General features: G+C 69.7%; 64 protein-coding genes and 1 pseudogene (2 of these 65 cut by a window edge). 40 read left to right on the top strand and 25 right to left on the bottom strand.

The window, feature by feature from the left end:
* The 9 genes from ACWD26_RS29805 to ACWD26_RS29765 form a co-directional block, all read left to right on the top strand.
* Positions 1–743: the 3' portion of a hypothetical protein gene (locus ACWD26_RS29805; RefSeq protein ID WP_451275047.1), read on the top strand. 43 nt of this gene lie to the left of the window's left edge; only the last 743 of its 786 coding nucleotides appear in the window; its start codon lies beyond the left edge, outside the window; the stop codon is at positions 741–743.
* A gap of 58 nt (positions 744–801) precedes the next feature.
* Complete coding sequence (locus ACWD26_RS29800; RefSeq protein ID WP_451275046.1) at positions 802–1,791, top strand: hypothetical protein; 990 nt, start codon at positions 802–804, stop codon at positions 1,789–1,791.
* 593 nt (positions 1,792–2,384) lie between these two features.
* Positions 2,385–3,464, top strand: coding sequence for a tyrosine-type recombinase/integrase (locus ACWD26_RS29795; protein ID WP_451275045.1), 1,080 nt, complete (start codon positions 2,385–2,387; stop codon positions 3,462–3,464).
* Positions 3,461–3,790, top strand: a complete 330-nt coding sequence (locus ACWD26_RS29790) for a helix-turn-helix domain-containing protein (RefSeq protein WP_451275044.1) — start codon at positions 3,461–3,463, stop codon at positions 3,788–3,790. Before ACWD26_RS29795 ends, ACWD26_RS29790 begins: the two co-directional genes overlap by 4 nt.
* A 404-nt stretch (positions 3,791–4,194) precedes the next feature.
* Entirely contained in the window at positions 4,195–5,406 is a 1,212-nt protein-coding gene (locus tag ACWD26_RS29785) for a hypothetical protein (RefSeq protein WP_451275043.1), read from the top strand.
* 22 nt (positions 5,407–5,428) lie between these two features.
* On the top strand, positions 5,429–5,935 hold the full coding sequence (locus ACWD26_RS29780; RefSeq protein ID WP_451275042.1) for an N-acetyltransferase family protein: 507 nt from the start codon (positions 5,429–5,431) through the stop codon (positions 5,933–5,935).
* 717 nt (positions 5,936–6,652) lie between these two features.
* Positions 6,653–7,048 (top strand): GNAT family N-acetyltransferase, encoded by a 396-nt coding sequence (locus ACWD26_RS29775; protein ID WP_451275041.1) that lies wholly within the window; start codon positions 6,653–6,655, stop codon positions 7,046–7,048.
* Positions 7,049–7,102: 54 nt separating this feature from the next.
* On the top strand, positions 7,103–7,363 hold the full coding sequence (locus tag ACWD26_RS29770) for a hypothetical protein (protein WP_451275040.1): 261 nt from the start codon (positions 7,103–7,105) through the stop codon (positions 7,361–7,363).
* Positions 7,364–7,410: 47 nt separating this feature from the next.
* Positions 7,411–7,638 carry a hypothetical protein gene (locus ACWD26_RS29765; RefSeq protein WP_451275039.1) on the top strand — a complete coding sequence of 76 codons (228 nt, stop codon included), beginning with the start codon at positions 7,411–7,413 and terminating at the stop codon, positions 7,636–7,638.
* Between the two features lie 367 nt (positions 7,639–8,005).
* Here ACWD26_RS29765 and ACWD26_RS29760 read toward each other — a convergent pair whose 3' ends face one another.
* From ACWD26_RS29760 to ACWD26_RS29730, 7 genes are all read right to left on the bottom strand, one after another.
* Entirely contained in the window at positions 8,006–8,200 is a 195-nt protein-coding gene (locus tag ACWD26_RS29760; protein WP_451275038.1) for a hypothetical protein, read from the bottom strand.
* Positions 8,201–8,250: 50 nt separating this feature from the next.
* Positions 8,251–8,976: a GNAT family N-acetyltransferase gene (locus ACWD26_RS29755; RefSeq protein WP_451275037.1), complete on the bottom strand. Its 726-nt coding sequence runs from the start codon at positions 8,974–8,976 to the stop codon at positions 8,251–8,253.
* A gap of 87 nt (positions 8,977–9,063) precedes the next feature.
* The gene (locus tag ACWD26_RS29750; protein WP_451275036.1) at positions 9,064–9,219 is read right to left on the bottom strand and encodes a hypothetical protein; all 156 of its coding nucleotides are present in this window, start codon (positions 9,217–9,219) and stop codon (positions 9,064–9,066) included.
* Entirely contained in the window at positions 9,216–10,316 is a 1,101-nt protein-coding gene (locus ACWD26_RS29745) for a recombinase family protein (RefSeq protein ID WP_451275035.1), read from the bottom strand. Before ACWD26_RS29745 ends, ACWD26_RS29750 begins: the two co-directional genes overlap by 4 nt.
* 175 nt (positions 10,317–10,491) lie before the next feature.
* Positions 10,492–11,319: a 3'-5' exonuclease gene (locus ACWD26_RS29740; RefSeq protein WP_451275034.1), complete on the bottom strand. Its 828-nt coding sequence runs from the start codon at positions 11,317–11,319 to the stop codon at positions 10,492–10,494.
* Between the two features lie 14 nt (positions 11,320–11,333).
* Positions 11,334–11,903: a peptide deformylase gene (locus ACWD26_RS29735; protein ID WP_451275033.1), complete on the bottom strand. Its 570-nt coding sequence runs from the start codon at positions 11,901–11,903 to the stop codon at positions 11,334–11,336.
* Entirely contained in the window at positions 11,900–12,877 is a 978-nt protein-coding gene (locus tag ACWD26_RS29730; protein ID WP_451275032.1) for a helix-turn-helix domain-containing protein, read from the bottom strand. Before ACWD26_RS29730 ends, ACWD26_RS29735 begins: the two co-directional genes overlap by 4 nt.
* A gap of 144 nt (positions 12,878–13,021) precedes the next feature.
* On the opposite strand from ACWD26_RS29730, the gene ACWD26_RS29725 reads away from it, so the two are divergent.
* Genes ACWD26_RS29725 through ACWD26_RS29710 form a run of 4 tightly spaced genes read left to right on the top strand, consistent with a single transcriptional unit; the run spans position 13,022 to position 16,990 of the window.
* Positions 13,022–14,176, top strand: a complete 1,155-nt coding sequence (locus ACWD26_RS29725) for a glycosyltransferase family 1 protein (protein WP_451275031.1) — start codon at positions 13,022–13,024, stop codon at positions 14,174–14,176.
* Positions 14,173–14,880, top strand: a complete 708-nt coding sequence (locus ACWD26_RS29720; protein WP_451275030.1) for a hypothetical protein — start codon at positions 14,173–14,175, stop codon at positions 14,878–14,880. The genes ACWD26_RS29725 and ACWD26_RS29720 overlap by 4 nt, the downstream gene beginning before the upstream one ends.
* Positions 14,877–16,112, top strand: coding sequence for a hypothetical protein (locus tag ACWD26_RS29715; RefSeq protein ID WP_451275029.1), 1,236 nt, complete (start codon positions 14,877–14,879; stop codon positions 16,110–16,112). Before ACWD26_RS29720 ends, ACWD26_RS29715 begins: the two co-directional genes overlap by 4 nt.
* Positions 16,091–16,990 (top strand): glycosyltransferase family 2 protein, encoded by a 900-nt coding sequence (locus tag ACWD26_RS29710; protein ID WP_451275028.1) that lies wholly within the window; start codon positions 16,091–16,093, stop codon positions 16,988–16,990. The genes ACWD26_RS29715 and ACWD26_RS29710 overlap by 22 nt, the downstream gene beginning before the upstream one ends.
* On the opposite strand, the gene ACWD26_RS29705 is transcribed toward ACWD26_RS29710, so the two are convergent.
* On the bottom strand, positions 16,948–17,454 hold the full coding sequence (locus tag ACWD26_RS29705) for an ATP-binding protein (RefSeq protein WP_451275027.1): 507 nt from the start codon (positions 17,452–17,454) through the stop codon (positions 16,948–16,950). The genes ACWD26_RS29710 and ACWD26_RS29705 overlap by 43 nt on opposite strands.
* Positions 17,455–17,559: 105 nt before the next feature.
* Here ACWD26_RS29705 and ACWD26_RS29700 point away from each other — a divergent pair, with 105 nt between their 5' ends.
* Positions 17,560–18,474 carry an FkbM family methyltransferase gene (locus tag ACWD26_RS29700; RefSeq protein WP_451275026.1) on the top strand — a complete coding sequence of 305 codons (915 nt, stop codon included), beginning with the start codon at positions 17,560–17,562 and terminating at the stop codon, positions 18,472–18,474.
* 69 nt (positions 18,475–18,543) lie between these two features.
* Here ACWD26_RS29700 and ACWD26_RS29695 read toward each other — a convergent pair whose 3' ends face one another.
* Positions 18,544–19,740, bottom strand: a complete 1,197-nt coding sequence (locus ACWD26_RS29695) for a zinc-ribbon domain-containing protein (RefSeq protein WP_451275025.1) — start codon at positions 19,738–19,740, stop codon at positions 18,544–18,546.
* Positions 19,741–19,840: 100 nt separating this feature from the next.
* Positions 19,841–20,290 (bottom strand): annotated as a pseudogene (locus tag ACWD26_RS29690) (Tn3 family transposase); the annotation flags it as partial.
* 58 nt (positions 20,291–20,348) lie between these two features.
* Between ACWD26_RS29690 and ACWD26_RS29685 the strand changes: the two are divergent.
* The 8 genes from ACWD26_RS29685 (at position 20,349) to ACWD26_RS29650 (ending at position 27,135) form a co-directional block, all read left to right on the top strand.
* Complete coding sequence (locus ACWD26_RS29685) at positions 20,349–20,861, top strand: hypothetical protein (RefSeq protein ID WP_451275024.1); 513 nt, start codon at positions 20,349–20,351, stop codon at positions 20,859–20,861.
* 305 nt (positions 20,862–21,166) lie between these two features.
* Positions 21,167–21,994 carry a hypothetical protein gene (locus tag ACWD26_RS29680; protein WP_451275023.1) on the top strand — a complete coding sequence of 276 codons (828 nt, stop codon included), beginning with the start codon at positions 21,167–21,169 and terminating at the stop codon, positions 21,992–21,994.
* A 214-nt stretch (positions 21,995–22,208) separates the two neighbouring features.
* Positions 22,209–22,892, top strand: a complete 684-nt coding sequence (locus ACWD26_RS29675; protein WP_451275022.1) for a hypothetical protein — start codon at positions 22,209–22,211, stop codon at positions 22,890–22,892.
* Between the two features lie 445 nt (positions 22,893–23,337).
* Entirely contained in the window at positions 23,338–23,682 is a 345-nt protein-coding gene (locus tag ACWD26_RS29670) for a type I-C CRISPR-associated protein Cas8c/Csd1 (RefSeq protein ID WP_451275021.1), read from the top strand.
* 89 nt (positions 23,683–23,771) lie between these two features.
* Complete coding sequence (locus ACWD26_RS29665; RefSeq protein ID WP_451275020.1) at positions 23,772–24,395, top strand: hypothetical protein; 624 nt, start codon at positions 23,772–23,774, stop codon at positions 24,393–24,395.
* Positions 24,392–24,880 carry a hypothetical protein gene (locus tag ACWD26_RS29660; protein ID WP_451275019.1) on the top strand — a complete coding sequence of 163 codons (489 nt, stop codon included), beginning with the start codon at positions 24,392–24,394 and terminating at the stop codon, positions 24,878–24,880. Before ACWD26_RS29665 ends, ACWD26_RS29660 begins: the two co-directional genes overlap by 4 nt.
* Before the next feature lie 149 nt (positions 24,881–25,029).
* Positions 25,030–26,229: a pentapeptide repeat-containing protein gene (locus ACWD26_RS29655; protein WP_451275018.1), complete on the top strand. Its 1,200-nt coding sequence runs from the start codon at positions 25,030–25,032 to the stop codon at positions 26,227–26,229.
* 537 nt (positions 26,230–26,766) lie between these two features.
* Positions 26,767–27,135: a peptidase inhibitor family I36 protein gene (locus ACWD26_RS29650; protein ID WP_451275017.1), complete on the top strand. Its 369-nt coding sequence runs from the start codon at positions 26,767–26,769 to the stop codon at positions 27,133–27,135.
* Between the two features lie 11 nt (positions 27,136–27,146).
* On the opposite strand, the gene ACWD26_RS29645 is transcribed toward ACWD26_RS29650, so the two are convergent.
* A complete protein-coding gene (locus ACWD26_RS29645; RefSeq protein ID WP_451275016.1) occupies positions 27,147–27,533 on the bottom strand; it encodes a hypothetical protein in 387 nt (128 codons plus the stop codon).
* 287 nt (positions 27,534–27,820) lie between these two features.
* On the opposite strand from ACWD26_RS29645, the gene ACWD26_RS29640 reads away from it, so the two are divergent.
* The 3 genes from ACWD26_RS29640 to ACWD26_RS29630 all read left to right on the top strand — a co-directional run bounded on the left by ACWD26_RS29640 (position 27,821) and on the right by ACWD26_RS29630 (position 29,347).
* A complete protein-coding gene (locus ACWD26_RS29640) occupies positions 27,821–28,294 on the top strand; it encodes a hypothetical protein (protein ID WP_451275015.1) in 474 nt (157 codons plus the stop codon).
* Between the two features lie 51 nt (positions 28,295–28,345).
* Positions 28,346–28,546 (top strand): hypothetical protein, encoded by a 201-nt coding sequence (locus tag ACWD26_RS29635; RefSeq protein ID WP_451275014.1) that lies wholly within the window; start codon positions 28,346–28,348, stop codon positions 28,544–28,546.
* 237 nt (positions 28,547–28,783) lie between these two features.
* Complete coding sequence (locus ACWD26_RS29630; protein WP_451275013.1) at positions 28,784–29,347, top strand: hypothetical protein; 564 nt, start codon at positions 28,784–28,786, stop codon at positions 29,345–29,347.
* 50 nt (positions 29,348–29,397) lie between these two features.
* On the opposite strand, the gene ACWD26_RS29625 is transcribed toward ACWD26_RS29630, so the two are convergent.
* Genes ACWD26_RS29625 through ACWD26_RS29615 form a run of 3 tightly spaced genes read right to left on the bottom strand, consistent with a single transcriptional unit; the run spans position 29,398 to position 31,240 of the window.
* Positions 29,398–30,675: an integrase gene (locus tag ACWD26_RS29625; RefSeq protein WP_451275012.1), complete on the bottom strand. Its 1,278-nt coding sequence runs from the start codon at positions 30,673–30,675 to the stop codon at positions 29,398–29,400.
* Entirely contained in the window at positions 30,672–31,085 is a 414-nt protein-coding gene (locus tag ACWD26_RS29620; protein WP_451275011.1) for a hypothetical protein, read from the bottom strand. Before ACWD26_RS29620 ends, ACWD26_RS29625 begins: the two co-directional genes overlap by 4 nt.
* Positions 31,082–31,240 carry a hypothetical protein gene (locus ACWD26_RS29615; RefSeq protein WP_451275010.1) on the bottom strand — a complete coding sequence of 53 codons (159 nt, stop codon included), beginning with the start codon at positions 31,238–31,240 and terminating at the stop codon, positions 31,082–31,084. Before ACWD26_RS29615 ends, ACWD26_RS29620 begins: the two co-directional genes overlap by 4 nt.
* A gap of 487 nt (positions 31,241–31,727) precedes the next feature.
* On the opposite strand from ACWD26_RS29615, the gene ACWD26_RS29610 reads away from it, so the two are divergent.
* The 6 genes from ACWD26_RS29610 (at position 31,728) to ACWD26_RS29585 (ending at position 35,971) form a co-directional block, all read left to right on the top strand.
* The gene (locus tag ACWD26_RS29610) at positions 31,728–31,850 is read left to right on the top strand and encodes a hypothetical protein (protein WP_451275009.1); all 123 of its coding nucleotides are present in this window, start codon (positions 31,728–31,730) and stop codon (positions 31,848–31,850) included.
* A 103-nt stretch (positions 31,851–31,953) separates the two neighbouring features.
* Positions 31,954–32,547 carry a hypothetical protein gene (locus tag ACWD26_RS29605; protein ID WP_451275008.1) on the top strand — a complete coding sequence of 198 codons (594 nt, stop codon included), beginning with the start codon at positions 31,954–31,956 and terminating at the stop codon, positions 32,545–32,547.
* Between the two features lie 63 nt (positions 32,548–32,610).
* Complete coding sequence (locus tag ACWD26_RS29600) at positions 32,611–32,733, top strand: hypothetical protein (RefSeq protein ID WP_451275007.1); 123 nt, start codon at positions 32,611–32,613, stop codon at positions 32,731–32,733.
* Positions 32,734–32,760: 27 nt separating this feature from the next.
* Positions 32,761–33,060, top strand: coding sequence for a ribonuclease E inhibitor RraB (locus tag ACWD26_RS29595; protein WP_451275006.1), 300 nt, complete (start codon positions 32,761–32,763; stop codon positions 33,058–33,060).
* A 15-nt stretch (positions 33,061–33,075) separates the two neighbouring features.
* On the top strand, positions 33,076–35,382 hold the full coding sequence (locus ACWD26_RS29590) for a hypothetical protein (protein WP_451275005.1): 2,307 nt from the start codon (positions 33,076–33,078) through the stop codon (positions 35,380–35,382).
* Between the two features lie 79 nt (positions 35,383–35,461).
* Positions 35,462–35,971 carry a hypothetical protein gene (locus tag ACWD26_RS29585; RefSeq protein ID WP_451275004.1) on the top strand — a complete coding sequence of 170 codons (510 nt, stop codon included), beginning with the start codon at positions 35,462–35,464 and terminating at the stop codon, positions 35,969–35,971.
* A gap of 65 nt (positions 35,972–36,036) precedes the next feature.
* On the opposite strand, the gene ACWD26_RS29580 is transcribed toward ACWD26_RS29585, so the two are convergent.
* Together ACWD26_RS29580 and ACWD26_RS29575 are read right to left on the bottom strand one after the other, a co-directional pair.
* Positions 36,037–36,609, bottom strand: a complete 573-nt coding sequence (locus ACWD26_RS29580; RefSeq protein WP_451275003.1) for a hypothetical protein — start codon at positions 36,607–36,609, stop codon at positions 36,037–36,039.
* Positions 36,610–36,943: 334 nt separating this feature from the next.
* Entirely contained in the window at positions 36,944–37,759 is an 816-nt protein-coding gene (locus ACWD26_RS29575; protein WP_451275002.1) for a hypothetical protein, read from the bottom strand.
* Between the two features lie 270 nt (positions 37,760–38,029).
* On the opposite strand from ACWD26_RS29575, the gene ku reads away from it, so the two are divergent.
* Positions 38,030–38,812 carry a non-homologous end joining protein Ku gene (gene ku, locus ACWD26_RS29570; RefSeq protein ID WP_451275001.1) on the top strand — a complete coding sequence of 261 codons (783 nt, stop codon included), beginning with the start codon at positions 38,030–38,032 and terminating at the stop codon, positions 38,810–38,812.
* 52 nt (positions 38,813–38,864) lie between these two features.
* On the opposite strand, the gene ACWD26_RS29565 is transcribed toward ku, so the two are convergent.
* The gene (locus tag ACWD26_RS29565) at positions 38,865–39,062 is read right to left on the bottom strand and encodes a hypothetical protein (RefSeq protein ID WP_451275000.1); all 198 of its coding nucleotides are present in this window, start codon (positions 39,060–39,062) and stop codon (positions 38,865–38,867) included.
* A gap of 833 nt (positions 39,063–39,895) precedes the next feature.
* On the opposite strand from ACWD26_RS29565, the gene ACWD26_RS29560 reads away from it, so the two are divergent.
* Together ACWD26_RS29560 and aroA are read left to right on the top strand one after the other, a co-directional pair.
* Positions 39,896–40,597: a class I SAM-dependent methyltransferase gene (locus ACWD26_RS29560; RefSeq protein ID WP_451274999.1), complete on the top strand. Its 702-nt coding sequence runs from the start codon at positions 39,896–39,898 to the stop codon at positions 40,595–40,597.
* A 213-nt stretch (positions 40,598–40,810) separates the two neighbouring features.
* Positions 40,811–42,112, top strand: a complete 1,302-nt coding sequence (gene aroA / locus ACWD26_RS29555; protein ID WP_451274998.1) for a 3-phosphoshikimate 1-carboxyvinyltransferase — start codon at positions 40,811–40,813, stop codon at positions 42,110–42,112.
* A 61-nt stretch (positions 42,113–42,173) separates the two neighbouring features.
* Here the strand turns inward: aroA and ACWD26_RS29550 are convergent, their stop codons facing one another.
* The 4 genes from ACWD26_RS29550 to ACWD26_RS29535 are packed head-to-tail and all read right to left on the bottom strand — an operon-like array spanning position 42,174 to position 46,150.
* Complete coding sequence (locus ACWD26_RS29550; RefSeq protein WP_451274997.1) at positions 42,174–42,848, bottom strand: hypothetical protein; 675 nt, start codon at positions 42,846–42,848, stop codon at positions 42,174–42,176.
* Between the two features lie 22 nt (positions 42,849–42,870).
* A complete protein-coding gene (locus ACWD26_RS29545) occupies positions 42,871–43,971 on the bottom strand; it encodes an oxidoreductase (RefSeq protein WP_451274996.1) in 1,101 nt (366 codons plus the stop codon).
* Positions 43,972–43,991: 20 nt separating this feature from the next.
* On the bottom strand, positions 43,992–45,251 hold the full coding sequence (locus ACWD26_RS29540; RefSeq protein WP_451274995.1) for a DegT/DnrJ/EryC1/StrS family aminotransferase: 1,260 nt from the start codon (positions 45,249–45,251) through the stop codon (positions 43,992–43,994).
* Positions 45,242–46,150: a hypothetical protein gene (locus tag ACWD26_RS29535; protein WP_451274994.1), complete on the bottom strand. Its 909-nt coding sequence runs from the start codon at positions 46,148–46,150 to the stop codon at positions 45,242–45,244. The genes ACWD26_RS29540 and ACWD26_RS29535 overlap by 10 nt, the downstream gene beginning before the upstream one ends.
* A gap of 566 nt (positions 46,151–46,716) precedes the next feature.
* On the opposite strand from ACWD26_RS29535, the gene ACWD26_RS29530 reads away from it, so the two are divergent.
* Complete coding sequence (locus ACWD26_RS29530) at positions 46,717–47,724, top strand: transcriptional regulator (RefSeq protein ID WP_451274993.1); 1,008 nt, start codon at positions 46,717–46,719, stop codon at positions 47,722–47,724.
* A gap of 197 nt (positions 47,725–47,921) precedes the next feature.
* Here the strand turns inward: ACWD26_RS29530 and ACWD26_RS29525 are convergent, their stop codons facing one another.
* From ACWD26_RS29525 to ACWD26_RS29515, 3 genes are all read right to left on the bottom strand, one after another.
* The gene (locus ACWD26_RS29525; RefSeq protein ID WP_451274992.1) at positions 47,922–48,167 is read right to left on the bottom strand and encodes a hypothetical protein; all 246 of its coding nucleotides are present in this window, start codon (positions 48,165–48,167) and stop codon (positions 47,922–47,924) included.
* Between the two features lie 171 nt (positions 48,168–48,338).
* Positions 48,339–48,941: a DUF262 domain-containing protein gene (locus tag ACWD26_RS29520; protein ID WP_451274991.1), complete on the bottom strand. Its 603-nt coding sequence runs from the start codon at positions 48,939–48,941 to the stop codon at positions 48,339–48,341.
* Positions 48,938–49,552: a hypothetical protein gene (locus tag ACWD26_RS29515; protein ID WP_451274990.1), complete on the bottom strand. Its 615-nt coding sequence runs from the start codon at positions 49,550–49,552 to the stop codon at positions 48,938–48,940. The genes ACWD26_RS29520 and ACWD26_RS29515 overlap by 4 nt, the downstream gene beginning before the upstream one ends.
* Positions 49,553–49,891: 339 nt before the next feature.
* Here ACWD26_RS29515 and ACWD26_RS29510 point away from each other — a divergent pair, with 339 nt between their 5' ends.
* From ACWD26_RS29510 to ACWD26_RS29500, 3 genes are all read left to right on the top strand, one after another.
* Positions 49,892–50,824: a hypothetical protein gene (locus ACWD26_RS29510; protein WP_451274989.1), complete on the top strand. Its 933-nt coding sequence runs from the start codon at positions 49,892–49,894 to the stop codon at positions 50,822–50,824.
* A gap of 490 nt (positions 50,825–51,314) precedes the next feature.
* Positions 51,315–52,148 (top strand): hypothetical protein, encoded by an 834-nt coding sequence (locus tag ACWD26_RS29505; RefSeq protein WP_451274988.1) that lies wholly within the window; start codon positions 51,315–51,317, stop codon positions 52,146–52,148.
* A 31-nt stretch (positions 52,149–52,179) separates the two neighbouring features.
* Positions 52,180–52,590, top strand: a complete 411-nt coding sequence (locus ACWD26_RS29500; RefSeq protein ID WP_451274987.1) for a hypothetical protein — start codon at positions 52,180–52,182, stop codon at positions 52,588–52,590.
* 97 nt (positions 52,591–52,687) lie between these two features.
* Here ACWD26_RS29500 and ACWD26_RS29495 read toward each other — a convergent pair whose 3' ends face one another.
* Complete coding sequence (locus ACWD26_RS29495) at positions 52,688–53,125, bottom strand: hypothetical protein (RefSeq protein WP_451274986.1); 438 nt, start codon at positions 53,123–53,125, stop codon at positions 52,688–52,690.
* A gap of 303 nt (positions 53,126–53,428) precedes the next feature.
* On the opposite strand from ACWD26_RS29495, the gene ACWD26_RS29490 reads away from it, so the two are divergent.
* Together ACWD26_RS29490 and ACWD26_RS29485 are read left to right on the top strand one after the other, a co-directional pair.
* Entirely contained in the window at positions 53,429–54,298 is an 870-nt protein-coding gene (locus ACWD26_RS29490) for a DUF2786 domain-containing protein (RefSeq protein ID WP_451274985.1), read from the top strand.
* A gap of 56 nt (positions 54,299–54,354) precedes the next feature.
* Positions 54,355–54,451: the start of a hypothetical protein gene (locus ACWD26_RS29485; protein WP_451274984.1), read on the top strand. Its footprint extends 698 nt past the window's final position; only the first 97 of its 795 coding nucleotides appear in the window; its start codon is at positions 54,355–54,357; its stop codon lies beyond the right edge, outside the window.

Genomic DNA, 54,451 nt, shown 5'->3' with positions numbered 1-54,451 from the left:
TGCCCTGCGACCCCGGCTACATCCAGTTGTCGTATCAACTGGATGCGTCGTTGGACAACAGCGACCGCGAAGACACGCTAGAGAAGTGGCGGGTGACCGCCCACCTGGGTGAGGACGGCTTGGGTGTGGAAGACATCCCGCCCTGTGACCGGTGCACTGCCAGGTGGGACCGGACCGAGGCCGAAGGCGGGTTCATCGACGAGGACGAGGAGTGCCCGCACCGCCTCCACGTCGGTGTGCTGGAGCTGGTCAAGGTCCGCTGGGGCGGTTCGCAGAACCCCTTCTGGGCGATGGAAGAGGAATCGCAGAACCTCTACGAGATCGCCGAGACCGTCTTCAACGACGAGCGCAACGGCTACACCGAGGAGTTCGAGGAACTCACCGAGGTCTGGGGCGAGGACCTGCTCGTCCTCGACAAGGCCGAGCTCGTCGAGGAGTGGCGGGGCTTCGGCCTGGGACCGATGATCGCCGCGGACGCCTTGCGCCGCCTGGCGCCCGGCTGCCGCGCGGTGATGGTGCATCCCGCTCCGATCGACGCGACGGGCATGAGCAAGGACGAGTGGGCCCGGGCCCGTGACCGTCTGCGCGAGCTGTGGGCGACGCTCGGGTTCGTCCCGTACGGCGACACCCCCTACATGATCTTCGCGACCTGCTGGGCCGCCCCGGAGAACAAGCAACACGCCCTGCGCACGGCGAGCCGTGAGCTGAGCAGCCAGTGGCGAGCGGCACGGCGGCACGGCTGAGGCCGGCCACGACTCAACAGACCCGCCGTTTGCCCCACCGATCAGGAAGCAGAACCCCGTGTCCAAGGTGTACGAAAATCTGCCCTCTTCCGTTACCGAGGCTGGCGAGAATGTGCTGCGCGCCTACACCGAGGGCACCGTCCCCACCACGGACCCGAGCCTTCTACAGACGGCCGAGGCCATGCTATTCGCCGAGGCCTCAGCTCTCGAAGCCGTCGCCCTCCTGACCGAACGCCAGAATTCCAGCAGCGACCTGATGTTCGCCGAGCTCCTGGAGGAGCCAGTCTTCACGGACCTGGCGCCCACGATCCTGTCCATGCTGCGTTTCTTGCGCGCCCGCATCGCCGGCCACGACCCTGTCCTGCGCCTCGATCCCTCCACACCCCAGCCCGCCCTGTGTCTCCTTCTGCTGGCCGGACAGGCCCTGGTCAGTACCGCAGCCGACCGGCCTGGCACCCAGCCGGTCCGCGATGCGCTCGCCGAGTGCCTGCACCGGCTGGCCACCGCCCCCGCCGAAGAGCGCTACCCCGCCGGAGATCTGGGATTCGGCCTCGATGACCAGCAGCGCGACGAGGTGGACGAAGAGACGTACCTGCTGGACGAAGTCCGCAAGGTCCTCACTGAGTCCGTTCCACTGCGTCGGGTCCTGACCCCCGTGCGGGGCGAGGGAGAGCCGGTGTTCCTGGCCGTGGATCTCGCGGCCCGGCCCGATGTGGCTGACCTGCTGCGGATGCTGGCAACCGACCCGCCGGCCGGGGGCGCGGACACCTCGACCCGGTGGCGGGCCTTCGCGGCACCGGCTGCCAGTCTGATCCGGCTGGAGATCGAATGGCTCCAGCCCGTGAGCACCACCCTGGCCGTCGTCCTCGACGTTGACGAGTACGCACCGGCCCTCGATACCCTCACCCGTTCCGACCACGTGCAGCTGTCCGCCACCGACCCTGTCGGCCAGCCGCGAGACGCCGTCATCCACAGCGTCAAGGTCCCCACCAGCGGACCCGAACTGCGCCACCTGCTCACCGAGGCCGCCCGGCGGCGCCAGGACTGAGACGGTTCTACAGGTGCGGGTGCTGCCGCCCCAGCACCTAAAACGCGGCAGGCCCGGGAACGACCGACAGGGCCCGCACCGGCGGTCCTCGAAGGTCAGCGTGGAGATCCGAGGCAGTCCCGCCTTCATCAATACGGTCACCACCTCCACGGCCAAGCTGCCGCCTTCCACGGCGCGCCCCGTTGTCTTCTACCAGCGCGGATCGGCCTCGATCAGTCGACGGGCCTGATGGACATGGACCGGGGTCTGAGGAACATCGGCGCCAGATCATGCGCCAACACTGATCACCCCGGACGAGTGGGCTGGGCCGCCGCCTACTCGGTCAGGGCTTCAGTGCTGGTCAGCGGCCTGGAGGGGGTTCATCGATCCGTCACGTGTGACGTCTTCGCGTACCCGCTCGGCGCGGTGACGCGACCTGTACTGTGCGACATCCCGTGAGTTCCCCTGAGCTCCGCTGAGTCCCTGGGCCCGTGGCCAGGGGGTTCTTCCTCCTTCGTGTGCTCTGCTGGCTTGTGACGTAACTTCGGGATTCTTGAAGCGTTCTCATCTCGTCCGACCGGTTCGCAGTCGGGTCGAAGGTGAGGAGGCTCGGGTTGGCGGCGCTGGCAGTCGTACGAGACCTGCGTGAGCACTGGGCGCCCACATCGGCGGAGGAACTGGAGCAGTTCGAGACCGACGTGCTGTCCGGATTCGTCCTGGCCCGGGCCTCGGCAGGGCTGGCGGACGGCACTATCCGCGGGGACGTCGGTCACCTGGATCAGATCAGGACCTGGTTCGGCCGGCCGCTGTGGGACATGGAGCCCGCCGACGCTGACGTGTACTTCGGGAAGGTGCTGCGGCACTCGCCCAGCGGGACTCGGCTGGGCCGGTCGCAGGCCCTGAGCACGTACTTCATGTTCCTGGAGCTGCGGCACAAGGTCGAGATCCACCGGATGACCGGCCGGGTGGTCGAGTGCCCGATCGACGAGATGAACCGGCCACGCGGGGCCAAGGACGCTCAGTTGCGGATCCCGCCGCGTGAGCCGGAGGTCAGGGCGCTGTTCACGGGCTGGGGCGGTGAGCTGGCGACCTGCCGGAAGTTCGCCCCGACCGCCCGGAACTACACCGCCTCAAAGCTGATGTCCCAGGTCGGCCTGCGGGTGAGCGAGGCATGCGGCCTCGACCTGGACGACATCAAGTGGGACCTGGGCCGCTTCGGCAAGCTGCACGTCCGCCACGGCAAGGGCGCCCGCGGTTCGGGGCCGCGCGAGCGGATGGTGCCGCTGATCAACGGTGCCGACCGGACCCTGCGGTGGTTCATCGAGGACGTGTGGGGCCAGTTCGACGACGACCACACACGGCCCGGCGCCCCGCTGTTCCCGAGCGAGCGGAAGAACACCGACGGTTCCGCCCTCCGGGTCGGCGACGACGCCCTGCGCAACGGTCTCGACAACGCCGTCGAGGCTCATCTGCCGGGCTGGACGGACAAGTTGACACCGCACGTCCTGCGGCATTTCTGCGCGTCCCAACTCTATGGGAACGGGCTGGACCTGCTTGCAATCCAGGAGGTCTTGGGACATTCCTGGATCGCCACCACGATGCGGTACATCCACGTGCAGCAGACCCGGGTCGAGGACGCCTGGGTCGCCGGGATGGAACGGGCCGCGAAGCGGTTGGAAGGACTGGCCCGATGAGGTGGAACCTGCGGCTGACCGCCGCGAACAAGGGTATCTGGAAGGCGTCCGAGCTCCAGCGGAGCCTGGCCGAGCACGGCCTAGTGATCTCGGCTGGGAAGATGTCCGGACTGTGGTCCGGCCAGCCGGTCTCCCTCAAACTGGACGACCTGGACGTCATCTGCGTCGTGCTCGGCTGCGAGATCGGCGACCTGCTGATCCCCGAACCGCAGAAGGTCACCCGCCCCGGCGAGGAGACCGTCACCCAGACCGCTGTCGGCGCCGCCGCACCGGTTCCGGCGGTGGTGCCCAAGCGCCGCGACGGCCGGTCGCTGCCGCCTGCATGAGCCGGTATCCGAAGGGCTACCACAAGCCCACCGATTCCTGCGACGGCTGCCTGGCCTGGGGCGACTTCAGCGGACGACTCTGCCCTGCCTGCTACATGTTCGGCCGCAGCCACGAGACGGCCGCCTGCGTCGGCTGCCGCCGCATCCAACCGTTGAAGTGGGACTACTGCCGTCTGTGCTGGTGTCAGGCCCGGCTCCACGCCAAAGCCACCGTCAGCCGGCCGGCCGCCGAGACCGATGTGAGAGACCGACTCAACTCCGTCCGGCACCACCAACTTTTCTTCATGGGCTTGCACTACCGCAGAGGATCTGCACCCGTCGTTGCGCGACGCGGAGGAGGGCGAGGAGCCGTCCGGAAGCCTCCACCCGCGCCGGCCTGGCGGCCGAATGCCGACCGGAGACAGATGCCGCTGTTCGGACAGGTCCCGCGTGACTACGGTCGCCTCGACCCGGCCGCCGCCGATCTGGCCAGCCCTTGGCTGGCCTGGGCGAAATACCTCGCCTACCAGCTCGCCGAGGCCCGTGGCTGGGGACGCGGCATCCGCTTCGCCGTCAACCGCGGCCTGGCCCTCGTCCTCACCGGCTACGTCGAGGGCGACGTCATCCGGCACACGGAGATCTTCGCCCCACTGCGGGCCCTGGACCTGCGGGTCGGCCACGTCGTCACGGTCCTGGAGGAGATGGGGATCTTCGAGGACGACAGCGAACCCTCCTTCGAGGGCTGGCTCTCCGAGAGGCTTGAGGGTCTCGCACCCGGCATCCGCTCGGAGACCGAGCGCTGGACCCGCGTCCTGCACGACGGTGGCCCCCGCAGCCTCCCGCGACGGGAAGGCACAGTCTGGCTCTACCTCAACCGGGTCCGTCCGGCCCTGCTGGAATGGTCGAACCGCTACGACCACCTGCGAGAAGTGACCCGCGACGACGTCCTCGCCTACGTCAAGACACTGCACGGCCGCCAGCGGCATGACCAGCTCGTGGCCCTGCGTTCGCTGTTCAGCTGGGCCAAGAGGAATGGGCTGGTCTTCCGCAACCCGACCAGCCGGATCAAGGTCGGCCAGTACGAGTACGGTGTGCTGCAGCCGCTGGTCCCCGCCCAGGTTGATCGGTCCGTCGCGGTGGCCACCACCCCAGCGACGCGGCTCATCCTCGCCCTCGCGGCGGTCCATGCCGCCAGGGTCGCCCAGATCGGCACGCTCATGCTCGACGACGTCGACCTCGGCAACCGACGGCTGACCATCGCCGGACGCGTCCGCCCGCTCGATGACCTCACCATGAAACTGCTGCTGGACTGGCTGGAGCACCGGCGAAGCCGGTGGCCAAGCACCGCGAATCTCCACCTGCTGATCAACAACCAGACCGCCACCAAGACCAGCCGCGCCAGCAACCACTGGATCAGTGCCTCGATGCGCGGGCAGGACGCGACGCTGGAGCGGCTCCGCGTCGACCGGCAGCTCGAAGAGGCTCTGACCCACGGGCCCGATCCGCTTCACCTCGCCGAGGTGTTCGGGCTCGACGAGAAGACCGCGATGCGTTACGCGGACTCCGCACGGGCACTACTGGAGCAGGCAGCCGAGCACTCGGCATCGCCCTCGGGAAAAGAACTTGGCCCGGATTGACCGGACTTGAAGAATGACGGCCATGCAGACTCGACAGGCATGGCCTGATGACGCAACAGCGGTCGCCGGTGTCTACGTGCGCTCCTGGCAGGCGGCGTTTGCCGGTCTTGTCCCCCAGCACTACCTCGACGCCCTGGACCCAAGCCGCGAAGAGTCCGAGTGGAAGACACGCATCGCGGAGACACGATGGCCATTGTCGGGAGTAGTGGTAGCCGAAACGGAGGCGGGGATCGTCGGATTCGCAGGTTTCGGCCCGTCTCAGGAGACCCCTGCCGTCGCGGAAATCGGCACGCTTTACGCGATGCCCGAGGTCTGGGGCACTGGGATCGGGAAGCACTTGATGCTGGCCACGTTGACGACTCTCGGACAGGCCGAGTACACGCAAGCCACCTTGTGGGTCCTGGAAGACAATCGTCGCGCCCGGCGCTTCTACGAAGCTGCCGGCTGGCGCGCAGACGGCGCAGCCGTGGAGGACACCACCGGTGGGGCCTCTCTCAACAAGGTGCGCTACCGCCGCCCTCTTGGCTAACCCGCTCGGCGTCTTGCCCGTCCAGGGAACCAGAAACGGCAAGGTCGCGAGTTGAAGTCGAACTCACGGAAGCAACTCCGTAGAGCACGACGACGGACCCTTAAGTTCCCACCGAGAACCCTTCAGTTTGCGTGAACTCGCGGGACTCGCTGGCCTCGGGGAACAATGGAACAGCGGTTGGCGCTAAGGAATGATCTTGTCCGAGTCGGGGACCAGTAGCGTGACGTGGAGGCGTCATACTCGCTGGTAGAGCCCCGTTTTGTGACGGCTGGACGTCACGCTCGCAGCCGAGCGCGGCGGGCCTCACGACGGCGCCACGCTCTTGATCGACAGCGTCCTGAGCAGTAGACGGTGTCCTGGCGGCGGCTGGCGCCGGCGAACGTGATTCGCCCGCACTCCGGGCAGGTCAGCAGCCGGATCATCCCCTCGTCGCCGGTCCACTCTGCCTCGCCGAGCATCAGGGCGAGGCCCATGATCCGATCGCTGGTCCGCCGGTCCCTGTACGCCTGGGCCCGGCACACGTCGTCGCAGTACCGGCGCCGCGGCGAAGCCTTTCTCGGCAGCCGGGCCCCGCAGGAGGCGCAGAAGCGGATACGGCCCACGCTTCCAGCATCACGCGCTCGGGTGGGGTCCGTCCTGGTCCGGCCTTGGGGAACATCGGTACAGCCGTTAACGCTAAGCCGTTGATCTTGTCGTCTGCCATGTTGAGGAGCGCTCATGGACCAAGCGCCGACGTCATGGGCCGATGCCCTGGCCGAGGAGATACGGACCAGCTACCCGAGCGTGCGGCTTGAACTCGGACGCGATCCCGGTCCGTATCTCGTGCTGTTCTGGATCGGCCTCTCGGAGAGTGAGCGAGGGAACGGGATCGGCACGCGCGTCATGGAGCACATCACCGCGGTGGCCGACCTGCATGGTGTGCCGGTGGCGCTCAGCCCGAGCGGCAATTTCGGCGGGGACCCGGACCGGCTGCACGCGTTCTACCGGCGCCTCGGCTTCGTCACCAATGCCAGCCGCGGCGAGATCGGCTCTTCCAGGGAGAGCATGATCCGCGCACCACGCGACCCCACTGGGGGTGTCGCCGAGATTAGCGCCAAGGCCGCCAGTAGTTGATCTTGAGGCTCGTAGGAGAGTTTGCCGACGGGCGGTGAGGTTCAGGATCGGCTCATGACCGAGTTGCTATGGCACGACGATGCCACGATCGAGTTGTCCGTCTCCCTCCCGGCCAAGGGCGGTCTTCCAATGCAGGGCAAGCCGGAAACCAACAGTTTCCGGGAGGTGAAGGTCGCCTTCCACGGCGGCTTGGTCTACATCCGCCCCTTCCCGTACAGCCCGGGCAGCGAGGGGAAGCGGGTATTCGTGGTGCCCGCCACTGCGCTGGTCCGTGCCGAGCTTCCGGACGGAACAACTGAACTCCATGAGCCTTGAGGTGCGCCGAGGCGAGCCCAGAAGGGGCCATGGGATGATCTTGTCCGATGAGTGGTGAGCAGAATTCCGATGTCCAGCCGGGGCGGCTGGCCCGTTTCTTCGCACGCCTGGGGCAGGGCGGCAGGCTGCCCTTGGACGAGGCTGCCGCACGTGCCGCCGACTACTTGGAAGGCGTTGACCAGCAGGGCCGTCGGCTCCAGGTCCGCCGGCGCGGGTGGCGGCTGTCGTGGGAGGAGGCCGCCGACCGGGCCGCCGCGGACTTGGAGGGCCGGTAGGCGCCTGGGCCGCGCGGACGCGTGACCTTGCGGGGTGTGGGGGCGTTGAGCCGGTGACGCGTGCACTGGTCTGGACGCCCCACGTCGGGCCGGTGCAGTCCGCGGCCCCCGATTCCGCGCTCTGGCGTCGGGGCCGCGTCAGCTTCCCCCGAGGCGTACGAGGTCCTGATCATCCCCGAGCGGTCAGGGCCTTCGTGCTGCCGGGCGCCGTTGCGTGCGACCCCGGCCGGGGTGGTGGACTGGTGGGGCTGCCGGACCGGGGCCCAACCACGGTGACGGTCCGGCAGCCCGGGAGCGTGGCGCCGTACGGCGCTGGCGGGCTCCTTGGGGGTGCGGGGGCGGTGGGGGCCGTGCCCGCACCGCGCGGTCAGCGTACGGGCCAGGGATAGCGGCGGGCGAGAACCGTCCACTCCTCATCCGGTTGGCCGGGCACGGTCCGGCCGTCGGTCTCCCACCGTGCGGCGAGCGCGGTGAAGATCGGCTCCAGCTCGGAGCGGGGAACCGTTTGGCTTCCGCTGCGCTGTACGCCGATGGCGGGCGTGAGCCGCATCGTCGTGGTCACGCCTCCTTCAACGCCGTCTGTGCCGTCCGGGTTACTTGAGGGCCCGCCCATCAGCGGCGGGGGCGCCAGCGGGTGAACATGCACTGGTCATCGCCTGCGCCGAGCCGGAACGGCAGGGCGATGCGGTCCAGGGGGAAGGTCTCGCCGGGGGCGTGGACGGTGTAGCCGAGCCGGGTGTAGAAGGCGGCCAGGTCGCGGTCGGCCTCGTACGAGCCGTACAGCAGGAAGTAGCCGAGCTGCTGGTGGACCTGCCAGGTCCGCTTGAGCAGCGCGGCGGCGATGCCCTGGCCGCGGGCGTCTTCGGCGACAGCCAGGCCGTGGATCTTGGCGACGAACATGCTCAGCGCCATGGCCTTCTCGGCCGTGTATCCGTTGTTCATCGCCATGTCGATGAGGGTGCCGGGGGCGGTGGCGGAGAGCACGCCCACGGTGCGGTCGGTCTCGTCGGTGGCGACCAGCGTCAGGGAGACGGTGGTCAGGGCCTCGTTCATCGGCCGGTCGGTGAAGGTGTGGGCGGCGGCGTCGTGGTACGCCTTCATGCCGCCGCCGAGCCCGGCGAGCATCGCCGAGGACGCCGAGCCGTCCTCGATGGCGGCCCGCAGGATAGGGATGATCCTCACGCCGTCGCCGGTGGTGGCCATCAGCGCGTTCGCCGCCTCGACGTCCTGGCCGCGGGCCAGACCGATGCGGGTGCCGGCCGGGCCCTGCCAGCCCGCGCGGACGCGGTCGGCGGACAGCGGCGGCGCCTGCCGGGCCTTCTTGGTCGTCTTGCCCATGGTCTTCGTTCCCCCTGGAGGTGGTGTTGCCGGGCGGCGTACGCCCGCCCGACGCTGAGATGGATCTTGTCCCGGCGGGCGGGCGGCCTACCGCCGGTTTCCGGCCGGAAGTTCCTCGTCGTCGCGCTGGTCCTCGTGCTCGTCCGCGCTGTCGTCGGGCCAGCGGCCGAACGGACCGATGCGGCCAGGGCCTTCGGCCCCGAGTACACCCGGGCCCTTCGTACGGTGCGTCGTGCGGATCACGTGTCCTCCCCTTCGCGCCGGGCCTGCGCCAGCAGCGCCGCCACGACGTCGTCCGTCTGTTCCTCGCTCTGTTCAACGAGCGTGTCCATCACGTCGTCGGCGGCACCGCCGAGAACTTGCCGCTGGAGGCGTTCCATCAGCTCGGGGTCGGTGCCGCTGCCGGGGCCGGTGAGGTCCACCCGCATCGGCCGGCGCGGGGCGACGATGCCCGGCCCGGCGCTCGCGTCGGTCTCCTCGGCGTCGGCGAGCGCGCGGTAGACGGAGGCGACGGAGGGGTGCTGTCCGGCGTTCTTCCCGGTCTTGATGGTCAGCTTCCCCGCGATCTCGGGGACGGGGACGCCCTTGTCCTTGAGTGCGCGGGCGAACAGCAGCATGTCGTCGTCGATGACCTTGGGCCGTCCGCCGTGGTTGCCCTTGGTCGCGGCGGCGACCTGGCCCTCCAGGGTCTTCTCCCGGATGTAGTTGCGGTCGAGCTGGGCGGCGACGGCGAGGACGCCGAAGAACATCGCGCCCATGCCGTTGGGGTCGTAGATGCCGGTGAGGGGTCCGGTGAGGAGTTCGAGCTGGACGCCGGCCTTCTGGAGCTGGTTGGACAGGGTCATCAGCTCGGCGGCGTTGCGGGCCAGGCGCTTGAGTTCGTGGACGGTGAGGATGACCTCCTGGTCGGGGGCGGCCTCCTTGATGTCGTACGCCAGCTTCAGCGCCGCCTCCAGCTTCGGCCGCGTTTTCACGCGCGTGCTGATCTTCTCGGAGAAGATCCGCTTGCAGACCGGTTCGAGCGCGTCGAGCTGGCTCTGGAGTTCCTGCTGCGCGGTCGAGCAGCGGGCGTACCCGATCCGGATCGGCTTGGCCGCCGCGGCGGCCGGCAGAGCCTCCACGGGCGGACCCTGCTTCCAGGGGCGTCCCGGGCCGCGGTCTTCCGGCACGAGGACGTCGAGTTCCTCGCGGAGCGCGGGCACGAGGATGAAGCGGGCGGTGTGGTACTTCGTGGCGGTCTTCCCGCCGCGGGTGCGGCAGGCACTGCCCGCCGGTGCTTCACACTTCGGACAGTCGTTTCGTTCTACCGCGTTTGCGGCTTGATCGGGCGTCAGGTCCACCCCGGGAGTCTGTCAGAACTGTCTCGCACAACACGCGGGTTTTGAGAGGACTTCTGCGAACGGCGACCTGCGGAAATGTGATCGACTCCGGGCCTCTCGCAGAACTCTCGCAACTGTTCATTTATGAGAATCACGCTGCGTGCAGCCTTGGCCCTGCCTCGCTCACCGAGGAAGATCACCAGGGGGGTGCGGGCACGGTGGCGGCCATCTGTTCGAGCTTCGCAAGCAGCAGCTTGCAGTCCTCGACGGCGTCGTGCGGACCGCCGAGCGGCTGGTTGCGGTAGGCGCCGCGCTTGACCGACCACAGCCCGCGCCACACCGCGTAGGGCACCATTGCGTCTTCCCACCGGACCCGGCTCAGCCACTGCTCGGCCGCTGCGGTGTCGCCGTGGTGGCGGGCCAGTTCGCGCTCGAAGACGCCGCGGTCGAAGTCGGCCTTGTACGACACCAGCGTGCGGCCGAGGAGCACGTCGGTCAGCGGGGACAGCAACTCGCCGAAGGAAGCGGCCTGGGCGACGCGCTCCGGGGTGATGCCGTGCACGGCGATGGCCGCCTGTTCGATGGCGGCGTGCGGCTGCACGTACTCGTTGAAGACCACGGTGCCCGCGCGGTCGACGGCCGCGATCTGCACCGCGTAAGCGTTGTCCAGGCCGGTGGACTCCACGTCGACGGCCAGGAGTTCGTCGTCAGCGAGCAGGCGTCGGGCCCAGTGGGCAACTTGCTCGCGTTCGCGCGGCCAGGTCGCCGGGCGCCGCAGCGCGCGGACCGCGTCGTCGAGGACGCGGTGGCCTTCGTGGGTGGTATGCACCCGCCACAGTGGCCGGCCGCCGTCCGGCTCGGCGGCCACGGTGCCCAGGTACGTGCCGTCCTCGTACGCCGCCCAGGTCGGCCGGTCGGTGTCGGCGGGCCTGACGAACTGCACGGGCCGTTCGTCGACGTCACGGACGAACAGGTCGTCCCAGGTGGCCGGGTCCTCGGCGCCCACGTCCTCCACGGTCGTCACCGGCAGCTCCCGGGTCAGGAGTCGTACGCCCAGGACCGGCCGGTCTGGCGGTACTGCTCGACGGGGATGGGGTCGACGCCGGGCCGCATCCGGTTGAGGTACAGCAGCCCGTCGAGGTGGTCGATCTCGTGGGCGATGAGCCGGGCAAGCCCCCGCTCGTAGACCGTGGTCACCGTGGTGCCGTCCAGCGCGGTGGTCTCCACGGTGATCCGCAGAGGACGGGGAACGAGGCCGCGGACGTCGAAGAACGACAGGCACCCCTCGTACTGCTCGTCATTCTCCTCGGAGGCGGCGGTGACGCGGGGGTTGAGCAGCACGATGGCACCGGCGCCGTCGTCGGGTGGCTGGACGACGGCCGCAGCCCGGCCGATGCCGATCTGCGGGGCGGCGATGCCCATGCCCTTGGCGAAGGTGTGGACGCGGGCGATGCGCTCGATCGAGGCGAACAGCATCTCCACGGTCTGCTCGGCCGCCTCCCGCTCGGCGGGCAGGTCGAATGGGCGGGCCGGTTCGGCAAGAACGGGGGCGCCGTGCTGGACGACCCCGAGGTCGCGCATCTGCTGGCTGGGCCGCACCTCGATCACCTGAACTCCCTTGACATCGCGTCCTGTTCGGGCCGGGCCCGGAATCTCCATTCCAGACGATATCGGGCGTGCAGCACCGGCTGGGCGGTCGTCCAGGTGAAGACCCGCATCCCGTTCTCCTCACGCCGGCTGGGGGCTGAGCGCAGCGGGGACGCCTCGGCGCTCATCGAGGTCTCGGTGCCCCACACCACCGGATCGAGCGCGGCCGGAAAGGCCAGCTCGACCTCCAGGTGCTCGGTGGGCAGCCGTACGGCGCGCTGGAACCAGCGGCCCCACTTGGTGTCGCTGACGGTGTAGGCGTACTCGATCCACACCCACTCGCCGGGGTAGAGCGGGAAGCGGCCCTGGTCGTTGTCGAACAGCAGCCAGAGCTCCTTGAAGGCGTCCCGGTCGTGCTTGGCCTGCCAGCGCATCGCCTCCCCACGGCAGGTCGCCGTGAGTGCGAGTTCGTCCCAGGTCAGCGGGTGGGCCCGGTAGTGGGCGTTGGAGCGTTCCGGATCGCCGGGGTAGCGGTCGACGGAGATGCGGATCAGGTAGCGGGTGATCGGGTCGCTGCCGGTGTTGTGCAGCAGGCGGCGCATGGTGAGCCGGTACAGGTTGCCGTCGTAGTCGAGGCGGGCCGCGTCGTGCTCGACGACGATCGCCGAGCCGGTGGCGTACGGCTGCTCGCTCCGCCGCGGCGTCGGCACGCCCGTCGTGGCCGCCTTGGCCTCCCGGGCTTTGGCCGTCTCGTACTCGCACCAGCGTCGCCAGATGGCCTTGCCCGCGTTCAGCGTCTCGTCCGCGCGGCGGGCGAAGTCCTCGGTCGGCTTGTGCCGCCCGGATTCCACGTGGCTGACGTAGGAGGGGTGGAAGCCCATCAGCTCGGCGAGGGCCTTCTTCGGCATCCCGCGTACCTCGCGCCAGTAGGCGACCTCGGCCGCGAAGTCTGCCGCGGCCTGTTCCACGGTGACCGTGTCGCCCTGCGCGTCCATCAAAGCCCCCGCTTGATCGGCCAGTTGAGTGCGTGAGTGAACCGTGAGTGAGGACAGTTCACCATTCTGTCGGCGTCCTTGCCGCCGGTTTCCTTCCCTCACCGGCCCGGTTCGACCCCCGTGGCCGGCGAGAGGGGATGCGCGATGCGCCTGCTGTATCTGCTCAACGTCTCCAACCCGAACCGGCTGTCGGCGGACTCCGGCTTCACCTTCGCCGACCTGCTCGCCCCGGCCCTGACCGATGCCGGGGCCGAGGTGACCGTGGCCGCCCCGGTCGCGGCCGGGGACGCCCGGGTGGGCTTCGAGCCCACCGAGGCGCCGGCCACGAAGTACCGGGCCCGCTTCGACCCTGGCCTGGACGGACTCGTGGATCTGGTCCGGCGGACGCGGCCGGAGGTGGTGGTGGCCAACCAGGTCGAGGCCGCCCCGGCGATCCGGGCCGCGCTGCTGGAAGCCGGTACGGACGCGCTGATCGCCGGGTACTGCCACTACCTGCCGTTCTCCTTCGCCGACGACGGGAACCTGACGCTGGACCCGTCGCTGGACGACGGCGGACTCGGACGCAGCGTCCTGCTGGCCTTCGCCGCCGGGCTCGCCGCCTGCGACCGCGTCCTGGTCCACTCCTCCACCGCCGCGTCCTGGACGACAGCCGCCGCCGCGCGGATGGGCGCGGACCTCGCGGAGAAGCTGCACGTCGTGCCCGCCCCGCGCGATGAACGCCTTCTGCGCGACCCCGCCGAGGTGGCGGTGCCAGACGGGGAGGCGGTCGCCGTCTACAACCACCGGCTCTACGCGCACTACGGCACCGCCCAGTTCACCGCCCTGGCCCGCCGCCTGGTGGTCGAGGCGCCCGTACGGCTAACGGTGATGGACCTGTTCGGCCAGCGCAGCCCGGAGCGCGTCCGGCTCGACCCGAGCCCCGAACGGCACCGGGACGAACTCGCCGCCCTCGACCGCGTCACCCTCGTCTCCGACCGAGGCGACCGCGTCCGCTACCGCAACCTGCTGTCCGGCGCGCACTTCGGGATCGCGCCGTTCCGCGCGGGCTGCCCCTGGTCCATGTCCGTGATCGACTGCCAGGGCATGGGCCTGCCCGTCATCGCCCCACGCACCGGCTGGCTGGCCGAGCACATCGACCCTGAGCTCCTCTTCGACACCGCCGACCAGGCCCTGGCCATCGCCGCCCGGCTCGCCACCGACAGCGAGTTCTACCGCGTGCACGCCAAGCGTGCGCACGCCGCCACCGCCGACCTCACCCCCGCCGCCGTGGCCGCCCGCTACCTGGAGGCCCTGCGATGACCGCGCTGTTCGACGCGGTGATGCTGTCCTACGACGAGCCGCTCGCGGACAGGCTCCACGCCCGCCTCCAGCGGGTGCTGGGAGTGAAGGTCAAGCGGCTGCACGGAGTTCAGGGGATGCGCCGGGCCTACCGGCTGGCCGCCGAGATCGTGGACGCCGAGCAGTTCCTGCTCGCCGACGCCGACTTCGTCATCGCCACCGAATTCGCCCTCCCCTCCATCAAGCCCCTTCAGGAAGGGGTGTCGATGCGGGTGTGGCGGGCCCGCAACCCGCTCAACGGCCTCATCTACGGCTACGGCGGACTGAAGCTGATCCGCCGCTCGGCCCTGCGGCAGCTCGGCGAGGCCGTCGACGTGCTGGCCGCGCTGCCCGGCCGCACCGAGTTCGTGGCAGACATCGCCGGCACCACCCGGATCAACCAGTCCCCGTATCACGCCTGGAAGGCCGGTTTCCGCGAGTGCGCGATGCTCTCGCGCGGCAGCGAGTACGGCATGGACGACGCCGAGGCCGCCGAGCGGATCGCCGCCTGGACGGCCAGCGGGGAGGGCGAGTTCGCCCAGTTCGCCGTCTCCGGCGCCCGCGAAGGCGTCGCCTTCGCCCACGAAGCGGCTCGCGCCCCCGCCCTGTTCGACAAGCTCAACGACCCCGCATGGCTGTATGCCCGGTTCACCACCGGGCACGGTGAACAGGCCATCGCCGGATGACCGCCGTGCCCCTGGTGCTCGTCGAGCCGGGCGCCCACCGCCTCGGCGGGCACCGCCACCGCACCCTGACCGCGCTCGCGACCGCGCACCACAACACCGTGGTGGCCGCCCCGTACGGCATCGCAGCCGGGACCTGGGCTGCCCTGGGGGCGGCCGGGGTCCGCGTCACCGGCCCCGCCGGGGTGGTGCCCGCCGTGCTCGCGGCGGGCAGCATCGCCGCCACGGTGGTGGCCGCGGCCGGGCGGCGGGCGTTCGCCTCCCGCCGCTGGCCCACGGCCGTACGCCGCTTCCCGCACCAGGTGACGCTGGTCTCCCGCTGCCTGGCGGAGGCCGCCTGTATCCGCGCCGGCCGCCGCATCGCGGGGCACAGGGCCGCAGTGGTGGTGCTCAGCGCCAGCGAGGCCCTGCACGGCGCCGCCGGGCTGCTCGGCGGGCCGCATACCCGGTTCGTCCACGAACTCGTCACCACCGAGGACACCGTGCTGCGGCTGGCCGGCCGCATGGCCCGCCGCGGCGAGCGGCGGGTGCGGGTGCTCGCCCCCACCGACGCTGTACGCGACGAGCTGACCGCCGCCTTCCCCCGCCTGCCCGTCGCGGTGCGGCCGTTCGCCGTCGCCGACCCTGGCGACCGGCTCACCGACGCCGAACGCGTACGGGCCCGGGACACCTTCGGCATCCCGGCAGCGGAGGCGGCCGTGTGCCTGGTCGGCGGCTGGTGGCCCTACAAGGACACGGATGTCGTCGACACAGCCCTCACCCGGCTCGACGTCCCCGTGCACCTGCTGGTCGCCGGGACGCCGCTCGAACACGAGGTGCTTCACCGGTGGGGCGCCCTGCCCTACGTGCGGCTGCACACCCTGCCCGGCCCGGCGAGCGAGACCCAGATCCGCGCCGTCTACGCCGCCTGCGACGCCGCACTCGTGGCCCGCCGGACCGGGGTGGGCAAGGAGTCCGGGCTGGTCATCGACGCTGTACGCCTGGGCGTCCCGTTGATCGTCTCCGACCACGATCCGCACCTGACCAAGGCCCTCGCCGGGCAGGACTGGGCCCGCCTGTTCCCGCCGGGCGACGGCGCCGCCCTGGCCGACCTTCTGCGTGACCTGGCCTGGTCTCCGCTGCCCCGGCCCGCCCCGTACACGGCCCCCGCGCTCGGCGTGCCCACGTCCGCCGAGCAGACCGCCTTCCTCACCGAGCTGAAGGAGCTCCAACCGTGCCCGCCCTGCCCCCGCTGATCGCCGTCGTCGGCCCCGTGGAACCCGCCCTGCTGACCGCCTGGGTGCACCACTACCGCACCCTGGGCATCGAGCGGTTCCACCTGGCCTTCCACTTCCCCGAGCACGTCGACGCCGAGCGGCGCCACCAGGTGCAGGCCGCCTGCCGCGAACTCGGAATCGTCCCCACCGCCGTGAGCTGCGGGCCGTGGCACGAGCACACCAACCCCCAACTGCGGGACGCCCTGCGCGAGCACGCCGGCGACGGCTGGCACCTGCTCGCCGACTCCGACGAGTTCCACGCCTACCCCGCCCCGCTCACCGAGGTCCTGGCCGAGGCGGATCGGTCGGGCACCGGCACGGTGGGCGGGCTGATGCTCGACCGCCTGGCCGCCGACGGCGCCCTGACCGGCTGGGACCCGCAAGCGGGCCTGGACGCCGCCTACCCGCTCGGCGGGTTCCTCACCCACCACCTGCTGCGCGGCGACCCCCGCAAGATCGTGCTCGCGCACTCCAGCGTCGCGGTGGCGTCCGGCAACCACCGCGCCGAGGGCCACCGCCCCGCCAACCGGCCCCCGGTCCTGGTCCACCACTTCAAGTGGCGCGACGGCGTACGGCAGGACGTCGAGCGGCGGGCGGAACACTCGGCGGACGGCACCTGGAAGACCGCCTCCCCGGCCCGGCTCGCCGAAGCCCGGCGCCTACTGGACCACCTCTCGCGGCACGGCGGCCGGATCGCCGTCGACTCCCCGCGCCTGAACCTCCGGCCCGTCTCGCTGACGGCGATTCCCGGCTGGTGGGCGGCGGAGGCGACGCGGCTGGTCGCCACGTGGCGGCCCCCGGTGCCCGCGGCGAGTCAGAAGGAGCCGGGCTCGATGATCTCCTCGCCCTCGTCGTGAGGGGGCTCGAACCGGGCGTAGAAGTCATCCAGCGCCTCCGGGGTGACGGTCAGCGCGTTGCCGTCCTCGCGCTGGTTGCGCTCCTGAAGACGCCGCAGCAGCTCCTCGCGAGGGACGGGGAAGTACAGCAGCCGCGGGCGCCCGCCGGCCTCCTCGACGAGCTTCTTCCACTCATCCCGGGCCGAGCGCAGCCACAGTCCGTGGTCCAGCACAACGTCCTGCCCGGCCGCGACCCGCTCGACCAGCTCGGCGCGGACCTCGGCGACCACCGGGGCCTCCAGCGCGAAGTAGTCCCGCTCCGGGTAGTCCACGCCGTACCGGCCGTGCCGGGTGTGCACCCGCTCGTCCACCGACAGCCGCACCGCCCCGGCTGGCTCCAGCCGCCGCCTGGCGTACGTGGTCTTGCCCGACCCGGTCAGCCCGACCAGCAGATACACCACCGGCCCAGCCGCTGCCGTCTTCACCCGCGCTCCTCCTTCGCCCGTGAGGCACTCCTTCCGCCCAGCCTGCCACCCTCACCCCTCGCCGTGCGGCCGGATCGGCCGCCCCTCGACCCAGGAGGTCACCCCGTGATCCCTCCGCCCCTGCTGCGTGCTCTGCGGGCGTATGTGCGGTACGCGCCCGGTCGTCTCGGCAAGCCGCAAATGGCCACCCGGCTGAGCGACCACCTCAAGCACCATCCGCTCACGGCGACCGCCCGCACCGGGGACGGCGCGGTCTTCCCCGTGGTGACCAGCGACGTCATCCAGCGCTATCTGTGGCTGTTCGGCGCGTGGGAGCCACACCTGACCGCCTGGATGCGCGCCCGCCTCACTCCGGGGGACCTGGTGGTGGACGCGGGCGCGCACACCGGCTACTTCACAGTGCTGGCCTCCCGGCTCGTCGGTCCCACCGGCCGGGTCGTCGCCATCGAGCCGTCCCCCGCCTTCCACCGGGCGCTGACGGCGAACCTCGCGGCCAACGGGTGCGCCAACGTCCGCACCGTCAACGCTGCCGTCTCGGACTTTGCCGGGCGGATGACCTTCTACCTGGAGCGCTCTACCAACCTCGGCGGCACCACCACCGTCCGCCCACGCACCGTGGAAGCCTCCTTCGAGGCCGACGCGGCACCGCTGCCCCACCTGCTTACCGAAGAGGAACTCGCCGCCGCCCGCCTGATCAAGCTCGACGTCGAAGGCGGCGAGGGGGCGGCCGTGCGCGGGCTCGCCCCGCTCCTGCCCCGGCTGAGCGACGACGCCGAGCTGGTCATCGAGGTCACCCCCAGACTGCTGGCCAAACAGGGCCAGGCCGTCGACGACGTCCTCGGACCCCTGTGCGAGCACGGCTTTCACGTCTACCGGCTCGCCAACGACTACGCCGCAGGCAGCTACCCGGCCGCCCTCGCACGGCCCGCACCCGCGATCCGGTGGCACGGGCCCGTCACCGAGATGAGCGACCTCGTCCTCTCCCGAACCGACGCCGCCACCCTGCCGCCCCGCCCCTGAACCGCGCCCTACGCTCCAGGGGCCCGGCCGGAGGACGTGACGGACCTCCGGCCGGGCCCCTGGCCATGCTCAGGCGCTTCCCGCCTCGCACACGCCGCGTACAGCGTCGCGGATGTCCAGGACCATCACGCCGTCGATCTTCTCGATGCCGCCGGAGCCGAAGCGGACCCACAGCGGGTAGGCGCCGGCGTCGCGGGCGAAGGCGAGTTTCTGCGCGGACGCCGCGTTCGGCGCGGAGTCGATCTCCACCACGACGTCCGGGAGTCCGGGCATCCAGATCACCACGTCCAGGCGCCCGTAGCGGCCCTTGCCGTCCGGCACCACGGGCAGCCGCAGCTCCCTGTAGGCGCGGGCGTACGGCGCCAGCACGCTGTCCTCCAAAAGCTCCTCCTTCATGGACAGTGCCACCCGCGTCAGGCTCCGCGTGAGCTCGGCGGTGGTAGGCGGGCGACCTCCCTCCGCCCGGTCTGCCGCAACGTCCTGGGCGGCCTCCTGGGACCAGGTGGCCAGCAGATCGCCCAGCTGCCACGCCACCAGCTCCAGGTGCTCGGCTTCCACTGGGCGGGGGCGGCGTCCGGTGAGCTGGTGGAGCCAGCCCTCGGCCCAGTGCGCCTGATCGAGGAGCCGCAGCACTCCCTGCCCCTCACCGGCGGCAGCGCGGCCGGCCGCCTCCTTCGAGGGCAGCAGCGTCGCGGCGGCCCGGGCGACCTGCGCCAGGACCTGGTCGCGCCTTCCCTGCTTGCCCATGACCTCCTCGGCGGCGATGGCGCCCTGGAGATGCTTGGCCGCCCACCACCGCCACTCCGTCGCCAGCGGCGCCGGAACCTCCTGCGGTACGGGCACGGCATCGAGCAGTTCGGCGGCGCGACCGGCGGCGGCCTTCGCCGCGGCGGACAGCTCCGCCTTCATCCGCGGCTCGTTCTCCTGCCACCACTGCTGCTGGCACTTCCAGCACCGGGGGTGCTTCTTCGCCGCCGCCTCCGGGGTCACCATCGCGGTGTGCCCGCACACCGGGTAGGTGTAGGAGACCCGGTAGCCGACGCACTCGCGGCAGGCGGCGACGTCGCCGTTCTTCCACTTTGGCAGCGTGGTGCGGGTGGAGATGTTCTCCTCCCACTCGTGCCCGGCCGCACACCGCCACCACACCGCGACCTGCATCTTCGGCGTCGCCTTCTGCGGCGTCAGCCCGCCGTTGCGCTCCTGGAGCCACATCGCGACGACCTGCGGATACGCCTCAGCCAGCGACACCCCTAACGACCGCGCCACCCGGACACCCCTCCTCGCGCTCACGGCCAGGCCCTCCCCGGCCCGGCGTCTCACCCGGTCAACGACCCGCAGGGCCGCATGGAGACGCCCCGCGCCAGCCTCACGGCTGCTCGTCATCCTCGTCCAGACCGCCCGCGGCCGGGTCACGCAGCGGACGCAAGCCCCCGCCGGCCGGGACGGTGGCCCGGAAGCTGTAGCGGCCCAGGCAGTTGAGGTTGGCGTGCTTGAGCGGCGAAAGCCGGGCGACGTCCTCGTCCAGGACGTCGTACTCCCGCTCCTCGGCGGGCAGGGCCCGCAGCTCCTCCACGGCGGCGTCGAGGTAGCGGGTCGTCCACAGCACGGCTGCGTTCAGGACCAGGCCGAGCGCGCCGAGCTGGTCCTCCTGTCCCTCGCGGTACGCCTGCATGATCTGCCCGCGCTTGCCGTGACAGATGTCCCGGGCCAGCTTGTGCCTCGACTCCTGCACGGTGAGCTGCCGGTTCATCTGCCTGCGGTAGGTGTCGTCCACCGGGTCGACCACGCGCAGCAGGTGCAGCGTCTTGGCGATCCGTGTCCTCGGCCCGTTGAACTCGCTACGAGCTGCGTTGTCGTCGTCTAACCTCGCGGATGTGAGGACTGCCGAAGCCCGAGACACCATCGCCAAATGGGTCACCCAGCAGATCGGTGCCGGATTCCGCCGCGACGTCGAGGAACTGGACGTTGGCCGTGCGGAGCACCGCAGGAGCCAGCAGGGGCTCCATCCCGCCTACGACGCGGCTCGGGCCCCGGAGGTCCCACCCACCGTGGTCAGGACGCGGCAGGTGCCAGCCGGGCAGCAGGCGGGTGTGGTCTTCACCTGGAAAGTGGAGAGCGACAGCCCGCCCTACTTCATTGTCGACATCCCCACCTACTGGCCCCGACGGATCGCAGCCCCGGGATGGGCGCTCATCGCCGACCACCCTGTGATCGACGTGCTCGCCTGGGATTCCCTGCGGCGTCCCGCCAGGATCAAGTCCGTCAGGCTGCACTCCTACTTCGATTCCTCGATCCACGGCTGGCGCAGCTGGGCGGACAACGTGGAGTACGACATCGACTGGAATGATCCCGAACGTCCCGTGCTGCGGGTTCCCGAGACTGCGTAGCCAGCACACAGAAGATCCTGGTGAGTCGAGGAGAGGCTCGTATAGCTGCGGCCAGGATGGCGTGTAGCACGCCGTACCCGGGAGCTGCAGTGGTCCAAGGCCGCCGGCTGACCTTTCGTGCTGCCGCCGGGGGCCCGGTATGCTGCCGGGCAGGCGGCCACGACCGCCGACCGCTGAAGGGGGTCTTCCGCTCACGCCGGGGTCCTCGTTGGTAGGCCAAGCCGTCCTTCGACGCATCGTGCACCTGAAACTGCCTGCCTTCAGAGCGGCGTGTGCGTGAGGCGCGCTGCTGTACGGAGTCAGACATGCCTACGAGCCAGCCCAGGAAGTCGCGGAAGCGCACCCGGGAGATCCGAGAGCAGAGCCGGGCCACCGGCGCGCGGTACACCGAGGCGATGCGGGCGAACGACCGCACCCGCGATGGCGCCCAGCAGTCACCGCCGCCGAGCCGCATCCCCACCCGCACCTTGCTGCTGCCCCTTGTACCGGACGCCCTGGCCGGCCTGTACGAACTGGACGAGTTGCTCCTGAGGCTCCGAATGGACATGGTCCTGGACCATGAGGGAGTGCTGATGGGTTACCGGGACAGCGAGGGGGTGTCGATCCCCGGCGCGCCCATCGAGGACGTCTTCGAGGCGTACTGGCGGGTGCGCGACGCGCTGCCCGAGGGGACGGAGGAACTGGTGGACGGAACGGAGGAGTACCCGCCCAACATCCTGCTGCTGGTGGGCCCCGACGGTGGCAACCTGATGCACCTGGCCGCCATTGAGGTGGCCGAAGCGGACCTCGCGCTGCTCGCCGCGTTCGCCGACGCGCTCGACCGGGCGGCCGGGCCGCGTCCCGGCCCGGAGTTCGAAGCGCTCACGGAGGCGCTGGGCGAACTGGGGCGAGTGCCCTACTACCCGTGGATGCCCGAGGGGGACGAGGCCACCGTCGCCCGCTGGGTGCGGCGGTCGCTGTCGCCGGTCCTGATCTCGCCCTTCGAGGGCCCGCGCGGCGGCGCCGACCACGAGACGCTGTCCGGGGTGCTGCGGTACGCCGAGGGCTTGGGCTGGGAGAGCGTCAAGGTAGACCAGGACGAGGAGCAGGCGGCCGAGCGCGTGATCTGGAACATGATGCGCGCGGCGACGTGAGCGCAGCCATGCACATCCGCGTGGGCTCTGGCCCTGTTGGTGTGCGTGCGTCTGCCTCGTGCTGCCGCCGGACTGCCTCGTGCTGCCGCCGGACTGACGCCGGCGCCCGCCTCCGGTGCCCGGCTCGCGGATACCCGGCACCCGCACCGTAGGGGGTCGTTGTACTTCCCGAGACCCGCCATCCGGCGCGGGCCTGGCAGATGGGATGGCTTGGGTGATCGAGATCGATCCGTACGGCGAGCTGAAGAAGCAGATGGCCAAGGCGAAGGAGCGCTTCGCCTCCGAGGTCGACGGCGCCACGATGACCGTGGTGAAGGACGACGGCGTGCACCGTCACCTCTCCTTCCGGTTCCCGAAGGCGTCGTGGGAGTGGTGCGAGGTCATCACGTGGCCGGGGGTGCTGGTCCTGCGCGGCGGGTTGGGCTGCTGGTCGTTCACCCGCGTCGACGACATGCTCGACTTCTTCCGGCCGAGCCCGAACAACGAGCGGATCGACCCCGTCCACTGGGCGGGGAAGCTGGTCCCTGGCTCGGGCAGTGAGGTCAAGGAGTACTCCGCAGACCGGGCCCGTGCCTATGTGCGGCAGGCCGTGGCGGAGGCGGTGAAGACGCACGACCACATCCGGGCCGAGGACGCCGAGGAGTGGCTGTGGTCGGACTTCGCCTGGGCGGAGTTCGACAGCGAGGCGGCTCTGATGCGCACGCTGGGCCGGTTCGAGGGCCGCGTTGACGCCGACCGGCCCCTTGGTGAGTCCTTGGAGGAGTTCACGGCCTCCGAGTTCCACTTCCCGGTGCGTGACTGGGATCTGTACCGCTACAGCGACTGGTTCCTGCTCTCCTGCGTGGTGCTGCCCTGGGCAGTCGAGCAGTACGACGCCGCGTTGGTGCCCGCCGGCTGACAACCCTTTGCTTCAGCCGGTGGCCACTGGCCGTCACTACCGGAAGCGTTCGGTCACTGATTCAGGGCCGACCATCTCCGGTCGCGGGGAACGTCGGTACAACCAATAACGGGTAGCGGGCACTCTGCTTCGCGATTGGACGGCGGCCATCCGCTTCCCACGGATTCCTCGCAATGAGACGACCTGCCAGCGGCTTTGGAATGAGCGCCGCCGTGTACGGGCCCCCGTCCTGCCGGATGACCGCTCGGGACCAGGCAGCCGGCCCGGCTGTGTCGGTGCACGGCGGTAGTATCCGAAGTAAGCATGTGGCACACCGCGCGGCGTCGGCGCGGTCGAAAGCTCGGCCCGGCGGCTGAGGTGAGGATCAGATCCGAAAGAACGGCATCCCGGTGCCCCGCAACCGAGCAGGGCACCGGCCCCCGTATCGATGCGATCAGGAGATCCCGTGCCACTCAACGACAGCCGCAGCACCCCCGGATACGTCTGCGGACGCATCATCGCCGCGTACGAGCTCATCGCCGCCCAGGTCGGCCAGGAGCTGCCCCTGAACGACCTCAACCTGTCGGCCACGCACCCGATATACACCGTCCCGCGCCTGCGGGCTGGGCAGGTCCACAAGGCGCTCGCCCGGATGCGCAGGCAGAATCCTGACGGTGTCGCCCGCGTCGAGGCGTACATCTCCGACCTGGTCGCGAGGCTCGATCACTTCCCGGAAACACTCGACCCGGAGCAACGGGCCGAGTATGTCCTTGGAGAAGCGCACCAAAAAGTGGTCGGCCTGCCCTTCTGACCGTCCCGCCGGAAACCTCCCCTTGACGAGGATCACGCCGGTAGGCTCGACGTTCCACATCTGCCGTGGCCTAGGGGGGGGCGAGGCCTGTGCTGCTGAACAAGCTGCACGCGCTGACGGTCCGGGCGTTGGCGAAGCTGCGCGGCAAACCGGTCACCATCAGACGACTGCAAATGCTGGAGCCCGGCGAGTACGGCCACCCCGTCCGGGACAACTCGGGACCCGCTCGCCCGCCGTCATCTGATGGGGCCGAGGCGGCGACACATGACGGGGCTCAGCCTGGCGAGGCGGATACTGTCGCCTCCTCAGTTGACGACCTGCGGCACCTGTCCATTCTGTCCAGGCATCCGGCCGCAGCGCGGTATGACTTCTATCGCCGGGTCTTGGCCGAACACGACAGCATTCTGTCGAACATGGGGTACTACACGAGCGAGGCACACTCTGCTTCTGCTCTCGTGGACCTGCTCACTGCGGCGGCCCGAGAGGCTACGGGAAGAGCAGCAGAACGGGACTCGGACGGCGACCAGTTCAACGACGCCGAGGCTTACTACGCAGACCTGCCACCAGAGCAGCGACGGCACCTTGCCGCGGAGACGGCTGAGACGATCAACAACACCCTGGCTCGGCTGTTCGTGCGACTCGGCCCCCCGCCGGAGGGCCTCGAACACGACTCCAGCCCGGCGACAAGCGGTGACGGGGGAGCAAACCGGTGACGACGGACGAACGACTGCCCGCCGAACCCAGGCCGGAGAATGACCCGGTCATTTCCGCAGCGCTGCAAGTGGCCATGCAGTGGAAAGAATTGGACGCTGCCCACCTCGCGGCAGCCATGGCGGCGATGGAGCCGTCACTACGCCGCGAGCACCGTGAGCGGATGGTCCGTCTGGAGATGCAACGCGAGGCAGCGCAGCAGAAGCAGGTAGAACGGCAGCAGCAGCGCGCGCACCGTCGGCACGTGACAGAACTCGTTGTCGGTGCGGTGGTCGCTTTGGCGATGCTCGGGAGCGGCGTGTACGTGGCTCCGGAGTCCTGGTGGCTGTCCACCCTCCTCTGCGGCCCGAGCCTGCTCGCCCTGGTCAAAATCTTCGTTCTACGGCGTAGCGATCCTGGCGACATGGCGGCTGTCGCAGGCGCAACCCGGACGTCGACGAACGCAGCAGGCCAGGCCCAGCCACCGCAACCGCCCCCTGTGGTCTGACGGCGCAGGGGGTACACGCCCCTGCCCACCGGCGCCCCACCTCGCACCCCGGACGCTCCCGCAATCCCCTGGGCCCGCAGGCCGTAGCGTTATCTGGGGTCGCCAGAGGGCTTCAGGCATGTTGACCGAACTAGACCCAGAGAGCACCGGTGCTGACGTTCGGGTACATCCTGCACTTCCAGCGGTGTGGGTGTTACGTCCGGTTGAGCGAGCCCGCTGTGCTTGTCGGTATGGAGTCGAAGCGGTCGAGGCTGCCCCGTCTGATTCGATGGGGCCTGGTGGCGGTCGCCGCAGTGGGCGTGCCGGTCCTGTTCACGGTGGTGTTGTGGCAAGTGCCGTGGTGGCTCGATGACCACTACCTGAACGAAGACCTCTCGCCGGCACAGGGCACCACAGTGTCGGGGATGCGCACGGCTCTGACGGCGCTCGGTGCTGGCCTACTGGTGGCGGCTGGCCTGGGCTACACCCACCACACCTTGCAGCAGACGCGTGCCAGGGACCGGGAGCAGGCGGAGCTGACGCGCGAGGGCCAGGTTACCGACCGGTTCAGCAGGGCCATCGGTCAGATTGCCTCGGCCAAGGCGGTCGAGCAGCTCGGGGGCATCTACTCGCTGGAACGGATCATGCGGGACTCGGCGAAGGACCATGCCACTATCGTGGAGGTCCTCGCCGCCTTCATTCGTGAGCACGCTCCGGCTCCTGACCGGGGCAAGTCCAGGGCCGTGCCGGCCCACCGAAGGCTTTGGCGGAAAGTCCTCACGCGTGTCCCGAAGCGATTGCGCCGCTACGTCTCCATGCGATTGCTTGGTTTCCTCCGGCCGAAGCCTGAGGCTAGTGTCCGTCCACGTCCGAGCGAGCCGGTACAGGCGGCACTGTCCGTGCTTGTCAGACGCCCTCAGGACCGAGACGAACCGTTCCGGCTAGACCTGAGGCGAACCGATCTACGCAACGCACAACTGAACGGGGCACACCTGGAGAGGGCAGACCTGTTTGAGGCTCGCATGCAAGGGGCCAGGCTGGCAGGTGCTCACCTGGAGAAGGCGAACCTTTGTCATGTTGATCTAGGCATTGCAGTCCTGGAAGGCGCGCACTTGCAGGGGGCACTGCTGCGGTACTCCCAGCTGGGCCTCACCAACCTTCGCGGCGCCAATCTGGAGGGTACGTGGGGCCTCACGGTCGAACAGTTGGTCGGGGCGCAGCTAAGTGAAGACACCAAACTTCCAGCATCTCTGGCCGAAGATCCCGAGGCCCTTGCACGACTTGCTGCTTTGAAGGAGGCGCGCCTCCGAGCCTTCCGCACTGTCGCCGACACCGCGCACGACCGGCACGGCCAGAGCCGCCGTGCCTAGTTCGGAGAAGGTATGTGAGGCAAGTAGTCCTCAGCGGTACGTGCCTAACGGGATATCTGGGGGTCGTTCAGGCACGTTGGGCACATGAGCCGTCGCCCCACGATGCGGTAGGTCGAGGCCTCACAGGTAGAGGTGGGACGGAATCCGGTCGTCCGCCCGGTCCAATCAATACCGGAAAGGACCATGACCAGTTCGGACAGGATTGCGATGTCCGGGACAGCCGTGGGCTGTTGTCCCACCCGCTCCAGGCCGTCAGGCTCTGATCAGGCCGCCTGTCGGAGAACACGGCTCTGCTTGTGTCCTATGGCAGAGGAGTCACATGCGTAAGAAGATCGCAGCGATGGCCGTGGCCGGGGGGGCGCCCTGGCGCTTATGAGCCGCCCCCGGGCAACACCAGACAATACGCCTGCGCTGTGGACCTGATCAACGAGCAGCCCGAAAACCAGAGCACAAGAGAGAAACTCACACCCGAATCCAGATGAGAAGGCGCTTAGAGAAGTGGCAATCTTTTGACCGCAGGCAAGAGAGAAGGGACAGATGGTCAAGAAAATCACAGTCCTCACGACCGCACTAGCATCGCTCATGCTGCCGATGGCGGGTTCAGCCTCCGCCGCAACGCAGTCATATGATGACTGCCGCTTCAACTACGCCTGCTTCTATCGGTACTCCAATGGCGGTGGCTGGCTCTATGAACGGTGGGCCGGAGACAGCGCATGCGGTGCCTGGGACTTCCCCGGCGAATACCGCAACAACACCACATCTGTGTATAACCGGGGAAGTAAAACCGTGTACCTCTGGTCCGAGACCGGACAGACCGGCTATCTCATCGCTGTCATTCCCCCAGGCGTCAAGGGGAACTTGGAAGGGGAATGGGACAACAACGCGGCATCAGCGTACGTCTGCTGACGGAGGCCACGTCAGCGATCGTCACCCGCGACGCCGGTGAATCCATCGACGGTGACGGGTGCGATCTCATTGCTGCGGTGCTGGGTGTCACCCCCAGCACCATCTCCCGTCGGCTGCGCCAGGCCGGTGTCCGGGTTCCGGTCGGGCGCCGGCCACTCGACATTGGGACGCGCCGAACATGAGTGCAGGAAGCGGTTCGACCGAACCACTTCATGGACCTGCTGGCCAGCGCCGAACGCGAGTCCAGGAAGTATTTCGATCGAAACACCTTCCTCGGACATGCCAAGTCGTACGACGCCGCGCTGGCATACCAAGTCGCACTTGCCTAACTTGCCTGCACCCGGCATTAGTGCCCTGAACTGGGCAAAGACGGCCAGTTGCTCCAGCGCGGCGGGCATGGGGGAAGATGCAGAGGCAGGCACGGGCTCACTCGGTGATCAACGGACTCGACACCCACATGATCATCGGGGCCGTGCCTGCGCTGCTTCCCGGGTCCGCCGAGGGACATGACGTCACGTCACGCGCGAACCGAACCAATCTCAATTACACAAACACCCTGGGGTCGGGGTGGTCATGGAGTGCACTCCTGGTGCGATTGAGTCTGCTCCTGGCGGGCATTAAGGAGAGGAAAAGGCGGGCCCGCTCCTGGCGGGCTCGACCGGTAAGCGCTTAAAGGAGTGTCTGAATGGCGAACAAAAACGCGAGCCAGGGAGCCCCTAAGGGTAATATGTTCTTTATTCGAGGATACGTTTACTTAAGTCTTCGAGGGGGGCGCGGGAGTGGCACAGGTGCAGCATATAAATTGGTGGGTAAGAAAGTAGAAGTGTGGGGAGATGAGTCCTATCCAACAAAAGAAGAGGCTAAGAGTGCCCTCCTTGTCTGGGGCCTGCGCGACCCAGACATCAGCGGAGACTGGTGGGTTGTGCACGCAAGATCAGAGGCCGAGAGACTGGAGTATCAAGCTGCGGTAGATGAATGGAGTCGGAGAAAGGATAAGGAACGGTTGAGAAAGAAGGCCATTCGAGCCGACCGTAGAGCTGAGCACGAGTATTGGTTCTGGCAGGATTGGGATTACTGGCTCGGCGGTTTGGTCAAATGGGCCGGGTTGGCGATAGTTGCCATTGCTGGAGCTGCCATTCTTATTGCGTGGCTCACGTAACTAAACAGCTTCTGGGTGATAGGTTGGTGTTTTGTGTCGAGTTCTCGGAATTTGAATCAATTCGAGAACCTGCTGCACCACGTCCGCGACCGCACCTTCCGCGAGGACGACTCCAAGATCCGCACCGCTCACTTGCCCCGCACCATGGCCAGCCTGCGCAACCTCGCCATCGGCGTCCACCGCCAGGACGGCCGCACCAACATCGCCGCCGCCCTCGGCCTTGGGGTGCAGGCGTACAGCGGTTGGCGCTGAGAAGGATCTTGAGCGCCACCGCAGGTCAGAAGGTCTCTCAGAACTCTGTGGCAGAACCTGCCGCTTCTGAGGGACTTCTGCGACAAGCGACCAGCGAGAACACAGCCGTGCGGCGGGCCGGTAGCCCCCTCCCAACTGGTCGTTTGTGAGAGGCCAGGTTCAAGATCCTTCTCAGCGCCAACCACTGCCCCACTGATCCCCGACGCCGGCCACCCTTCCCTTGCTACCGTCTGCGCGGTGGTATGCATCGTTTCGGGGTTTATTTGTCAGCTTGTCGGGCTGGCTGTGGCGGTGGCGGGCGTCTACCGCACAAAGGGCCGGTACGCGCCGCATAGTCCGGGGCTTCGGGCCTGGGTCGCCGCACGTGCCTGCGGAGTCTTCGAGCGGGTTGCCGGCGCCAGGCGCATCGCCAGATCGCTCTGCAGGCTGGTCCACTGGGTCTTGCATGTGCCCGCCGTGCACGGCGCAGCGGACGTGACGCTGCCGCGGGTGGTTGCGGGCATGGACGGCGCAGCGGGCGCCGAGACGGAGCACGTGCGAGTCGTCCTCGCCGAGGACGCTTCCCAGCGGCAGGTCGTGAACGTTCTGTTGGACCAGGTGGCGTGGCTGCGGGCAGAGGTCTCACGGCTGGACGGTCGGTTGTCCGCAGTGCAGGGTCAGGGCTCCGCGCTCGAATCTCGGATGGGTGAGCGCTACCGTGCCGACATCGCGGAGGCGAAGGTGGACGGCTGGGCAACGGAAGCAGCCGGCCTCATTCTCGTCCTCGTGGGTACCGTCCTGGCCTTCGTCGGCACCGTGTAAAGCCCCCAACGCCGTACATGTCCCCTTGCCGCAGCAATACGAGCGGCCGGTCAGGCGGCCAGGCCCAGGAAGCGGGTGGGGTTCTGGTTCCAGGGGACCTTCTTGCGGCGGTAGGCGTCGAAGGCGGTGCTGCGCAGGGAGTGCCGGGAGTGGATGGCGACCGTTTCGGGGGGGTTGCCGGCGGCCAGGGCCTGCTGGATCCAGCCGCGGCGGAAGGAGTGGCCGGTGATGCGGCGGAGCGCGGCGCGGGCCGCGCGCCGGGCGGTGCGCCAGGCCTTGAGGATGGTGTTGGCTTCTTCGGCGGTGGGCGCGGCGTCGGCGGCCGCGAACGCCTCCTGCTTCGCCCGGGCTGCGGCGGCGCGCTCCTCGGGGGTGGGGGTGGGAGTCAGTTCGGCGGCGCGGGCGGTGGCCTTGATGATGTGGTTGACGGTGTCGGCGGTGATGCCGCCGCGGCGGCGGTCGTCCTTGGGCTGGCGGCCGGCGGCCTTGGTGCCGATGTTGCCGTGGCGGTCGATGCGGCGCAGCAGCGGGCCGGGGGTGAGCTGGCCGTCGTCGGCGAGGACGTCGAGCCATTCGCGCAGGGCGTGGATGGGGCACAGTTCCGTCTCGGCGGGGGCGAGGATGCGCACCTCCTGGCCGCGGGCGGCCTGGTCGGCCTTGGAGCGGCGGATCTTGATGATCAGGGCCTGGTGGGGGCGCTTGCGGCCGTCCTCGTCCTCGATCTGCACGGTGCGGATCTTGGCGTCGTGGAGGTTGAGGCGGGCGGGCTCGGAGGCGCGGGCGGCCATCCACCAGGCGATGAGCAGGACGGCGGCGTCCCGTTTGCCGCGTACGGTGGTGCGGTCCAGGGTGCGCACCATGAGGCGCAGTTCGTCCAGGGTGACGGCGTCGGCCTGGAGCGGGCCGGGCTCCACCAGGGGGTCGTCGGCCTCCTCGCCGGCGCGGTGGCGGATGACGAGCTGGCAGGCCTTGACCTCCTTGTCCGACAGCGGAACGCCCTGGATGGCGCGCATCGCGCGCAGGGTGCTGAAGTGGGCCTCGATCGAGTTCGCGGTTTGGCCACAGTCGCCGAGGTCGGAGAGGTAGGACAGCACCGCGTTGGGCTCGTCCTCGGCCCAGTCGTAGGTGGCGCACCACTGGGCGTAGGAACGCCAGCGGCTGGCCCGGGCATTGCGGGAGTTGCGGGGGACAGAGTCGGTGAGCTTGCGGGCCGCCGAGGCCGAGATCCGCTCGCCGGCCGGGGAGACGATGTCCGGCTCGGCGCGGCGCCGGCGCCGGACGGCCGTGGCGCGGCCGCGCCCAGTGGGGACGAGTTCGCTCGACGTCATGCTGCGGACTCCTCGGTCGCGGTGCGGGGGCGCTGCCAGGTGTGCTCGGACAGCCGGTGTGCCGGGTCGGCGGGGGCGAAGCCGTGACGGCGGTAGAAGTCCTCCAGACGGGTCCGGTCGGCGCCGAACTCGTCGGTTGGGGTGCAGGCAAGGACCAGGCCGCGGGTGTCGGCCTCCGCGCACAGCCGCGTGAGCACGCGGGTGGCGTGTCCGTCGCCGCGGTGCCCGGTGGAGATCCGCAGGTAGCGCAGCTCCAGCAGGTCATCGTCGGCGGCCAGGTCGAGGCCCAGCAGCCCGTCGGGCGGCATCGACCGCTTGAGCTCCCTGACCAGGTCCTGCACCCAGCCGTCTTCGCCGTCCGGGCTGCCCCAGTCGCCGCTTTCCGCTTCATCCAGGTCCCATGCGGTCATGAGGCCGGCTCCGTACGGCGGGTCTTGGCGGCGGGGACGGCGGGGACGCCGGGGCAGACGCCGCACTCGGTGCCGCGCCAGTTGCGGTGCGGGATGTGCCGGGCGGTGCTGTCGCACGGTTCGTCGGGCACCGGCTGCCAGATCCTCACCGTCATCTGCTCCCCCGCTCCTCTCAGGCCGTCTCACAGAAGTTCTTGCACGGGCCGGATACCTGCGGACGCCGCTTGTCGTGTCCCCTGCGATTCCTGATTCCGGCTAAGCAGAGAGTATCCGGAATCAGGACCCGACGCAGGACCGACACCACACCGTCCGGATTTCAACCAGTTCAGCGGCCCCCGGCGGCCCGGACTTCAGCACCGCAGCGACACAGGCCGATCTGAGCACATCGACCCCCATACAGGGGTAAGGGGGCCGGGAATACACATCACGCTTCTGAGAGGCGCACAGCAGATGACCGCAGTTCAAAGCACATTCCGACTCGCGTAATTCAGACTCAACTCTCGTCGTGTTTGAGTTGAGTTGTATTCTCCACACCGGTCCTCTACCGTGCGGGAGGAACCCGGCGCCCGCCGGGCGGGATCCGCGCTGCGGACGAGTGGACCGTGGGGCCCCGGGGCCCCGGAAGAAGCCAGGGGGCAGGTCATGTCGGCACGGCGGCGGTGGCGGGGCGGCGGGGACGGACCGGTCATGAACTTCATCAACCTGCTGGGCATCTGCTCGCCGCTGATCGTGGCGGCGATCCTGCTCGGCCGGCACTACGGCTGAGGCACCGGGCGAGAGACGAGAGCGGCGATGAGCGGCACGATCCCCTACACGCAAGGACGCCGCGCACCAAGCCATCGACGAGGGCGTGGAAGGTACCGGCGGCGTGCTGGACCGGGCCGCCGAAATCATCGACAAGAAGAAGTTGAGGACGTCGACCATGAGCTACGAGCTGAGCGACCCAAGCACACGCGATATCCGGACGACGGCCCACAGGGCTTACCTGGACTCCCGTCTCGACGGGATCAGCGATCCGGACGAGCGAGTCAACGAGGTCCTGGCCCAGCACGCTCGTGTCGCCGACCCGGAGAACTGCACCGATGCTGATCTCGCCCTGCTGCTCGGCAAGAACTGGCGGAACGTGGTTGTCGTCCTTCAGCAGGCTGCCCGCCTCACCCGGGAGCAGGCGGAGGAGATCGCTGCCTATGCGCTGGGCCCGAACTGGGAACTTGACGTGGAGGAAGCGCATGCTGCGCTACCCGGGACTGGGCTCGCCGACTGGAGTGACGCCGCTGAGGCGTGCGAGACGGCCACTGATCACACGTGGTCAAAGGGTGGCCCCTTCTCGGAGGCCCGCGACGCGTTCACCTGTGCACTCATGGCGGCCATGGCAGGAGACCGCGTCTCTGAGATGACGCACCGTGACCTGATGCGCGCTTGGCACACCGCGTTTGGAACCGACCGGGCTGCCGAGAAGTGAGGACACCCAGGACGCGACGTTAACCACCCGTGCCCTGCACGGTGGCCCTCCACTGGCGACCAGATGGCGGCACGGCGGCGGTGGCGAGGCGGCGGGGACGGACCGGTCATGGACCTGATCAACCTGCTGGGCATCTGCTCGCCGCTGATCGTGGCGGCGATCCTGCTCGGCCGGCACTACGGCTGAGGCACCGGGCGAGAGACGAGAGCGGCGATGAGCGGCACGATCCCCTACACGCATTGGGCGTACTTCCCGGACCGGCCTAGCGCTGAGGCATGCGCGAGCGAGCTGGCGGACTACGTGACCCGTATCAGCGAGCCGGATCCAGAAGTGACGCCTCAGTGGCGGCTCCTGGCCGCGCGGGACGTCGAGGTCGCCGGCCTGGAACAACGACACCGAGAGGTCGAAGCGATCGTGACGCGTCACGGGGGCGACTACGACGGCGGAGAGGCAACATATGAGTCCGGACGCCCCGTGGCCGACCCGACAATCGTCCATCGCGACGAGGACTGAGGACGGCACCACACGATGACCACCACGACCACCCGGCCGGGACTCGCGGCTGCCGACGACGAGTGGCTGGCCAGGAAGCTGTTGGAGGCCGGGTACGGCGGCCCGGACTGTGACTACCCCGAATGCACCAATGCCCGCGCACCGCGCCCCGAGGGCAAGCCGGGTCCGCCGCCCAAGTTCTGCGTCCAGCACAACAACAAGCGCGACCGGCAGGTGGCTTACCGGGCACGCAAGGCGCTGGAGCAGGAGCGGGCCGCCGCGCCGGAGCCCGTGCCGGTGGAGCAGGCCGTGGCCCGGGGCGCCCGCGAGGAGCAGGTCCTGGCATCGCTGCTGCCCCGCGTGCTGAGCGCGCTGGAGGCCGTGCACCAGGGCCAGCAGGCCGGAGCGGACAACGCGGCGGTCGCCGCCCACATCGCCGAGGTCCAGAAGGCCGCCGATGAGCGGGTCCGCCAGGCCGAGGAGCGCCGCGAGGAAGCCGTCCAGGACGCCGGGAAGGCCCGCGAGGAGGCCGCCCGCAGCAAGCAGGCCGCGGCCGAAGCACGCGCGGAGCAGCAGGCGGCGCAGATGGAGGCGGCCACCGCGCTGCGGGAGGCCGCCGACGCCGACGGCCGCGCCACCGCGGCGGGTGCCGCGCTAGACGCGCTGTCCGACACACACCGCCAACTGCGCGACACCCACCACGAACTCAGCGGGAAGCACGAGGAGTTGTCTGGGCGGTACCAGGGGCTGGAACAGACCCACGCCGCCCTCACCAGCGAGCACGGCACCCTTCGCACCGAGCACGGCCGGCTTCAGGGAGAGGCCGAGGCGCTGCACGCGCGCGTGGAGGAACTGTCCGAGGAGAAGGCCCGCATCGAGGAGTCACAGCGGCGTACGGCCGCCGACCTCGCCCGCGTGCAGACTGAGAACACGGGTCTGGCCGCGCGGCTCGGCGACCTCGAAACTCACCGCGCGGAACTCAAGGAGACGATCGGGCGCCTGAACGAGCGGCTCGACGAGGAACGCGACCGACATCGCCGGGAGATGGCCGCCCTGCGGGCACAGCTCGACGCGGCCCGGTCGGCGGCCGAACCGGCCACCGCCGCCCACGGTGACGCATCCGTCCCGGACCCCGGCCAGCCGGAGCCGGCCGACGGCAACGAAGACACAGCGGTCGCGGAGGGCGGCCGGAAGGATCCGGTGGCCATCGTCGACCTGGGCGTGCACGGCGGGTCGGGCTGGACGCTGGTGCGCTACGAGGACGATCACAGCTGCTGGCGGGTGCTGCGTGACGGTGAGATCGCGGGCAGCATCCAGCCCGAGCACTCCCTGCACGGCACCTCCCTGCTGGGCTGGTCCGCCCGGAACAGCTACGCCATGTCGCTGCGTCCGCCGCACGGCCAGAAGCACTTCGCCAACCGCGAGCAGGCAGCGGGCGCGGTCATCCGGGACGGCCTGCGCCGGGCGCCCGGCACGACGCCGATCACCGCGGCCGCCGTCTTCACCGCTTTGGGCGAGCCGGAACAGAATGCTTTGGTCGCCGCGGTGATTCCGCTGGCCACCGCCACGGCGGAGCGCGGCGGCAGGCTGGCCCGGCTTCCCCAGGCCGTCCGGGATGCCGCGCTGCGCACCGCGCTGCGCGTGCCCGGCGAACAGGACCTCCAGCAGCTCACCGGCCTCGACGCCGCAGAGCTCGGCCGCAGCAAGGAGGCCCGGCAACTGCTCCGCGCGCTTCAGGACCTCGACCCGGCCGACGCCCGGGAGGAGACTGGCCCGGTGGACCTGGGCACGATCGGCGGCCGCACGTGGCGGCTGGAGCCCGACCCCAACTACCTGGGCGGTTACCGCGTGCTCGCCGATGGCACCGAGGTCGGCGCCATCGCTCCCGTCCGGCGCCGCAAGACCGACACCGTCCGGTGGACGGCCGAACACCGGCGGCGCACTCTCGGGCGCGGCCCGGCCCACGCCGGCCGGGACTCCGCCGCCCGGGCCGTGATCGCGGCGGAGGACGCCTGGGTGCCGCTGCCCGACCTGGACGACGAGGCCTACCTGCGCATCCCGGCCGGGCTGCGCTCCGATCTGTACGGCGCGGCCGACCGCATCGACCTGCGGCGCGGCCGACTCGCCCAGATCCAGCCCGGCGCCTACCGCCAGCAACTCCACGCCGCCATCGGCCAGGCCCGACGCACGGACACCCGACGGATCCGCGGCCAGCACCTGACCGTCCTGCTCGATGCCGCCCGCGAGGACCTCGGCGCCCCCGGCAGCACACCCGCCCAGCGGCTGTATGAGGTGATCCAAGACATCCGCGCCGTGATCGTGAGCGGGGCGGACACCGACTGACGGCCCGCTCACTTCGCCTCTGTTCGGGCCGCTCGAAGTCCCGCGCAACGGTCCCCGGGCCAGGCTCGTTGCACGGGACATGAGGAAGAAACTCCCGCCGGAACAGGCTTTCGACCAGCACGTGCTGACCGAGCTGCCCGGCCTGTCCGCACAACACGTCAGCCCGCTGGCGGGCGTCTGGCACGAGGCCACCTGGCACCCGCACATCCTGGGGCAGTTCACGCCCGAGGAAAAGGCAGTGCGCTTCGCCGCCCGAGTGCAGGCCGATCTGACGGCCGGGCGCCCGTACGCACTGGCCCTGCACTCCGCCGGGCTCAACGACCTCGACCGCGTCAGCGAGGTCCTCCTCGAAGCTCACCATGCCTCGGCGAGGGCGATCTCGTTCCCCTGGTACGTGACCTTGCGGCTGCCCGGTCCCGTCTGCCGGTTCTTCGCCCGGTGGAACAAGCCGGGCCCAGAAGAGACCGCACGCCTACAGGACGCCGTTCAGGAACTTTGCCCCGCCGGGTGGTCACACCCCCGGGGCACGAACTGCCCAGGATGTGACGGGCCCGTCGATGTGCTCACGCCGCTCCCCGGCAGGACCTGAGGAGATGTGATCCGCTCCCGTGCATGGAGAGAAGCAGCCGCTGACGGGCCTGCTCGGCGCGGGTACTACAGGTGCGGGAAGGTGCAGGCGTATCCCCCCTTCCAATCGGCCAGCGAGCGCGGGTGCCACTTGATCGACAAGGTCTTCCCGGCGAGCGGGAAGCGCGGGCAGAAGATGCCGTCCCACTGGTTCAGGAAGTGCGCCATGCCGACATCCCCGTTGTAGTAGGCGGGCTGGCCGCAGTGGGAGCAGACGACGACGCGGCCGGTGAACGTCTGCACCTGGTCTCCATGGCTCAGGTCCAGATGCTGCTTCCTGAAGTCGTCCTCCGTACGCGGGTACCGCTCCCGGACCAGGCGCAGCGAGAGATCGTGCCAGTCCATACGCAGCAGGCCAGCCGCAGCGGGGAACGCCGGGCAGAACACCGCGCCCTCTTGCTCGGTGAAGTGGCTGGCGCCGCGGCTGCTGTCGTAGGCCGGCTGACCACACGTGGTGCAGATGCCGATCTCGCCCAGGTAGGTGCGGATGCTGGCGCCGGGCGCTTCGAGGGCCCGACGGCGGGCCTGAACGTAGCGGGTGGTGCCGGACGAGGCTGCGGCCGTCCGGATGTCGAGCTTGCGGCGGCGGTTGCGGGTCATCGCTGACTCCTCCTTGGCACGCCCACGCCCGCGCCGAAGCGAGGAAAGTTCGAATGGTCGTGCGCGATTCGGAGAACCTTCTCCGCCTGCGGGGCGTGGGTACCGGTCCGCGGGGAGTCTGGCGTGCGCGCCGCCTCGCCCAGGATGATACACAGCCGGGCCGGCTTCAGCAGACCTGAGGGGTCGGGAAAGAGCAACGCGCCGCTGGCAGCCTGCGGGAGGAGAACCTCGGTACCGGACCCTCCCGTATCCAGTTGATCGCGGCAAGGGCGTCGCATCTTCGGGTGGGCCTTCGCCTCAACACGGCGAAGGCCCACTGTGTCTGGCCTCGTCGTCAGCCTTCCTTGGTGAAAGACTCCTTGCAGTCCCCGCACTGGATGTTGCGGCGGGCCAGCGTACGCGGTGACACTCGGATTACCGTCGGGGTCGGGCAGGAGCACACCGCCTTGATGTAGTTGCGCTCCTCCTTCTCCATCCGGCCGGTTTCCTCGCCTTGGCCCGTGTCTTGGCTGCCCTCCGTGTCCTGCGGTCCGTCGCCGGTCCCCGGGCCTCGGGTTCGGACACGTGCGGTGGGCCGTTGCCGTGTCGCCCGGATCGCTCGATCCAGGGCGGCTATCTGGTCGCCGTAGAGGGCGGCGGTCTCGTCGGTCAGCGCTGTTCCCGCGAAGCCGAACTTCTTGCGGAACAGGTCGCTGACGTCCGTACGTTGTCGCAGGCCGAGTAGCTCGGCAGCATCGCGGAAGTGCTTGTTGTGGTACTGGCTGGCGCTACAGTCCTTGATTCCCTGGGCGTAGTTGCGGCCGTGAGCGGCCTCGTGCACCAGGACGGCAAAGACTTCGTGAGCTCCCTCCTCCAGGCTTTCGGCGGTCACAAAGAGTTCATGAAGAGCGGAACCGCCGTCTCGTGGCACCCATCGGTTCGGCGCGAAGTGTGCGAGCTTCGACTTGCTTTCGCGACCCCCGGTGGCCATGGAGATCACCGCGTCGGGGACTTCAGGATTCCGCGCCTGTATGGCGTCCCACCCGGCGATGAGTGCTGCGGTGACATCTGCTGCGTATTCGACGACTCGGCCTCGGGAAGGTGCCGGTGCCCGGTCGATGGTGGATTTGTCGTTGGTCTCGGGGGCGGCTTCGACGACAGCAAGGGGCAAAGGGGGGACCTCCGTTCCGACTCACCTCTTAAGAGGTGAGTCGCTGCAAGTGAATGTCTGACGCATGCCGATGCGTCAGACATTCCCAGAGGGGACACCATTCGTCAAGTCTGATGCATCGCGATGCGTCAGACATGCGTCAGGCCCCACTGAGGCGGGGCCTGACGACGGAAGCCGTCCGACGGCCGGCGGCGGGCGTCTACACGTCCAGGCTGGTCCCCGCGGAGTAGTCGCCGTGCGGTGCATGTGTCCGGCGTAGAGGGTGGGTACATGAGCGTGTTGTGGTCGGGCCATATCACCTGTGGTCTGGTGAACGTTCCGGTGCGGCTCTACACGGGGATCGAGGAGGCGCGGCCGCGCCTGCACCGTGTGCACGCCGCCGACGGGGCCCGGATCCGGCATTGCCGTGTGTGCGAGGCAGAGGCCCGCGAGGTCAGCGAGTCCGAGATCGGCCGTGGCTGGGAGGCCCCGGACGGCCGCGTAGTCGTGCTGCGGGACGAGGACCTGGACCATCTGCCGCTGGCCACGCGCAGGGCCGTGGAGATCACCGGCTTCGTCGACGAGCGGGACGTCGACCCGCTGCTATACGAGCGCTTCTACTACGCGGGACCGGCCGGTGGGCAGGCTGCTGTTCGTCCGTTCGCCCTGCTAGTGGAGGCGATGACCCGCAAGGGCGTTCTCGGGGTGGCGAAGTTCGCGGCACGCACCCGCGAGCGGCTGGCGGTGCTGCGGCCGCGCCAGGGCGTCCTCGTCGTGCACGCCTTGCGCTGGCCGGAGGAGATCCGCCCGCCCGAGAACGTTGCCGTAGCGGTGCCGACCACTGCACGGGAGCTGGAGCTCGCCGAGACGCTGATCGACCATCTGAGCGGCGTGGACATCAGCGCCCTGCACGACGAGTACGGCGCGGCTCTGGAACAGGTCGTGGAAGCGAAGCTCGCGGGCGTGGGATGGGAGGAGCCTCCTGAGCCGACGCCGCCGGTGGACCTGATAGCGGCGCTGGAGGCCAGCGTCCGCCAGACTCGGAACGGGCGCGAGCCGCCCCCGCATCGGTAGGTGCACCGGAGTGGTCGACGGCGACGACATCCGGCGGCCGCCACGGCCGGGGTCAGCCTCCTCGCCGGAAGCGCACTCGCAGCCTTGCCCGGCGGGTCGGTGGGGGCAGGGCCGCGGCCCGGACGGCTTCTCCGAATGCGGCGAGCGCGGCCTCGATCCGGGCGTCATCGAGGACGCGGAAGGTGGCGGCCAGCAGTTCCTCCGCCGTGGTGGCCACACGCTCGTCGGCGTGGCGCGTGAGCGGGGCCATTATCTCAGGTGAGAAACGAGCATCAGGCATGCTGACCGAACTAACTCATGAGTCCTCGCAGGTCAGTTGGGGTCTCTGCTGAGGCTTGAGCCGCTACGACTTCGCAGTTCTACGGTCGGCGCTCAGATGCGGGCGTGCGCGGTCCATTACCGCCGCGGCGTGGTCTCCCGCGCTGCGGGACGAACTTCGCCGCGATTCTCCAGGCCGGCGCGGGAACGGGCGAGGGAGAGAACTTCCGGTGGGCACAGCGAACCCCTTTGCGTACACGCGCCAGGGTCACGCGGCGCGGCTGCCCGCAGGTTTTGCACTTGGCGCTCCATGACGCCCCGACTCGTCCGGGGTAGCGTTCTTCGGGCTCGAACCCGGCGGCACGTATTTCAGCTGCGGCTTCCTCCGCGGTCTGGCAGGCGGCGCACGTGCCGTCACGCAGTGCGCTGTCGCACGCCGTGCACCGCGGCGCCGTCGCCTTCTCCTTCGTCTTCTCCTCGGTGCGGAGGGCTGCACGGAGTGCTTTGTGGGTGCACCGCTGGCCGGACCGCACCTTGTTGAGGCTGATGCGGAATTCTGCCGCGCAGCCTTCAGTGGCGCACTTCACGCGCCAGGGGGCGATGACCTTGCCGGGGTAGGGCTCGTCAGGTTCGTATCCGGCGGCGCGGGCCTCGGCTGCGGCCTGATCGGGCGATGTTCTCTGCGGCACGGCGGCAGTGTAGGGAGAACCAGCTGGGGCGGGAGGGGCGTTTGCGAGTGCTGGCGTGATCTTTGCGGTGGGCGTGCAGGGTGCGCCCGGGTGACATTTCGACGAACGGGCCCGCCGCCCCGCTGCGGACGCCAGGATGGGGCGGGTGACATCGAGTACCGCAGACCTCTGGCACCACTACGGCCGCACCCGCGCCGGTACCGACCGCGAAGTACCCGGCACGTTCTACTGGACGTGGGGCCAGGACGCCGGGCCAGGCCCGGAAGTCCTGGGCGACCTGACCGGCAGGTGCGTAGGGGACCTCGGCGCCGGGGCGGCCCGGCACGCCGCGTACCTGGCGGCTCGTCACCAGCCCGACCGGGTCATCGCGGTGGACGCCTCGCCCGCCCAGCACGCCATGGCGACCGACCTGTACGGGCACCTCGCGCCGCGCCTGCGCCTCGTGCACTCCGACGTCGTCAGCCACCTGCACGCGATGCCCGCCATGTACGACGTGCTCTACAGCGTCTTCGGTGCCGTGGACTTCACCGACCCGAACAAGCTGCTGCCTGCGGCGGCCACCGCGCTGCGGCCGGGCGGGCGGCTGGTGTTCTCGACCCTCGCCCACTACCTGTCCGGGGCCGCTGCCCAGCCCGATGTGGTGCCCGCTGATATCCCGGCGAAGACTCCGCACGGCGAGGCGGCCACGATGCGCCGCTGGGTGCTCCAGGAACACGTGTGGACGAAGGCGCTCGATTCGGCCGGGTTCACCGCGATCACTGTCAACGTGCTGCCTGCTACCGGTGAGGGGCCGCGCACCGCAGCCACGCTGCTGGTGAGCGCCTTCGTCCCGGAGTGACGAGCAGGCCCGGACATCGCGTGCCCGGTGCCCTGGGAGACAGATGGTCTTGCCCGGTCAGGGCCTCGGCTGCCCACTTCCTGGATCGGAGCCCGCGGGGCAGTGCATGGCGCGTATCGTCAGGTCGGAGCGTGATCGTTCGGACACGCGTAGTTCTGTTCGGACCCCTCCTGCTCAGGCCAAACGCCGTCCTCCCGCAGAGAAAGCAACCTCATGACCCCTGATCTCGACGCCGTCTCCAGCCTCCAGGTGACCGGTGCCGGGCCTGCCCGTGGCTCACTCCAGGTGCCCGGCGACAAGAGCATCTCGCACCGCGCCGTCATGATGGCGGCGATGGCCCATGGCCCCACCCTCATCACCGGCCTGTCCCGGGGCCAGGACGTGACACACACGCTGCGCGCCGTCGAGCAGTTCGGCGTGACCGTCACCGACGTCGGTGAGGGCCGTGTGCGAGTTGAGGGGCCGATCCGGCACGAGCCGGCTGACGTCCTCGACCACGGCAACGCGGGCACGGGTATCAGGTTGATGTCTGGTGTGTGCGCCGGGATCGACGGTCTGTCGGTGCTCACCGGAGATCAGTTCCTGCGCCGTCGGCCGATGGACCGCATTGCCGAGCCGCTGCGCAGCATGGGCGCCACGATCGACGGCCGTGAACATGGCCGCCTGGCGCCGCTCGTGATCCGCGGGGGCGGCCTGACCGGCATCACCTACGCCCCGAAGGTTGCCTCAGCGCAGGTCAAGTCCGCTGTTCTCCTCGCGGGCCTGTCCGCCACGGGGCCGACAACGGTGGAGGAGATCCACCCGACGCGACGGCACACCGAGGAGATGCTGGCCCAGTTCGGGGCCCGGGTGCGGGTCGACGGGCACGCGGTGACGGTCGAGCCGGGCGAGCTGACGGGCACGGACGTCGAGGTGCCCGGCGACCCGTCGCAGGCAGCGTTCTGGGCGGTGGCCGCGCTGCTCGCCGACCAGGGCGAGGTGACCGTCGAGCGCCTCTACCCGGGTTTCGGCCGCGCCGACTTCGTGGGCGTGCTGAAGCGCATGGGCGCGAACATCACCTTCGACCTCACCACGGGGACGCTGACCGTGCGGGCGTCGAAGCTGCGGGCGGTCGAGCTCACCGCCGAGGACATCCCCGGCATCGTGGACGAGGTGCCCGTACTGGCGATGGCGGCTGCCGTCGCCGAGGGCACGACCGTCATTTCCGGCGCGGGTGATCTGCGGGCGAAGGAGTCCGACCGGATCGACTCGACCACCCGCATGCTGCGGGCGTTCGGGGTGCAGGTGACGGAGACCGAGGATGGCATGGTCATCGAGGGCACGTCCCGGCTGCGCCCGGCCCGGATCGACAGCCACGGTGACCACCGGATCGCGATGACGGCCGCCGTCGCCGGGGCGTGCGCGGCCGAGGGCACGACCGTCATCGACGGCTGGGATTCGGTGGCGACGAGCTACCCGGCGTTCGCCGCCGATCTGGTGCGGCTGACCGGGGCCGGCGCCGCGCCGGGCGCCTAGTCACGGCTGACGGCCCGCTCCTCCCTTGTGGGTGGGGCGGGCCGTCGCCGTTTGGTGCGGGCTACCAGGTGTAGCCGTGGTGGGCGATCTCGGGTGCGTAGGCTTCCTCGATCGCCTGGCGGGCCGCGGGGGTGAGGACCTGGTGGTAGTCGCTGCCGGGGGGCCGGAACTGGCTCTTGGCCCGGGGCAGGACGAGAGCGGGCATCCCGACCCGGGCGCACAGGGCGTCCAGGCCGGCTTGCAGGTGCTCGTGGCGGACGATGAGGTCGACCATCACCGCGCCGCCGTCGGTGTACAGGGGCCAGTTGAAGGCGTCACGGAACTCGCCGGACGCTATGAACTCGTCGATCCCGATGCGGGGCTCGGTGCGGTGCCGGTGGAAATACAGCGAGACGACCTTCTCGTAGGGGCTGCGTTCCAGGCACACCTTCAGGTAGCGGTCCCAGACGCTGGCGCCGAGCGCGTCGCGTATCTCGCTGGCGGGCATGTGGTTGTAGAAGCGCACTCCGGGGCCGCACCCGGGCGGCACCGGCTCCGGGCCCGGCCTCTGCCCGGGGAGCAGATGGTTCTGCGGGGCCCGGCCGCCCTGGGCCGCCCGTAACGCCTCGTCGCGCGGCGACATAGAGGTGATGATGTCCCGCTCCCCGGCGTGGCGGGACAGGGCGATCTCCAGCGATGTGCCCGCCGTTTTCCGGGTGCGGACGAAGATCAGCCCCGCGTTGTGCATGACCAGCATGATCGGGTCTCCTCCCGTCGGGTCACAGCTCCGGAGGCAGGTGGCCGTCGCCGGCTGCGGCGGTGGTGGCCAGGGCCCGCTGGTACGGGGCGGGTGCGAGGTCGGGGGCGCTGCGGGCCGGGAGCATCGGGTCGACGAGGAGCTGGCGGCCCATCAGCACCAGGTCGCAGGTGCCGTCGGTCAGCAGGTCTCGCGCCTGCCCGAGGGTGGTGATCTTGCCGACGGCCGCGGTGGGCACGCCGGTCTTGAGGCGGATGGTCGCCGCGTAGGGGGCCTGCCAGCAGGGGCCTGTGGGGCGGGTCTCGGGCCGGGCGACGCCGCCGGAGGTGCAGTCGATCAGGTCGGCGCCGTCTGCGGCGAGCAGCGGCGCGAGCCGCACGGTGTCGTCGAGCGTCCACCCTCCGGGCAGGAAGTCGCAGCACGACATGCGCACCATCAGGGCGTGTTCGTCGGGCAGCGCGGCCCGTACGGTGCGCACGGTCTGACGCAGCAGGAGAGTCCGGGAGTGGAAGTCGCCGCCGTAGGCGTCGGTGCGCCGGTTGGCGATCGGTGACAGGAAGGAATGCAGGAGCCGGCCGTGCCCGGCGTGGAGCTCCACGGCTCGGAATCCGGCGGTGACGGCCCGCGCAGTGGCGGCTGCGAACTGAGTGACCGCCGTCTCGATCTGCTGGGGCGTCATCTCGGCGGGCACGCGGTAGCCGTCGGCGAAGGCGACCGGGGAGGGCCCGAGCGGCACCCAGCCACCGTCGGCCTCCGCGAGCGGGGCGTCTGGGCCCTCGCCCCACGGGCGGGTACGGGACGCCTTTCGGCCCGCGTGGGAGAGTTGGAGGGCGGGCACGGCACCCTGGGCGGCGATGACCTCGGCGACCTCGGCGAGCGCCTGGGTCTGGTCGTCGTCCCACAACCCGAGGTCGTCCGGGGTGGCCAGTCCTTCAGGAGCAACGGCGGTGGCCTCGACCACGACCAGGCCCATGCCGACGGCGCGGGTCTGATAGTGCGCCAGGTGCCAGCGCGGGTCGGGCAGGTTCCCGGGCCCGGCCTGGTAGGTACTCATCGCCGGAAGACCGAGCCGATTGCGCAGCTCGACGTTACGCAGGCGCAGCGGTGTGAACAGCATGTCCATGAGTGCTCATCTCTCTTTGCTCAGGAGCCGGTCACGGCAAGCCGGTCGGCAGCCGTAGTCAGTGCGCGGTCGTAGGGGTCGGGGTCGCCGTCGGGCAGCGGCTCGTACATGTCCCGGGTGTCGATCTCCACCAGCCGGTCCAGAAGCCGGGCAGTGCCGGGGAAGGAGCCGGGGTCCGGGATCGCAACGCGCAGCCCCAGGTGGGAGGCGAGACCGGGGTCGGTGAACAGGGGCGCTTCGTGGAGCGGGCGGGCGGGTAGTCCCGCACGCACCCCGCAGGCGCGCAGCGCCTGCACCACGGTGTCCACCGCGTGGCCGGGGGCCGCGCGCCAGTGCCACTTGTACAGGGCGCCTGCCGTGCGGCCGGCCGGCTCCGGCAGCGGCGCCAGGGCGGGCAGGTGTCGGGCGACGAGCTGCTCCACGGCCGTCTGCCGCTCGCGTTTGGTCGCCACGGTATGCGGCAGGCGGCGCAGGTGATCCGCGACCAGGGCCGCCGATGCGGGGCTGGGCCGCCGGTTGTGGCCGACACCGGTGACGGCCAGGGCCCGCAGCCGCTCGTCCCGCACCCGGGCCAACGCCCGGTGCTTGGGCTGGCCCAAGACCAGAGCCCGCTCCCAGACATCCCGGTCGCCGGTCGCCAGCAACCCAGCTTTCCCGCCCGAGGCCATCTTCCACGTGCCGCACGACCAGACCGCCACCCCGGCCAGCCCCACGGGCTGGCCCTGCCAGGCCAGGCCGTGGGCGTGGGAGCAGTCCGACACCAGCGCCAGCTGGTGCCGGACGCACAGGGCCTGTACGGCGTCGAGCGGCACCGGCCGTCCCCACATGTGGGTGATCGTCAGCGCCGCGGTGCGCGGCGTGATGCGCGCGGCGGCGTCGTCGAGGTCGATCCCGCCGGTCGCCGGATCCGTGTCGCACAGCACCGGCACCAGGCCCTGCGCGAGCATCGCCGTCACCGTGGCGCGGAACGAGTTCGTGGCGACGAGGACTTCGCTCCCCGGCTCCAGCCGGAGTGCGGCGTAGGCAGTCTCCAGTGCGGCCGTGCCCGAGTCGCACATCATCATCAGCCGGCCCGGCGCCAGGGCATCCGCCGCCAGCTCCTCGCACGCGTCGATCAGCGGATGGCCGGCCCCGGCCGCCGCCATGTCTCCCTCATCCAGCAGCAGCCGCACCGTGTCCGTGGCCTCTTCCGACCACCACGGCCACAGCAGCGCCTCGCCCGACGTGGCGGCCGTACTCCTGGGCACTCCCGTCGCCGGGGGCGTCGCCGTCACTGCCATGGGCTCCTCGTCTCCTGCTCGGGCCACGCCGCAGGTCCCGGAGTCCGCCGCAGCAGCGGCCAGCCCTCCGACGCCGCGACCAGGGCCGCCCACCGCTTCTCGACCGGCCCGGTGAACAGTTCGTGCACCAACGGGGCCGGGGCGCCCGCCTCCGGATCCGGCAGGCCGAGCGGGGGCAGGTCTCTCTCGACGTCGCGCAGCGCGTAGGCGAGGTCGGCCGAGTGGCCGTGCCGCAGCCGGGTGGCCGCCTCGGTGATGAGCCCGGCCCGCTCGGGCCACGAGCACAGGACCGCCAGCTCCCGTACGACGTCCGCGGGATCGTCGGTGGTGTGCAGCATCGTCAAGGCACGGTTCGGACTGCCCGCGACGTCCCGCAGGGTGCCCTCCTTGCGCCGGGCCGGGTCGTTGCGGCCCTTGAGAGCCGTCATCCGTACGGACACCGGCCCGCCCATGCCGTCGGCCCACAGCACCAGCAGGCCCGGCCCCAGCTCTGCGAGTGCGTCCATGAGGATCAGCCGCTCTGCTGTCGCCCACCGGCACATGTAGGCCCACAGGGCGCGCACGGCGCACCGCTCCAGCCGGACCGGCCGTGCGGCCAGCGGTCTGAACCCTGCCCGGACGGTGGCGGCCAGGACCTCGCGTGCCGTCCCGGCCGCGAAGGCGTCGGGGCGCAGCCACATCATCGCTGCCCGGCCGGCGAAGGCGTACGCCTGCTCGTCGTCGCCGAGTTCGCCGGCCAGTGCAGCCCATCCCTCCTGGGCGACCAGGTCGCGGGCGAACACGGCGTCCTTGCCCGTCACGTCGGTCAGCCGAGCCCAGTCGGGGCCCGCCAGGTCGAGGGCCGCACTTCGGTCCTCGACCGGTGGGACGCCTGCTGAGTACGGCGCTCGTAATCGCACCGGGATCCCCTTCCTGCCGGATGGCTCACGTTCAACTCCCCGTGAATCTCCCGGAGTTGGGCGATTGCTGGAAGGTGAAGGGGTGTTGCTCGGTGTTGCGCCGAGGAGCAACACCGAGCAACACGGGAACGCCTCACCGGCACCCCGCATATCCGCTACAGTGCGCTCACCTTGCGTAGTCGCCGATCCGTACAGCGGAGGCAGGAATGCGCCCCAGGGATCGAGGGCAGACCCCCCGTACCCCCTGTCACCTGTTCAGCCGGACCCGTCTGGTGCGCGGCTGGACGCAGATAGAGATGGCCCGCCAAATCCGCATGCGGAGTAAGGAGATGGGTCGGCCGCTGCTCACCGGGAGGGACGGCGTGTGCCACTGGGAGCGGGGCCGTGAACCCGACGGCGCCACCCAGCTCGTGATCGCGGCCGTGCTCGGTATTCCACCGGAAGCGGTCGATGCGCGACCATGGCCCCAATGGCTGGCCGAGGATCCCTTACAGCGGCCGGAGCCTCGGCCCTGGACGCGCCTCGGCGCCCTCACATCACTGACCGAACTCGCAGGGAGCACCGCCGTGGACACCACGCGCAGGGAACTCATCCTCATTGCAGGCGGGACGCTGACCGCCACTCTCCTGGCCTGGATCACCGCCGACCCCGCTGCCGCCGGGCAGATGACCACCGGGGGGCGCATCGGAGAGAAAGCCGTCGCCCGCCTCGAAGCACGCGCCGCAGCGTTACGCCACACCGACGACGCCGACGGCGGCGGCATCATCCTCGACGAGACCTCCAGCGCCCTCACCCTGGTCACCGGGCTGCTCCGTACCCGCTCCTACACCGACCACCACGGCGCCCGCCTGTATGCGGTCGCCTCCGACCTCGCCCGCCAGCGGGCCGCCGCGATGCTCGACGTCCACGGCGACTGCGCCGACGCCACCTTCGACACCGCGCTCCGCGCCGCCCGCATGGCAGGCGACGACGTGCTCGGCGCCAACACGCTCAACTTCTGGACAGTGTCCGCCTACAACTGCGGCCGATACGCCGACGCCGAGGACATGGCGTCCACCGGCCTGGCCGCGGTTCGCGGACGCTCCACGCCCCGCGTCGAGGCGATGCTCACTTCCCGGCGAGGCCGCGCCCGCGCGCATCTCGGCGACGCCCGCTGCTGGTCGGATTTCGACCGGGCGGAAGCGCTCCTCGCCCAGGCCTCTGAGCATCAGGATCCGGACTGGGCGTACTGGTTCGACGAGGCGGAGCTTGCCGGCGCCCGCGCCTCCAGCCATCGCGACATGGGACAGCCGGGCCCGGCCGCCGAGGGCTTCGCCCGGGTCCACGACCTCATTGACCCGGTACACGTCCGCACCACCGCCCTCTACACCGCGCGGCAGGCGGACGCCCTGCTCGACCAGGGCGAGGTCGACCGCGCCTGCGCAGCCGCTCACCATGCCCTGGACCTGACCGAGACGATCAGCTCGCACCGGCCGACCGGCCCGCTGCTCGACCTCACCGAGCGGCTCGCGGGCTTCGAGGGCACCCCGGCGCGGGACTTCCGTGAGCGGGCACACGCCGTGCTCGCAGCGTGAGGTACGTGCCTTTTACTCGGAATCGAAGGGCAGCGTGTCGGGGGCGGCCGCATGCCGCTCGGTGGGCAGTGCCTTCTCCGGGAGGCCAGGGTGGCGGGCGCTGTCCGGACGGCACGTTGGCCCGCGCCGGTCGTCGGTGTGAGCGTGCCAAGCCACCTCGCACCGCCATGGGGTCGTGCTCTGTTGGTCGTCCATCGTCAGTTCCCTTCGGTGGTGAGGTGCGTGCTGTTTTCGTCAGAAGTGGTCTTGGTCGGATCGGGGACCTCGACGATGTGGCCGAGGCCGAGATCGATCAATTCCTGTGCCAGCTTTGGCAGGCCGTAGGCGTCGACATAGCCGCGGCACATCGCGGCGGCTGTACCGGGGGGCGCGATCGGCGGGTAGGTGGAATGGCAGATGACGTAACCGTTGGCGGCGCGGACGCCGCCAACGAACTGCTGCACACGCCCCGGTGCGAGTGGCAGGGCGGTGGCGGCCGGGGTTGAGGATGCAGTGCCCGCAACGCCGTTCGAGGAGCCTGATCTCGCCGGTCTCCGGGTCTCCGACCGCCGTAGCGTCCCCCGCTTCGCGGCCGTCGAGGTCCCGGCACTTCTCGCCTGGATGGGGTCTGCGGATCATCCCGCCGCCCTGCCGTCGGCGACCACCCTGGCGCGGGACAAGTCCTCTGGGCTCTGGAGGGTTCCCGACTCGTTGATGCGCGAGTACAGAGCGGCCTCGTCCTCCACCGTGGCGGCGCTTTTGTAGTCGATGACGAGTAGTGAGGCCCTGCGCTCGAACATCAAGCGTCCAGTGTCGGTCAGCCCGGTGAAACGGACGTACGGGCCGTCATCGGTGGCTTCGGTGGCTTCGATATACGTCGGCTTGAACCAGGAGGCTGGCACCGCGAACTGACCGCCGAACCATTGCTGAGCGGTCGTCAGGCGCTGTTTGCCGTCCACGCAAGCCTTGTGCGGGGCACCGGTGCTGTAGACGTCCTCGGTCGCGGCCGTCCAGTTGGGATTGCTGCGGTCGGAGAGGTAGAGGACACCAGGAACGGTGCCTTCGAGCCAGGACCGGATGAGCTGGATGCGCTGCCTCGGCGTCCACTGCTCTCCTCTCTGGTAGGGCGGTGAAAGGTCGATCTCTCCGTCGTTGATCTCGCGAACCAGGACGCGGGCGGGCGTGCTGGTGGGGCTCAGCGTGGTGTGCGTGAGCGGGGCGGTCGTCTGAAGGGTCACGCCTGTCCTTTGGGTTCGTCGGGTCGGCTGAGTGGCAGGTCTTCTCGGATGAGGCCCTGGCGCATCGGCCGGCTGTCGCCGAGGTTTAGACCGAGTTCGGGATAGTGGTGGGCGACCTCTTCAGCGGTGAGCGGGGTCGTCTCGACAGGGATCTCGACGTAGTGAGGGTCCCCCGGCTTGGGCGTCCAGGGCTTATCTGGCTGGACCCGCCAGATGCGCGTCACCTCGCCGCGGAAGACGACCACCAGCAGCTTGACCTTGGGACGCTGTTTGGGGTCGACGCGCCACCAGCGGGCGTCGGCTTCGCGCTGGACGGCACCACTTTGACCGGTCTCGCCGTAGGGGCGTCCGTCCACATCGACACCAGCGGTGTTGCGGTAGATGACGATGGCGATGTCATCGAGGCGGGTACGGCGCGAGACGGTGCGGGGGTCGAGCCCCAAGATGGCAGCGGCAGCCTTGACCCCGCCGGCCCCCTCGATCAGGGCCCGGGTGGCCCTGGCTCGGCGTCTGGCCAGCTGGCGGCCGTTGCTCTCCTCCTCCAGATCCAATTCGCGTAGTTCGGCGAGAGGCACCGCGATCCGGCTGTCGGTGTCGTGCTTGGCGATCATGCAGCGTTCTCATCTCTGACGCGTTGGGATGTGTCAGACTCTGGCAGGTCACCACACGCGTGGTCAACTCTGACGCATCTAGATGTGTCAGAGTGTGCGACGTCCCACGATGCCTGGCTCCCTGGGCCAGCGGATCTTGTTTACAGCCGAACTCACGCTCCCGGGACCTCTGTGGCGGACCGTGCCATAGTGGTCCCGCACCACGTTGTCCCCGCCAACGCGGGGGTGTAGCTCACCAGTTCACGGGGCTGTTGTCAGCGGCCGCCGATAGCGTGAGCCACCACGCCCGGGGGACATGTGCCGGGCAACCCATCTGCCCGTACGACACCAGGACACCGCATGACCGTGGACCCGCAGGCCGTCATCTTCAAGTCCCTCGGCGCCTACCTCAAGCCTGGCAAGAGCTACCACAGCCCGCTCCCGGCCGACCTAACGCCCTGGTACTGCTACACCGTGGACGGCGGCCACAGCATCGTCGTCGCCCTGGACACCGGCGGCTTCGGCGAAGCCCCCAGCCGACAGCAACTGGAGGAAAGCCTGTGCCCGGCGCCGGTGAAATCGGTGCTCCGCGCCGATGTGCGATGGCATGACGGGTTCCCCATCTGCAAGCTCCCGTACGACCCAAATCTCGGCCTGGTCACTCCCGAGGAAGATCACGAGTACGACGTCGCGCCAGCTGCACCGCCACGCATTTCGCATCCGCACGAGTTCGCCGTCGGCGAGCTATACAACCCGAATCGCACCAGCTGGACCGACGGCCAGGCCGAACTCCGCCTCGTCCCCGAGGGCGTCGAGTTCGCGCTGTTCCTCGCCGACCCGGCCCCACACGAGGTGAACGCCTTCCGCAAAGGCAACGCCGAGTTCGCCATAGTCCCCAGCGATCACGTCCTGATGTGGTGCTACCGGTTCGTGAACCCGAAGTCGGGCAATCCCCAGAACCAGGGCCCGGGAATCCACTGGTCGGACGCCCCCTGGTCGTACCACATGCAGGCCAACCGGGTGCCCGTCGTGGTCCCCGGAAACCGCGGTACCAGCCTGCCCCTGTACCTGTACTTCGTCGATGCCGCGACCGGCATCCTCAAGGCACAGCGGCTCATCGGCCCGTCGATCGAGTTCGCCGACGCCCTGCGCGACGCGGTCGAGCGGCAGGCGGCCCTGCCGCCCAGCCAGGACGCGACCGCTCAGGAGATCCAAGCGTTCTACGGCCGGCACGCCACGACCGAAGACCTGCTGCTGCACGCGACCGCGCGGCACGAGGCCCTGCGCGACTAACGGCGCGGAACGCCGAACTGGTCAGTGGGGCGATCGTCCGGTGTCCGCTCCAGCAAAGTACGTGCGGATTGAACGGTCAGCAGCACTAGTCGGCCGGTCCCTGAAGTCTTTTCGTGCGCAACTGAACTCTTCGGTGCCGTCCACCCCCTGTCGGACGGCGGCCGATCGCTCAATCCCTGAGTCTCTGACCTGCGCACTGAACTCTTCCGTGCGCAGGTCCGGCCGCAGTTCCTGCGCAAGAAACTGTTCAGTACGTCGAACGCCGCTGCACCGGCGTGTCGTCCGCGAGGCTGCGACCTGCGGACTGAACGACCGGATGCGCCGACCGAACCGTCCACTGAACTGTTGCGCAACTGAACTCTTCTCTGCCGAGCGCGCTACGGTGTCAGCGGCGCTGCGGGCCCCGCGAGCTGAGCGAACTTTTGCGCCAGGGCCGCCCTGGGGAGAACCTGGAATTGTCCGTTCGGGACCGGTCAAGGCGGGAGTCACCATGATCATCGCCAGAAGCCGGGCCGTCGCGTTGCTCGCCGCAACGGCGACCGCGGCGACTCTCACGGGTGCCACCGCGCACTCCTCCGCACCCTCAACCACGTGGGATCAGGCATGTCCAAACGCGGACCCAAACCTCGTGGTGGCGGAGGCTCCGGGCTGGGAGGGCATGTACGACGCGTTCGGCAACCGGGCTGGGACCTGCACCATCATCAGGAACACGTCGCCCGCAATCCTATGGATATCCGTCCAGAGCCCGAACTGGGTGGCCTTCCTGGACGGCACCAGGGGAGACGACCCCCGCGGAAGTCTGGCCGCGGCAGCCGGCGCTCAAGCGGCGGGCAGGCAGGCCGATAACCTCACACAACAGCCCGTCCTCCGCGACGGATACCTCGTGATCCACCACAGCCCCTCAGCGCCGTACTGGATCCAGGCGGCGGACGAGTCGAGCCAGGTGAAGGCCGAGTTCGCCATCCAGCTCACCCAGTTCGCCTACGACCGACTTGCGGAGGACGAGCGGCTCGGGAGGGGGTTCAGGTTGCACAGGAACATACTGGAGTGCGCGACCGCGGCGAACGATTTGCGCAACGATCTGCTCGCCGAGGGCCAGCCGGTCACGTTTGATGGCATCTTCAACCAGCTCCAGTCGGCGCACCAGACGGCCAGCGCCTGCGAACCGGTGTACGAGGCCGCGAAGCCGCCGAAGGTCGCGAACGCCCTGGACACACCCCAGGCCAGCAACGCCCGGAAGGCGCTGCAGAAGGTCAACTCGTGGGTCGACGAGTGGGCCGACTTGATCAAGTTCGGCAAGGACGTTGTGCGGGCCGTTAGGTGACACCTGTCGGGCCAAGCTCGTTGGACGACGCATGAGCATCCCATCGCCCGACGCCCTCGCCTCCATGCTGCCGGTGGTCCTCACCGAACTGGAGCGCAAGGACCACAAGCGCCACCGCCGCGACGGCATCCCGCTTCTCTTCGCGTTCCGGACGCATGAGGTCGCCCCCGGCAGGACAGCCCTCGTCCGCACGGTGGTGCCGTCGTCGTGCTGGCGCAGGGAGACGGCAGGCCTCTACGACACCAATCCGGCCGACGACTTGGAAGCGGTGGCTTCCGGCCTTCCCGACATGCCGGAGCCAGCCGGCCGCACCGATGCGTTCGGCCGCCGTCTCGACGTCCGTACGGAACCCGACTGCCGGACCGGTGTCGGTCGGCTGCGCGCTGTGGGCGCGAGCGTGGATGTCGGATGGCGGCCGATCGTTCAGTCCCTGTGCGTTTGACCTGCGCACTGAACTCTTCGGTGCGCATCCCGGAGCGCGGATCCACGCACCCATCCGTTCAGTACGGCTGCCGCCTTGGAGAGTGCGGTTGTGATGATCAATGCGCTGGCGCCCCGCCGGACATCGGAGGGCCCGCGTACGGCCCTGGGGCGCCGGGCTGCCACCACATGGGGTCGTCCGACAGCTTCACGTGGAACGCCTGGAGCATGCGGTCGGCAACGACGCAGGCCTGCTGCGGCTCCATCGGTGGCAGCGCGTACAACACCATCTCGCGGGTGGCGGAGACGGTGCAGCGTTCCTTGAGATTGTCGTCAAGCAGTGCGCCCAGCAGGAGGGCGGAGTTCACAGGCAGGGTCATGGTGATCTCACCTGTCGCCTTGTCCAGATGCACGGTGTGCCGTACGTGTCGGTCAGACAGGAGCGTGTGCAGAGCCCTGGTTGTCTCCTCGGCGTTCGGCGGGCCCTCGATCTCGTCCAGGTCGGCCGCCATCAGTTCGCCGAGCGTAGGCTCCGGGGGGTCGTAGGAGAGGTCCATGGCCCGAGAGACTAGCTGTGCGTCGGGGCTGCCATGCGGACTGAACGATGGGGCACGCCAGGTGAACCGTCGACTGAACTCTTTCGTGCGCGACTGAACTCTTCACTGCGGTCCAACAAGCCCGTCCGGCAGCGAATGTGCGGGCTGCTGCTTTTCCTAGTAGGAAAAGCACGCGGGGAGGGGGTAAGTTACCGCCTGCGCCCTACCGGCGATCTAACCAAGAGAATCGTAAAGGCGCAGGTCAGAGAGCACATTGGACTGGTGAGCGACTCCCGCTCGCCGTGATGACGGAGGTAGTCCCGCGTGCCCCTCGCAACCAGTGTGTTCGAGTTCATCGGCGCCTGGATCAAGTGGCTCTCCTGGCTGGGCGTCGGCGCCGGCGCCTGCGCGTTCGCGGCGGGCCTGTGCATGACCGCCATGGGGCGCAATGCAGAGGACCCTCACCTCGCCCGGCGTGGCGTGGGGGTCGCTGTTACTGGCTTCGCCGCCGCTGCCCTGTCCGGATCCGCGTCCGTACTGGCCCGCTGGCTCTGGCCCCTCACCGGCGGTGGAAGGTCCCCCGGACATGGGAACGCCTCGGATGACGGGAGCCCGTGGTTGACCGGCATGCTGCTGTGGGGCGGGCTTGGCCTCGGGGGCCTGGCGCTGGCCGCTCTCGGCGGCTGGGGTGTGTGGCGGCTGCGCGGCCGTCGGGCGGCGAAGCGGCGCCGGTGGAAGGCGCTGGAGCGGGAGCACGAGGCGGTAGCCGCGGCGTACGGGCACTACCTGGGCGACGTGCTGGAGTGGCTGGACCGGCCGACGCTGAATGACGTGGGTGTGTCGCAGACCGCGGCTCTCGTGGAGGCGCTCGCCGCAGCGGACGATGCGCGGCGCAGCGAGGACGTCGACCGATACCAGCGAACCGTGGCAGCGCTCAGCACCGCCTGGAAGGCCGCTGACGACCACGCTCGCAAGGCGGGTCTGCGGCACCTGGAGCCCGCCGAGCGCCGCACGGTCGAGCAGGCCCGCAAGCTCCTCGCGACCGCGTTGGACAGCTCCGGCAGCGAACATGAGAGGCGCAGCGCGTACGCCAAGGCGCGCGACCTCCTCGACGGGGTCCTCGTTGTGCCGCCGAAGGCCATCGAGGTGCTGGAGAACAAGCATCGCCTGGCCCTCGCCCCCAAGACGGCCTGACCCCACCTGAAGGCTCGGATATGCCCCGTTCCCGCAAAAGAGCTGCGCCGCCCCCGGTGACCCGGGAGAAACGGCCCGTCCGGAAGCCGCCCGAGGACTCGCCGCAGGTGTTGGCGGCCGCGCTCTACGAGCTGCACGTCGCCGCCGGCAAGG

The sequence above is a fragment of the Streptomyces sp. NPDC002787 genome (genome assembly GCF_053592095.1).
The sequence above is the reverse complement of the archived record's forward strand: the minus strand, read 5'-3'. Positions and strand labels throughout refer to the sequence as shown.

Bases quoted from the DNA above. Each gene is read 5' to 3' on its own strand.
- ACWD26_RS29790 (WP_451275044.1), top strand. From the start codon at position 3,461: ATGAGGTGGAACCTGCGGCTGACCGCCGCGAACAAGGGTATCTGGAAG.
- ACWD26_RS29785 (WP_451275043.1), top strand. From the start codon at position 4,195: ATGCCGCTGTTCGGACAGGTCCCGCGTGACTACGGTCGCCTCGACCCG.
- ACWD26_RS29780 (WP_451275042.1), top strand. From the start codon at position 5,429: ATGCAGACTCGACAGGCATGGCCTGATGACGCAACAGCGGTCGCCGGT.
- ACWD26_RS29775 (WP_451275041.1), top strand. From the start codon at position 6,653: ATGGACCAAGCGCCGACGTCATGGGCCGATGCCCTGGCCGAGGAGATA.
- ACWD26_RS29770 (WP_451275040.1), top strand. From the start codon at position 7,103: ATGACCGAGTTGCTATGGCACGACGATGCCACGATCGAGTTGTCCGTC.
- ACWD26_RS29765 (WP_451275039.1), top strand. From the start codon at position 7,411: ATGAGTGGTGAGCAGAATTCCGATGTCCAGCCGGGGCGGCTGGCCCGT.
- ACWD26_RS29755 (WP_451275037.1), bottom strand. From the start codon at position 8,976: ATGGGCAAGACGACCAAGAAGGCCCGGCAGGCGCCGCCGCTGTCCGCC.
- ACWD26_RS29730 (WP_451275032.1), bottom strand. From the start codon at position 12,877: ATGGACGCGCAGGGCGACACGGTCACCGTGGAACAGGCCGCGGCAGAC.
- ACWD26_RS29725 (WP_451275031.1), top strand. From the start codon at position 13,022: ATGCGCCTGCTGTATCTGCTCAACGTCTCCAACCCGAACCGGCTGTCG.
- ACWD26_RS29720 (WP_451275030.1), top strand. From the start codon at position 14,173: ATGACCGCGCTGTTCGACGCGGTGATGCTGTCCTACGACGAGCCGCTC.
- ACWD26_RS29715 (WP_451275029.1), top strand. From the start codon at position 14,877: ATGACCGCCGTGCCCCTGGTGCTCGTCGAGCCGGGCGCCCACCGCCTC.
- ACWD26_RS29680 (WP_451275023.1), top strand. From the start codon at position 21,167: ATGCCTACGAGCCAGCCCAGGAAGTCGCGGAAGCGCACCCGGGAGATC.
- ACWD26_RS29650 (WP_451275017.1), top strand. From the start codon at position 26,767: ATGGTCAAGAAAATCACAGTCCTCACGACCGCACTAGCATCGCTCATG.
- ACWD26_RS29645 (WP_451275016.1), bottom strand. From the start codon at position 27,533: ATGCCCGCCGCGCTGGAGCAACTGGCCGTCTTTGCCCAGTTCAGGGCA.
- ACWD26_RS29640 (WP_451275015.1), top strand. From the start codon at position 27,821: ATGGCGAACAAAAACGCGAGCCAGGGAGCCCCTAAGGGTAATATGTTC.
- ACWD26_RS29625 (WP_451275012.1), bottom strand. From the start codon at position 30,675: ATGACGTCGAGCGAACTCGTCCCCACTGGGCGCGGCCGCGCCACGGCC.
- ACWD26_RS29620 (WP_451275011.1), bottom strand. From the start codon at position 31,085: ATGACCGCATGGGACCTGGATGAAGCGGAAAGCGGCGACTGGGGCAGC.
- ACWD26_RS29615 (WP_451275010.1), bottom strand. From the start codon at position 31,240: ATGACGGTGAGGATCTGGCAGCCGGTGCCCGACGAACCGTGCGACAGC.
- ACWD26_RS29610 (WP_451275009.1), top strand. From the start codon at position 31,728: ATGTCGGCACGGCGGCGGTGGCGGGGCGGCGGGGACGGACCGGTCATG.
- ACWD26_RS29600 (WP_451275007.1), top strand. From the start codon at position 32,611: ATGGCGGCACGGCGGCGGTGGCGAGGCGGCGGGGACGGACCGGTCATG.
- ACWD26_RS29595 (WP_451275006.1), top strand. From the start codon at position 32,761: ATGAGCGGCACGATCCCCTACACGCATTGGGCGTACTTCCCGGACCGG.
- ACWD26_RS29590 (WP_451275005.1), top strand. From the start codon at position 33,076: ATGACCACCACGACCACCCGGCCGGGACTCGCGGCTGCCGACGACGAG.
- ACWD26_RS29585 (WP_451275004.1), top strand. From the start codon at position 35,462: ATGAGGAAGAAACTCCCGCCGGAACAGGCTTTCGACCAGCACGTGCTG.
- ACWD26_RS29580 (WP_451275003.1), bottom strand. From the start codon at position 36,609: ATGACCCGCAACCGCCGCCGCAAGCTCGACATCCGGACGGCCGCAGCC.
- ku (WP_451275001.1), top strand. From the start codon at position 38,030: ATGAGCGTGTTGTGGTCGGGCCATATCACCTGTGGTCTGGTGAACGTT.
- ACWD26_RS29565 (WP_451275000.1), bottom strand. From the start codon at position 39,062: ATGGCCCCGCTCACGCGCCACGCCGACGAGCGTGTGGCCACCACGGCG.
- ACWD26_RS29560 (WP_451274999.1), top strand. From the start codon at position 39,896: ATGGGGCGGGTGACATCGAGTACCGCAGACCTCTGGCACCACTACGGC.
- aroA (WP_451274998.1), top strand. From the start codon at position 40,811: ATGACCCCTGATCTCGACGCCGTCTCCAGCCTCCAGGTGACCGGTGCC.
- ACWD26_RS29550 (WP_451274997.1), bottom strand. From the start codon at position 42,848: ATGCTGGTCATGCACAACGCGGGGCTGATCTTCGTCCGCACCCGGAAA.
- ACWD26_RS29545 (WP_451274996.1), bottom strand. From the start codon at position 43,971: ATGGACATGCTGTTCACACCGCTGCGCCTGCGTAACGTCGAGCTGCGC.
- ACWD26_RS29540 (WP_451274995.1), bottom strand. From the start codon at position 45,251: ATGGCAGTGACGGCGACGCCCCCGGCGACGGGAGTGCCCAGGAGTACG.
- ACWD26_RS29515 (WP_451274990.1), bottom strand. From the start codon at position 49,552: ATGATCGCCAAGCACGACACCGACAGCCGGATCGCGGTGCCTCTCGCC.
- ACWD26_RS29510 (WP_451274989.1), top strand. From the start codon at position 49,892: ATGACCGTGGACCCGCAGGCCGTCATCTTCAAGTCCCTCGGCGCCTAC.
- ACWD26_RS29505 (WP_451274988.1), top strand. From the start codon at position 51,315: ATGATCATCGCCAGAAGCCGGGCCGTCGCGTTGCTCGCCGCAACGGCG.
- ACWD26_RS29500 (WP_451274987.1), top strand. From the start codon at position 52,180: ATGAGCATCCCATCGCCCGACGCCCTCGCCTCCATGCTGCCGGTGGTC.
- ACWD26_RS29495 (WP_451274986.1), bottom strand. From the start codon at position 53,125: ATGGACCTCTCCTACGACCCCCCGGAGCCTACGCTCGGCGAACTGATG.